Annotated in this window: 58 protein-coding genes and 1 pseudogene (1 of these 59 running past the window's edge); 45 read left to right on the top strand and 14 right to left on the bottom strand. The window is 63.2% G+C overall.

Features of this window, described 5'->3' with window-relative positions:
* On the top strand, nt 1-222 hold the end of the coding sequence (locus GSQ90_RS08505; RefSeq protein ID WP_158814395.1) for a cytochrome c biogenesis CcdA family protein. 507 nt of this gene lie to the left of the window's left edge; 222 of the gene's 729 nt are visible here — the last part of the coding sequence; the start codon falls outside the window, past its left edge; the stop codon is at nt 220-222.
* A gap of 124 nt (nt 223-346) precedes the next feature.
* Nucleotides 347-715, top strand: coding sequence for a DUF4189 domain-containing protein (locus GSQ90_RS08500; protein WP_158814394.1), 369 nt, complete (start codon nt 347-349; stop codon nt 713-715).
* A 107-nt stretch (nt 716-822) separates the two neighbouring features.
* Here GSQ90_RS08500 and GSQ90_RS08495 read toward each other — a convergent pair whose 3' ends face one another.
* The 6 genes from GSQ90_RS08495 to GSQ90_RS08470 all read right to left on the bottom strand — a co-directional run bounded on the left by GSQ90_RS08495 (nt 823) and on the right by GSQ90_RS08470 (nt 6451).
* The gene (locus GSQ90_RS08495; protein WP_158814393.1) at nt 823-1941 is read right to left on the bottom strand and encodes a branched-chain amino acid ABC transporter substrate-binding protein; all 1119 of its coding nucleotides are present in this window, start codon (nt 1939-1941) and stop codon (nt 823-825) included.
* 164 nt (nt 1942-2105) lie between these two features.
* A complete protein-coding gene (locus GSQ90_RS08490; RefSeq protein WP_158814392.1) occupies nt 2106-2450 on the bottom strand; it encodes a DUF6867 family protein in 345 nt (114 codons plus the stop codon).
* Nucleotides 2450-3220, bottom strand: a complete 771-nt coding sequence (locus GSQ90_RS08485; protein ID WP_158814391.1) for an ABC transporter ATP-binding protein — start codon at nt 3218-3220, stop codon at nt 2450-2452. The genes GSQ90_RS08490 and GSQ90_RS08485 overlap by 1 nt, the downstream gene beginning before the upstream one ends.
* Nucleotides 3217-4128 (bottom strand): ABC transporter ATP-binding protein, encoded by a 912-nt coding sequence (locus GSQ90_RS08480; RefSeq protein WP_305848674.1) that lies wholly within the window; start codon nt 4126-4128, stop codon nt 3217-3219. Before GSQ90_RS08480 ends, GSQ90_RS08485 begins: the two co-directional genes overlap by 4 nt.
* Entirely contained in the window at nt 4128-5531 is a 1404-nt protein-coding gene (gene livM, locus GSQ90_RS08475; protein WP_246731483.1) for a high-affinity branched-chain amino acid ABC transporter permease LivM, read from the bottom strand. Before livM ends, GSQ90_RS08480 begins: the two co-directional genes overlap by 1 nt.
* 2 nt (nt 5532-5533) lie before the next feature.
* Nucleotides 5534-6451, bottom strand: a complete 918-nt coding sequence (locus GSQ90_RS08470; RefSeq protein WP_158814389.1) for a branched-chain amino acid ABC transporter permease — start codon at nt 6449-6451, stop codon at nt 5534-5536.
* A gap of 478 nt (nt 6452-6929) precedes the next feature.
* Here GSQ90_RS08470 and GSQ90_RS08465 point away from each other — a divergent pair, with 478 nt between their 5' ends.
* The 5 genes from GSQ90_RS08465 (at nt 6930) to GSQ90_RS08445 (ending at nt 12510) form a co-directional block, all read left to right on the top strand.
* On the top strand, nt 6930-7409 hold the full coding sequence (locus tag GSQ90_RS08465) for a CoxG family protein (protein WP_158814388.1): 480 nt from the start codon (nt 6930-6932) through the stop codon (nt 7407-7409).
* 166 nt (nt 7410-7575) lie between these two features.
* Nucleotides 7576-8070, top strand: a complete 495-nt coding sequence (locus tag GSQ90_RS08460) for a (2Fe-2S)-binding protein (protein WP_158814387.1) — start codon at nt 7576-7578, stop codon at nt 8068-8070.
* Between the two features lie 118 nt (nt 8071-8188).
* The gene (locus GSQ90_RS08455) at nt 8189-10555 is read left to right on the top strand and encodes a xanthine dehydrogenase family protein molybdopterin-binding subunit (protein ID WP_158814386.1); all 2367 of its coding nucleotides are present in this window, start codon (nt 8189-8191) and stop codon (nt 10553-10555) included.
* Between the two features lie 28 nt (nt 10556-10583).
* Nucleotides 10584-11375, top strand: a complete 792-nt coding sequence (locus tag GSQ90_RS08450; protein WP_158814385.1) for a xanthine dehydrogenase family protein subunit M — start codon at nt 10584-10586, stop codon at nt 11373-11375.
* A 190-nt stretch (nt 11376-11565) separates the two neighbouring features.
* Complete coding sequence (locus GSQ90_RS08445) at nt 11566-12510, top strand: MoxR family ATPase (protein ID WP_158814503.1); 945 nt, start codon at nt 11566-11568, stop codon at nt 12508-12510.
* Nucleotides 12511-12521: 11 nt separating this feature from the next.
* Here the strand turns inward: GSQ90_RS08445 and GSQ90_RS08440 are convergent, their stop codons facing one another.
* Nucleotides 12522-12935 (bottom strand): VOC family protein, encoded by a 414-nt coding sequence (locus GSQ90_RS08440; RefSeq protein WP_256366589.1) that lies wholly within the window; start codon nt 12933-12935, stop codon nt 12522-12524.
* A gap of 226 nt (nt 12936-13161) precedes the next feature.
* Between GSQ90_RS08440 and GSQ90_RS08435 the strand changes: the two genes are divergently transcribed.
* The 13 genes from GSQ90_RS08435 (at nt 13162) to GSQ90_RS08380 (ending at nt 24881) form a co-directional block, all read left to right on the top strand.
* On the top strand, nt 13162-13497 hold the full coding sequence (locus GSQ90_RS08435) for a YARHG domain-containing protein (RefSeq protein WP_158814383.1): 336 nt from the start codon (nt 13162-13164) through the stop codon (nt 13495-13497).
* Between the two features lie 20 nt (nt 13498-13517).
* Entirely contained in the window at nt 13518-14762 is a 1245-nt protein-coding gene (locus tag GSQ90_RS08430) for a VWA domain-containing protein (RefSeq protein ID WP_371418346.1), read from the top strand.
* Nucleotides 14763-15141: 379 nt separating this feature from the next.
* A complete protein-coding gene (locus GSQ90_RS08425; RefSeq protein WP_158814382.1) occupies nt 15142-15798 on the top strand; it encodes a CDGSH iron-sulfur domain-containing protein in 657 nt (218 codons plus the stop codon).
* A 36-nt stretch (nt 15799-15834) separates the two neighbouring features.
* Entirely contained in the window at nt 15835-16158 is a 324-nt protein-coding gene (locus tag GSQ90_RS08420; RefSeq protein WP_158814381.1) for an XdhC family protein, read from the top strand.
* On the top strand, nt 16158-16862 hold the full coding sequence (locus GSQ90_RS08415) for an XdhC family protein (RefSeq protein ID WP_158814380.1): 705 nt from the start codon (nt 16158-16160) through the stop codon (nt 16860-16862). Before GSQ90_RS08420 ends, GSQ90_RS08415 begins: the two co-directional genes overlap by 1 nt.
* On the top strand, nt 16859-17860 hold the full coding sequence (locus tag GSQ90_RS32330; protein ID WP_246731481.1) for a molybdopterin-binding protein: 1002 nt from the start codon (nt 16859-16861) through the stop codon (nt 17858-17860). Before GSQ90_RS08415 ends, GSQ90_RS32330 begins: the two co-directional genes overlap by 4 nt.
* A complete protein-coding gene (locus GSQ90_RS32325; protein WP_246731480.1) occupies nt 17853-18494 on the top strand; it encodes an NTP transferase domain-containing protein in 642 nt (213 codons plus the stop codon). Before GSQ90_RS32330 ends, GSQ90_RS32325 begins: the two co-directional genes overlap by 8 nt.
* A 279-nt stretch (nt 18495-18773) precedes the next feature.
* The gene (locus tag GSQ90_RS08405) at nt 18774-19475 is read left to right on the top strand and encodes a DUF4129 domain-containing protein (RefSeq protein WP_158814379.1); all 702 of its coding nucleotides are present in this window, start codon (nt 18774-18776) and stop codon (nt 19473-19475) included.
* Nucleotides 19472-20695 (top strand): DUF4350 domain-containing protein, encoded by a 1224-nt coding sequence (locus GSQ90_RS08400; protein ID WP_158814378.1) that lies wholly within the window; start codon nt 19472-19474, stop codon nt 20693-20695. The genes GSQ90_RS08405 and GSQ90_RS08400 overlap by 4 nt, the downstream gene beginning before the upstream one ends.
* Complete coding sequence (locus GSQ90_RS08395) at nt 20685-21641, top strand: AAA family ATPase (RefSeq protein ID WP_371418345.1); 957 nt, start codon at nt 20685-20687, stop codon at nt 21639-21641. The genes GSQ90_RS08400 and GSQ90_RS08395 overlap by 11 nt, the downstream gene beginning before the upstream one ends.
* On the top strand, nt 21641-22951 hold the full coding sequence (locus GSQ90_RS08390) for a DUF58 domain-containing protein (RefSeq protein ID WP_246731479.1): 1311 nt from the start codon (nt 21641-21643) through the stop codon (nt 22949-22951). The genes GSQ90_RS08395 and GSQ90_RS08390 overlap by 1 nt, the downstream gene beginning before the upstream one ends.
* Nucleotides 22948-24003 carry a stage II sporulation protein M gene (locus tag GSQ90_RS08385; protein ID WP_246731478.1) on the top strand — a complete coding sequence of 352 codons (1056 nt, stop codon included), beginning with the start codon at nt 22948-22950 and terminating at the stop codon, nt 24001-24003. The genes GSQ90_RS08390 and GSQ90_RS08385 overlap by 4 nt, the downstream gene beginning before the upstream one ends.
* On the top strand, nt 24000-24881 hold the full coding sequence (locus GSQ90_RS08380) for an RDD family protein (protein WP_158814376.1): 882 nt from the start codon (nt 24000-24002) through the stop codon (nt 24879-24881). The genes GSQ90_RS08385 and GSQ90_RS08380 overlap by 4 nt, the downstream gene beginning before the upstream one ends.
* Here GSQ90_RS08380 and GSQ90_RS08375 read toward each other — a convergent pair.
* The 3 genes from GSQ90_RS08375 to GSQ90_RS08365 form a co-directional block, all read right to left on the bottom strand.
* Nucleotides 24878-25654 carry a hypothetical protein gene (locus GSQ90_RS08375; RefSeq protein WP_158814375.1) on the bottom strand — a complete coding sequence of 259 codons (777 nt, stop codon included), beginning with the start codon at nt 25652-25654 and terminating at the stop codon, nt 24878-24880. The two genes, GSQ90_RS08380 and GSQ90_RS08375, sit on opposite strands and share 4 nt — an antisense overlap.
* Nucleotides 25655-25732: 78 nt before the next feature.
* The gene (locus GSQ90_RS08370) at nt 25733-26524 is read right to left on the bottom strand and encodes a hypothetical protein (RefSeq protein ID WP_158814374.1); all 792 of its coding nucleotides are present in this window, start codon (nt 26522-26524) and stop codon (nt 25733-25735) included.
* A 122-nt stretch (nt 26525-26646) separates the two neighbouring features.
* Nucleotides 26647-27393, bottom strand: coding sequence for a hypothetical protein (locus tag GSQ90_RS08365; protein WP_158814373.1), 747 nt, complete (start codon nt 27391-27393; stop codon nt 26647-26649).
* A 378-nt stretch (nt 27394-27771) separates the two neighbouring features.
* Here GSQ90_RS08365 and GSQ90_RS08360 point away from each other — a divergent pair, with 378 nt between their 5' ends.
* Nucleotides 27772-28146, top strand: a complete 375-nt coding sequence (locus GSQ90_RS08360; protein WP_371418344.1) for a hypothetical protein — start codon at nt 27772-27774, stop codon at nt 28144-28146.
* Between the two features lie 377 nt (nt 28147-28523).
* On the opposite strand, the gene GSQ90_RS08355 is transcribed toward GSQ90_RS08360, so the two are convergent.
* Nucleotides 28524-29003: an NUDIX domain-containing protein gene (locus GSQ90_RS08355; protein ID WP_158814371.1), complete on the bottom strand. Its 480-nt coding sequence runs from the start codon at nt 29001-29003 to the stop codon at nt 28524-28526.
* A 180-nt stretch (nt 29004-29183) separates the two neighbouring features.
* On the opposite strand from GSQ90_RS08355, the gene GSQ90_RS08350 reads away from it, so the two are divergent.
* Both GSQ90_RS08350 and GSQ90_RS08345 read left to right on the top strand, forming a co-directional pair.
* Nucleotides 29184-30095, top strand: a complete 912-nt coding sequence (locus GSQ90_RS08350; RefSeq protein ID WP_158814370.1) for a metallophosphoesterase — start codon at nt 29184-29186, stop codon at nt 30093-30095.
* A gap of 83 nt (nt 30096-30178) precedes the next feature.
* Nucleotides 30179-31027: an oxidoreductase gene (locus GSQ90_RS08345; protein ID WP_158814369.1), complete on the top strand. Its 849-nt coding sequence runs from the start codon at nt 30179-30181 to the stop codon at nt 31025-31027.
* 11 nt (nt 31028-31038) lie between these two features.
* Here the strand turns inward: GSQ90_RS08345 and GSQ90_RS08340 are convergent, their stop codons facing one another.
* Nucleotides 31039-31767, bottom strand: coding sequence for a hypothetical protein (locus GSQ90_RS08340; RefSeq protein ID WP_158814368.1), 729 nt, complete (start codon nt 31765-31767; stop codon nt 31039-31041).
* Nucleotides 31768-31914: 147 nt separating this feature from the next.
* On the opposite strand from GSQ90_RS08340, the gene GSQ90_RS08335 reads away from it, so the two are divergent.
* The 17 genes from GSQ90_RS08335 to GSQ90_RS08255 all read left to right on the top strand — a co-directional run bounded on the left by GSQ90_RS08335 (nt 31915) and on the right by GSQ90_RS08255 (nt 47184).
* Nucleotides 31915-32847 carry a pseudouridine-5'-phosphate glycosidase gene (locus GSQ90_RS08335; RefSeq protein ID WP_305848673.1) on the top strand — a complete coding sequence of 311 codons (933 nt, stop codon included), beginning with the start codon at nt 31915-31917 and terminating at the stop codon, nt 32845-32847.
* A 3-nt stretch (nt 32848-32850) separates the two neighbouring features.
* The gene (locus GSQ90_RS08330; protein WP_158814367.1) at nt 32851-33738 is read left to right on the top strand and encodes a carbohydrate kinase family protein; all 888 of its coding nucleotides are present in this window, start codon (nt 32851-32853) and stop codon (nt 33736-33738) included.
* 101 nt (nt 33739-33839) lie between these two features.
* The gene (locus GSQ90_RS08325) at nt 33840-34748 is read left to right on the top strand and encodes a pirin family protein (protein WP_158814366.1); all 909 of its coding nucleotides are present in this window, start codon (nt 33840-33842) and stop codon (nt 34746-34748) included.
* A gap of 27 nt (nt 34749-34775) precedes the next feature.
* A complete protein-coding gene (locus GSQ90_RS08320) occupies nt 34776-34961 on the top strand; it encodes a hypothetical protein (RefSeq protein WP_158814365.1) in 186 nt (61 codons plus the stop codon).
* Nucleotides 34962-35120: 159 nt separating this feature from the next.
* Nucleotides 35121-36029, top strand: coding sequence for a helix-turn-helix domain-containing protein (locus GSQ90_RS08315; protein ID WP_158814364.1), 909 nt, complete (start codon nt 35121-35123; stop codon nt 36027-36029).
* Nucleotides 36030-36161: 132 nt separating this feature from the next.
* Nucleotides 36162-37253, top strand: a complete 1092-nt coding sequence (locus tag GSQ90_RS08310; RefSeq protein ID WP_246731477.1) for a maleylacetate reductase — start codon at nt 36162-36164, stop codon at nt 37251-37253.
* 62 nt (nt 37254-37315) lie between these two features.
* Nucleotides 37316-38635, top strand: coding sequence for an ABC transporter substrate-binding protein (locus GSQ90_RS08305; protein ID WP_158814363.1), 1320 nt, complete (start codon nt 37316-37318; stop codon nt 38633-38635).
* Nucleotides 38636-38702: 67 nt separating this feature from the next.
* Nucleotides 38703-39419, top strand: a complete 717-nt coding sequence (locus GSQ90_RS08300) for an ABC transporter ATP-binding protein (protein ID WP_158814362.1) — start codon at nt 38703-38705, stop codon at nt 39417-39419.
* Nucleotides 39420-39428: 9 nt separating this feature from the next.
* Complete coding sequence (locus tag GSQ90_RS08295; protein ID WP_158814361.1) at nt 39429-40130, top strand: ABC transporter ATP-binding protein; 702 nt, start codon at nt 39429-39431, stop codon at nt 40128-40130.
* Between the two features lie 10 nt (nt 40131-40140).
* A complete protein-coding gene (locus GSQ90_RS08290) occupies nt 40141-41010 on the top strand; it encodes a branched-chain amino acid ABC transporter permease (protein WP_158814360.1) in 870 nt (289 codons plus the stop codon).
* Nucleotides 41011-41014: 4 nt separating this feature from the next.
* Nucleotides 41015-42130, top strand: a complete 1116-nt coding sequence (locus GSQ90_RS08285) for a branched-chain amino acid ABC transporter permease (protein ID WP_158814359.1) — start codon at nt 41015-41017, stop codon at nt 42128-42130.
* Nucleotides 42123-43904 (top strand): FAD-dependent monooxygenase, encoded by a 1782-nt coding sequence (locus GSQ90_RS08280; RefSeq protein ID WP_158814358.1) that lies wholly within the window; start codon nt 42123-42125, stop codon nt 43902-43904. The genes GSQ90_RS08285 and GSQ90_RS08280 overlap by 8 nt, the downstream gene beginning before the upstream one ends.
* Nucleotides 43901-44845: an intradiol ring-cleavage dioxygenase gene (locus GSQ90_RS08275; RefSeq protein WP_158814357.1), complete on the top strand. Its 945-nt coding sequence runs from the start codon at nt 43901-43903 to the stop codon at nt 44843-44845. The genes GSQ90_RS08280 and GSQ90_RS08275 overlap by 4 nt, the downstream gene beginning before the upstream one ends.
* Nucleotides 44846-44888: 43 nt before the next feature.
* Complete coding sequence (locus tag GSQ90_RS08270) at nt 44889-45227, top strand: type II toxin-antitoxin system RelE/ParE family toxin (RefSeq protein ID WP_158814356.1); 339 nt, start codon at nt 44889-44891, stop codon at nt 45225-45227.
* Nucleotides 45224-45505 (top strand): helix-turn-helix domain-containing protein, encoded by a 282-nt coding sequence (locus tag GSQ90_RS08265; protein WP_158814355.1) that lies wholly within the window; start codon nt 45224-45226, stop codon nt 45503-45505. The genes GSQ90_RS08270 and GSQ90_RS08265 overlap by 4 nt, the downstream gene beginning before the upstream one ends.
* A 9-nt stretch (nt 45506-45514) precedes the next feature.
* Nucleotides 45515-46759, top strand: a complete 1245-nt coding sequence (locus GSQ90_RS08260; protein ID WP_158814354.1) for an aconitase X catalytic domain-containing protein — start codon at nt 45515-45517, stop codon at nt 46757-46759.
* Complete coding sequence (locus GSQ90_RS08255; RefSeq protein ID WP_158814353.1) at nt 46756-47184, top strand: aconitase X swivel domain-containing protein; 429 nt, start codon at nt 46756-46758, stop codon at nt 47182-47184. Before GSQ90_RS08260 ends, GSQ90_RS08255 begins: the two co-directional genes overlap by 4 nt.
* A 164-nt stretch (nt 47185-47348) precedes the next feature.
* Here the strand turns inward: GSQ90_RS08255 and GSQ90_RS08250 are convergent, their stop codons facing one another.
* Both GSQ90_RS08250 and GSQ90_RS08245 read right to left on the bottom strand, forming a co-directional pair.
* Entirely contained in the window at nt 47349-48737 is a 1389-nt protein-coding gene (locus GSQ90_RS08250; RefSeq protein ID WP_246731476.1) for an FAD-binding oxidoreductase, read from the bottom strand.
* Nucleotides 48738-48762: 25 nt separating this feature from the next.
* A complete protein-coding gene (locus GSQ90_RS08245; RefSeq protein ID WP_158814352.1) occupies nt 48763-49500 on the bottom strand; it encodes a FadR/GntR family transcriptional regulator in 738 nt (245 codons plus the stop codon).
* Nucleotides 49501-49615: 115 nt separating this feature from the next.
* Between GSQ90_RS08245 and GSQ90_RS08240 the strand changes: the two genes are divergently transcribed.
* The 5 genes and pseudogenes from GSQ90_RS08240 to GSQ90_RS32320 all read left to right on the top strand — a co-directional run.
* On the top strand, nt 49616-50710 hold the full coding sequence (locus GSQ90_RS08240) for an ABC transporter ATP-binding protein (protein ID WP_158814351.1): 1095 nt from the start codon (nt 49616-49618) through the stop codon (nt 50708-50710).
* Nucleotides 50707-51627, top strand: a complete 921-nt coding sequence (locus tag GSQ90_RS08235; protein ID WP_158814350.1) for a carbohydrate ABC transporter permease — start codon at nt 50707-50709, stop codon at nt 51625-51627. Before GSQ90_RS08240 ends, GSQ90_RS08235 begins: the two co-directional genes overlap by 4 nt.
* 5 nt (nt 51628-51632) lie before the next feature.
* Entirely contained in the window at nt 51633-52478 is an 846-nt protein-coding gene (locus tag GSQ90_RS08230) for a carbohydrate ABC transporter permease (RefSeq protein WP_158814349.1), read from the top strand.
* 69 nt (nt 52479-52547) lie between these two features.
* A complete protein-coding gene (locus GSQ90_RS08225) occupies nt 52548-53870 on the top strand; it encodes an extracellular solute-binding protein (protein ID WP_158814348.1) in 1323 nt (440 codons plus the stop codon).
* A gap of 95 nt (nt 53871-53965) precedes the next feature.
* Nucleotides 53966-54787, top strand: a pseudogene (locus tag GSQ90_RS32320) (alpha-N-arabinofuranosidase); the annotation flags it as partial.

Genomic DNA, 54787 nt, shown 5'->3' with positions numbered 1-54787 from the left:
GGCGCCTATTCGCTCGGCCTTGGCGCCCCCTTCGTGCTCGCCGCATGCGCGATGGGGCCTTTCCTCGCGGCGGCCCGGCGTTTTCGCAGTCAGTTCGGACGCCTCGAGAAAGTGGTCGGGGGCTTGCTCGTGCTGACGGGAATCGCGTTTCTGACCGGCGGCGTCCAGGCCGCTTCCGGCTGGCTGATCAACGCCTTCCCCGCGTTGGGGCAGCTTGGCTGACCCCAATGCGTCCGGGCGCGCGAAGCTTGGGCGGCCAAAATCGCAATAGCGCCCGATTGCGATTCCATGGCCGGTCATGCATTCTGGATGGGGTGCGCAATCATCGTTCTGAGGGGGACACACAATGACATACAGCAAGCACGTTCTGTTGCTCGCCGCCGGCCTGCTCGTCGCTCAGTCGGGCTATGCCTGGGCCACCGGCGCGATAGCGGTGGACGATCAGCCAGGACAGAAGCCGAGCGACGCGGGCTATGGCATCGGTTTTGGGGATAGCAAGGACAGCGCGCAGACAGCCGCTTTGGCGAAATGCAACAGCGCCGGCAACACGTCCTGCAAGGTCGTCGTCTGGTTCGATAAATGCGGCGCCTACGCCAGTTCGAACGAGAAATACGGCATCGGCTGGGGCGGCACCGAAGACGAGGCCAAGAGCAAGGCTCTGGATCAGTGCGGCAATGGTCAATGCCGCCTCGTCGCCTCCGATTGCGGCGACTGAGATCCACCCGCAACATCTGTTCGGCAATCCCGGATTGGACGCCAAATAAAAGAAGCCCGCCGTCGCCGGCGGGCTTCTCCGTTTTAGTCTAAACCAAGCGCTTGCGCTTAGGTCCGCTGCTTGTAGGTGATCTTGCCGTCATCGCCCTTCTGCCAGACGTACCAGACGAAGTCGACGCTCGTGCGGTCGCCCTTCTTGTCATAGGCGATGTCGCCAATGACGGTCTTGAACGTGATGCCGGAATGCATAACTTCGGCGATCTTCTTCGGATCGAGCGAATTGGCCTTTTCAGCCGCCTGCTTGATGATCTGCACGCCCGCATAGGAATAGAGCGTATAGGCCTCCGGCTCGAAACCCTTGGCGCGGAACGCCGCGACAATTTCCTTGGCCGAAGCATTGTTGCGGGGATCGGGACCAAACGACATGAACGTGCCTTCGACGCCGGGGCCGCCGATCGAGGCGAACTCGTTGTCGGTGATGCCGTCGCCGGAGATGACGATCGTCTTCATGCCCTGATCGCGCATCTGGCGGATGATCAGGCCGCCTTCGGTGTGCAGGCCGCCCCACATCAGATATTCAGCGCCCGAAGCCTTGATCTTCGAAACGATCGCCGAATAGTCCTTTTCGCCGGTGTTTACGCCTTCATACAAGACTTCCTTCTTGCCGCCGGCGTTCATGGCGGTCCTGGCCGCGTCGGCAAGGCCCTGACCATAGGTGGTCTTGTCGTGGACGATGGCGATCTTCTTGTCCTTGAGCTCGCCAAGAGCCAGATCAGCCCAAAGCTTGCCCTGCTGGTCGTCGCGGCCGCAGGTGCGGAAGATGTCCCACAGGCCGCGCTCGGTGATCTTCGGATTGGTCGCCGAAGGCGTGATTTCGAGAATGCCGTTGTCGGCATAGACTTCCGACGCCGGAATCGTGACGCCCGAATTGAAGTGGCCGATCACGAATTTGACGCCGTCGCCGACGAATTTATTGGCGACGGAGACGCCTTGCTTGGGATCGGAAACGTCGTCGCCCTGCTCGACTTCAATTTTCTGGCCGAGAATGCCGCCAGCTTTATTGATGTCTTCGGCCGCCTGCGCGACGCCGTTGGTCAATTGCGCGCCGAACGAGGCGTTCGCGCCGGTGATCGGGCCGGCGACGCCGAGCTTGATCTGGGCGCTCGCGGCGCCGGCAAAGGCCAGGCCCGCGGCAAGCACGAGACCGGTTAGCCAAATTTTCTTCATACCCTACTCCCTCTGTGTTTCGGGCGCGCCAAACAAGGGCGCCCACTCGGCAGAAACTCTCATCCCACCTTAGCGCGGGATCAGACCTTGTTTTCGTTGGAAAGTCACCTGAAAAGACAAGTTTTTTAAGGATTCCTTTATTGCTTGATGAACGGCCAGTCGGTCTAACGCGCGCGCCAATTCAGTCCGACTTTTTCATAAGACCACGAATATTGCGTCGCCATTTGCGTTGCGCGCATCGCTCTGTAGCTGACCCACGCGACCGCCAAAAGAATGACGAGCGTGACCAAATAATAATGGAGGGAAGAAAGCTCTTCCTGGAAGAGCGAGAAATGAAGAAAACGCACGGCCGCCGACAGAACCGCCATATAGGGCAGGATGAGCCAGAGCGGGCTCCACGTCTTGGCGAGCGCGCGTCCGCTCGCCATAGCGGCCGCGGCGCCCAGCACCGTCAACAACACGAAAACGAACAGACCATTGTCCGTGTCGGTCCAGAAAATCCCGGACATTAATGTCCCCCTTCGAGATAAGCGGCGCGCACTTCGGGTCGCGCGAGCAATTCCGCCCCCGATCCCTTCATCGTGATCAAGCCATTGACCATCACATAGCCGCGATGGGCGAGTTTGAGCGCGTGGAAAGCATTTTGCTCGACAAGAAAAACCGTGAGGCCTTGCGTCTTGTTGAGATCCGCAATCACGTTGAATATCTGCTTGACGATCAGCGGCGCGAGCCCGAGCGAGGGCTCGTCAAGCAGCAGCAGGCGCGGGCGGCTCATCAGGGCGCGCGCGATCGCCAGCATTTGCTGCTCGCCGCCCGAGAGCGTGCCGCCGCGTTGCGGCGCCCGCTCCTTGAGGCGCGGAAACATCACGAACATCCGCTCGAGGTCGTCGTTGAAATGCGCAAAATTGTCGATGGAAGCGCCCATCTGCAAATTCTCGAAGACGGTCATGCGCGGAAATATGCGCCGGCCCTCGGGCGATTGGGCGATCGACAGGCGGGCGATCTCGTGCATGGAAAGGCGGGTGATGTCGCGCCCGTCGAAGACGATGGAGCCGCGCCGGGCGCGCGGGCTGCCGCAGATGGTCATCATCGTCGTCGATTTTCCCGCGCCATTGGCGCCGATCAACGTGACGATTTCACCCTCGTTGACGTCGATATCGACGCCTTTGAGCGCTTGAATCTTGCCGTAGAATGTTTCGACGCCGCGCACCGTCAGTAAGGCCTTGCCTGAAGCGGAAGCTGGCGTCGGGGCGGCTATGGTCATGCTCGCGACACTCATGCGCCGATCTCCGCTTCCACGACCGCCAATTCTTCCTCGTCCGCGACGCCGAGATAGGCGGCGATCACCTTGGGATCGTTGCGTACGTCAACGGGCGTGCCGTCGGCGATCTTGGTGCCATAATCGAGCACGACGACATGATCGGAAATCTGCATGACGACGGACATGTCATGCTCGATAAGAAGAATGGACACGTGATGCTCGTCGCGGATCGCATTCAGGAGGATATTCAGATCGCCCGACTCCCGCGGGTTAAGGCCGGCGGCCGGCTCGTCCAGGCAGAGCAGGATCGGGTCGGTGCACATGGCGCGGGCGATTTCGAGTCGACGTTGCGCGCCATAGGGCAATTCGCCCGCCGGGTCGTCGGCGCGATCGAGAAGATTGATCTTGTTGAGCCAGTAGGTGGCGCGCTCCACCGCTTCGGCCTCGCTGGCGCGATAGCTGGGCGCGCCGAACATGCCAAGCACCGTGAAGCCGCTGGCCTGCATCAGCTTGTTGTGATGGGCGACCATCAGGTTTTCCAGCACGGTCATGCCCTGGAACAGGCGGATATTCTGGAACGTGCGGGCGACCCTGGCCCGCAAGGCGATCTCATTGCCCGCCATGCGCTCGAGCAAATAGAGCTCGCCCGAATCCGACTTCACATGCCTGGCGGGAGATCGGGTCAGCGCTTCCACATCGGCCGCCGCGGCGACGCCCGCTCTGGCGAGCGCGAGGCGTCCTTCGGTCGGTTTGTAAAAGCCCGTGACGCAGTTGAAGACGGTGGTCTTGCCCGCCCCGTTGGGGCCGATCAGCGCGGTGATGTCGCCGCGGCCAACCTGAAAGGAAAGATCGTTGACGGCGACGAGGCCGCCGAAGCGCATCGTCAAATGTTCGACGACGAGGAGAGGATCGGTCATCCAGCGCATCAGCCGTGCCCCTCTTTGACGAGTGAACCGGATACGGCCTTTTTCTCCTTGAGGAAAATCGAAGGCAATCGCGTCGAGACGAAACCGCGCGGCCTCAAGACCATCATCACCACCATCGCCAGGCCAAATAGCAATCCGCGATATTGCGCGGGATCGAAATCGGGAATTCCAAACACCGACGCCATCAGCGTGCGCATCCATTCGAGTTCACGCAGCAGCTCGAAGCCGCCGATGAGGAACACCGCCGCGAGGGCGACGCCGATCTGCGAACCCATGCCGCCCAGCACGACGATCGCGAGGATGGTCGCCGATTCATTGAAGGTGAAGCTTTCCGGGCTGATGAAGCCTTGGCGCACGGCGAAGAACGAACCGGCGAGGCCGCCGAAAAAAGCGCCAAGCGCAAAGGCGGTGAGCTTGGTGTTCCTCGTGTTGATGCCGAGCGACCGACACGCGATTTCATCCTCGCGGAGCGCCTCCCAGGCGCGCCCGATCGGCAATCGCCGCAGACGCAGGGTCACGAAATTGGTGATCAGCGCGAGGGCCAGGATCACGTAATAGAGAAAGATTTTGCTATGGATCGGCGAATATTCGATGTGAAAGAAATCGGCGAAACCGCCCGGCTGGTCGCGCATCGAGAGGCCGAAAAAGCTCACCTTCGGGATTGAGGCGATGCCGGCGTAGCCGCCCGAAAAGGGAATCCAGTTGATCAGGACGAGGCGGATCATCTCGCCGAAAGCCAGCGTGACGATCGCCAGATAGTCGCCGCGCAGGCGCAGGACCGGAAAGCCCAGGATCATGCCCCAGAAGGCGGCGAGTATGCCCGCCAGCGGCAGGCAGATCCAGAACGACAGGCCGAAGGTCGTCGCGAGCAGCGCATAGGCGTAGGCGCCGACTGCGTAGAAGGCGACATAGCCCAGATCAAGCAGGCCGGCGAGGCCGACCACGATATTCAGCCCCCAGCCCAGCATGACATAAATGAGAATCTGGATGCCGTAGCTGTCGATCCATTTCAGCGAGCCGCTTGACCCGAATGCGGCCAGCATCGCCAAGGGAAACGCGATCAGCACCGCGAGGCCGAAAGCGCCAATGTATCGCGCAATGAATGCGCTGCTTGTCGAGGGTGCCGCGACTGCCGCTGCCGGACGATCGACGACGGGCCGCGCCTGATAAAGCGACAAAGCCCAGCGGCCCCCGAACGCGAGGGCGCAGATGATGAGGACGGCCCAAGGTCGCCAGGTGAGGAAGAGATTGCCGTCATTATCCGATTCCGCATGCAGCATGATGATCGGAAAACAAAGCAGGAAGGCCAGAATGGCGGCGGCGATCGCATCCTTGAGCATGCCGCCGACGTTGCTGCCCTCGGCGGCGTCCGCCGCATCGATTTTCTGTGTGGTGGCCGTCATCTCTACACCTTCTCGATTTCGGGTCGGCCAAGGATGCCCGACGGCATGAAGATGAGCGTGATGGCGAGGATCGCGAAAGCGGCGACATCCTTATAGTCCGTGGAGAAATACGAAGACCAGAAGACCTCGATCAGGCCGATCAGCAGTCCGCCCAGCACCGCGCCCGGCAAAGAGCCGATGCCGCCCAGCACCGCGGCGGTGAAAGCCTTGACGCCCGGCAGGAACCCGTCCGAAAAATTCACGACGCCGTAATACATCATGTAAAGGACGCCGGCGACCGCCGCCAATGCGGCGCCGATCACGAAGGTGATCGAGATCGTCCGGTCGACGTCGATGCCGAGCAGGGCGGCCATCTTGCGATCCTGCTCGCAGGCGCGCTGCGCCCGCCCGAGCGCCGTCTTCTGAACGACCCACCAGAAGGCGAACAGCAAAACGCCGGTGACGATCGCGATGACGATCTGCTTGTATTGCAAGGTCACGTCATAGGAGCCGCCAGGCGAAAAATGGATCACCTCGTTGAACATCGGCGGCACCGGCTTGTTGCGCGGCCCCTGCACGACTTGCACGAAGTTCGACAGAAAGATCGACATGCCGATCGCCGAAATCAGCGGCGCCAGCCGGAACGAACCGCGCAGAGGGCGGTAGGCGAGGCGCTCGATCGTCCAGTTCCAGACGGAGGTCAGGAACATCGCGGCGATCAGGACGATGACGAAGGCGAGCGCCAAAGACATCACGCCCAAAATCTTCGTCAGCACCAGAAAGACCAGCAGCGCGATGAAAGCGGACAGCATGAACAAATCGCCATGCGCGAAGTTCACCATGCCGATAATGCCGAAGACCATCGTATAGCCGATGGCGATGAGACCATAGATCGAACCGAGCGTGAGCCCGTTGATCAGCTGCTGCAGGAAATTACCCATGCGCCGCCGTACTCCCCCATTTGCACCCGAGGCCGCGACGCAAGTCCCGGCTCCGAACGGAACAAAACCTCAAGGCTTCATTTTCTCTCCAAGATCCAGATCGCTCTGGCCCTGGTTTTTTAACTAGCAAGTTCCGGGCCAAACAGCCGGCTCTTAAACGTATGATTTCTTGCAAAAAACAGATGCCGTCGCGACGACCGCGACGCTTCGATCCCGATCAAGCCAATGCTCATAAATTAGTCAACGACCGAAGCAATTGCATGCCGCCGCATGTTTGACAATATCGACTTTGTGTTTGGCGGCGCGGCCTCGCCGCGAACGCCGGCGCGCGGTCACAATTATGTCGCGCCGGCGATTGGGCTTGCGTTGGCGCGGCGGACCGTTAGGCTGGCGGCGCGCCGCGAAGGCGAGAAGCATAAGGCGCCGGGCCGATGGGCCGTTGTGAGACGCCGAGCGAAATGAAACAGGGGAAGCCCCGATGGCGATGACAATGACCGGCGAGGTCACGCTGCCTGCCGACCGGCCCAGGGTTTGGGCGATGCTCAATGATCCCGTCGTTCTCAAAGCCAGCATTCCGGGCTGCCAGTCCCTGGAAAAAACCAGCGACACATCTTTTGCGGCCGTCGTGAAGGTCAAGATCGGACCTGTCGGCGCCAGTTTCAAAGGCAAGGTGCAGCTCTCCGACATCGACCCGCCTAATGGTTATACAATTGGCGGCGAAGGGGAGGGCGGCATTGCCGGCTTCGCCAATGGCGGCGCCAAGGTGCAGCTCGCCGATGCGCCAGGGGGGACCCTTCTAAAGTATGATGTGCAGGCCAATGTCGGCGGCAAGATCGCGCAACTGGGCTCGCGGCTGATCGACGGCGTGGCCAAGAAACTGGCGGATCAGTTCTTTGCTAATTTGGCGAACGCCGCCAACGCGCCGGACGCTTCATCCCTCGAGGCGGGGTCGGCTTGACCTTGGCTGGACGTTTGGACAAGCTGAGTTCATTGTCGCCGATAGGCTGTCGGCGAGCCGATCGTCAGAGAAACAGCGAGGGAGAAGCGAGGAGAGAAGTTGGTTGGGTGAGATTCCGGCGCCCGGTGGGGCTGTCGGGACAAAACAAAATAAGGGAGGCTGATCGATGATCCATGTTTCCATGATTGTGAACGGCAAGGCTGCGTCGGCGGATGTCGATTCGCGCACGCTGCTTGTGCAATTCTTGAGAGAAAACCTTCGGCTGACGGGCACGCATGTCGGCTGCGACACCTCGCAATGCGGCGCCTGTGTGGTTCACGTCGACGGGCGCGCCATCAAATCCTGCACGGCTTTGGCGGTCTCGCTCGAAGGCGCCGAGGTGACGACGATCGAAGGCCTCGCCAAGGGCGGCAAACTGCATCCGATGCAGCAGGCGTTCCAGGACAATCACGGCTTGCAATGCGGTTTCTGCACCCCGGGTATGATCATGTCGGCGATCGACATGGTCAACCGCAAGGGCTCGCATCTCGATGAGCACACGATCCGCGAGGAGCTCGACGGCAACATCTGCCGCTGCACTGGCTATCACAATATCGTCAAGTCCGTCGCCCAGGGCGCGCGGGAAATGGCGACGGCCGGCGCCGCGAAAGCCGCGGAATAGAGAATATCCAAACGATTGGAGTTCGCATGAAATTCAGCCCGCGCAATGGGCTGGACAATCGTTCGATCAGCCGATCGACCCGGTGGGGCGAGATCGGCGGCACCCAGGGAGAAAACTCATGAGCGCGACCGGCATTGGCGCCTCTGTAAAGCGCACCGAGGACATCCGTTTCATCACCGGCAAAGGCCACTATACCGACGACATCAATCGGCACGGCCAGGCTTACGCCTATTTTCTGCGCTCGCCCCATGCGCATGCGACCATCAACAAGATTGACGCTTCGGCGGCGCTGAAAGCGCCGGGCGTCGTCGCAATCTTCACCGGCGACGATATCGCGGCCGACAAGGTCGGCGGCCTGATTTGTGGGTGGATGATCCATTCCAAGGACGGCTCGCCCATGAAGGCCGGCGCCCATCCCGCGCTGGCGCAAGGCAAAGTTCGCTATGTCGGCGATCACGTCGCCGTCGTCATCGCCGATACTTATGCGCAGGCCCGCGAGGCGGGCGAAAAAATCGTCGTCGACTATGGCGTGCTCCCCGCGGCGACCGATACCGCGACGACGGCTAAGCCGGGCGCGCCGCAAGTGCATGACGTGGCGCCAAACAATACGGTCTACAACTGGCACATTGGCGACAAGGCGGCGACCGACGCCGCCTTCGCCGCGGCGGCCCATGTGACCAAGCTCGATCTCATCAACAATCGCTTGATTCCCAACGCTATGGAGCCGCGCGCGGCCGTCGGCGAGTATGATTCAGGCACGGACGCGTTGACGCTTTACACGACGAGTCAAAATCCGCATGTGGCGCGGCTCGTGCTGTCGGCCTTCATTGGCATTGCGCCCGAGCACAAGCTGCGTGTGATCGCCCCCGATGTTGGCGGCGGCTTCGGCTCGAAGATATTCATCTATGCGGAAGAAACGGTCTGCGTCTGGGCCGCCAAGAAGATCGATCGACCAGTGAAATGGACGGCCGATCGCACCGAAGCCTTTCTGTCGGACGCCCATGGCCGCGATCACGTCACTCATGCCGAGCTTGCGCTCGACGTGGGCGGCAAGATCACGGGGCTGCGCGTTCACACGATCGCCAATCTTGGCGCCTATCTGTCGACGTTCTCGTCGTCCGTGCCAACCTACCTCTATGGATTGCTGCTGTCGGGCCAATACAACATCCCGGCGATCTATTGCGAAGTCGACGCGGTCTACACCAATACCGCGCCCGTCGACGCCTATCGCGGCGCGGGGCGGCCAGAGGCGACCTTCGTGGTTGAGCGCATCGTCGAGATCGCCGCGCGACAATTGGGACGCGATCCCGGCGAGTTTCGTCGCGCCAATTTCGTCACCTCGTTTCCGCACCAGACGCCGGTCATCCTGGCCTATGACGCGGGCAATTACGGCGGCGCGCTCGATAAGGCTTTGGCCCTTGCCGACTACAAGGGAATTGGCGCGCGCAAGGCCGCTTCAGCCGCCAAGGGTAAGCTGCGCGGCATCGGTTTTTCCGCCTATATCGAGGCTTGCGGCCTCGCGCCTTCGGCGGCGGTCGGTTCGCTGGGCGCCGGCGTCGGTCTGTGGGAATCGGCCGAAGTGCGGGTTAATCCGATCGGCACCGTCGAGGTTTTGACGGGCTCGCACAGCCACGGTCAGGGTCACGAGACGACCTTTGCGCAGCTCGTATCGCAGCGCCTCGGTATTCCCTTCGAGAACGTCTCGATCGTCCATGGCGACACCGACAAGGTGCAGATGGGCATGGGCACCTATGGTTCGCGTTCCGGCGCCGTCGGCATGTCGGCGGTCTCCAAGGCGCTCGACAAGATCGAGGCCAAGGCGAAAAAAGTCGCAGGCCACGTGTTGGAGGCGTCCGAACAGGACATCGAGTTCAAGGACGGCAAGTTCACGGTGAAGGGAACCGACAAAGCGATCGACTTCGCCTCGGTCGCGCTGCAGGCCTATATCGCGCATAAGTTCAACGGGCAGGAGCTCGAGCCTGGCCTCAAGGAAACGGCGTTCTGGGATCCAACCAACTTCACCTTTCCCGCCGGCGTGCATATTTGCGAGCTTGAGATCGATCCGGAAACCGGCGTCACGACGATCGACCGCTGGACGGCGGTCGACGATTTCGGCGCCCTTATCAATCCCATGATCGTCGAGGGCCAGGTGCATGGCGGCGTCGCCCAGGGGATCGGGCAGGCGATGCTGGAAGGCGCCGTCTATAATGGCGACGGGCAGCTTCTGACCGCGAGCTTCATGGATTATTGCATGCCGCGCGCCGACGATCTCCCTTCGTTCCGCGTCGAGACGATCGAAACGCGCTGCCCGTCCAATCCGCTCGGCATCAAAGGCTGCGGCGAAGCGGGCGCCATCGCCGCGCCGCCCGCCGTGATCAATGCGATCACCGATGCGGTCGGGCACGAAGACGTCGCGATGCCGGCTACCGCGCAGGTGATTTGGCGCGCCGCCCAGAAAGCGATCCTCAAGCGCGCTGCCGAGTGATGGCCTCACCCATTCATAGGAGAATTCCATGTATGCTTTCACCTATCACCAGCCCAACGATGTCGCGGCGGCCGTCGCGCTTTTGGACGAGGACGCCAAATTGCTCGCAGGCGGCCAGACGCTGCTGCCGACCATGAAGCAGAGGCTGGCCTCGCCCGCCTCTATCGTCGATCTCGGCAAGATCGGCGAACTCTCCGGCATCAGCCGCGAAGGCGAGACAATCGTCATCGGCGCGATGACGCGCCACGCCGATGTCGCCGCCAACGCCGCCGTTCATCAGGCGATTCCGGCGCTGGCCGCGCTCGCCGGAGGCATCGGCGATCCGCATGTGCGTAATCGCGGCACGATCGGCGGCTCGCTCGCCAACAACGATCCGGCCGCCGACTATCCCGCCGCCGTGCTGGCTTTGGGCGCGACGATCGTCACCAACAAGCGTGAACTTGCCGCCGAGGCTTTCTTCCACGGGCTGTTCGAAACCGCGCTCGGCGAGGGCGAGATCATCGTCAAGGTTCGTTTTCCGATCCCGCAGAAGGCCGCCTATCAGAAGTTCCGCAATCCCGCCTCGCGCTTTGCTCTGGTCGGCGTCTTCGTCACGCAGACCAAAGGCGGCGCGCGGGTCGCGGTGACGGGGGCGGGCGCCAGCGGCGTGTTTCGGGTCAACGCGCTGGAGGCGGCTCTTGGCGCCAGCTTCGCCGCCGCCGCGCTGAAGGACGCGACGGTTCCGGCCGAGGGGCTCAACACGGACATGCACGCCGACGCCGCCTATCGCGCCCATCTGATCGTGGTTCTCGCTAGGCGGGCTGTCGCGGCGGCCGGGTGAAGGCTATTGCCCCTTCTCCCGCTTTGCGGGAGAAGGTGGTCCGACGCAGTCGGGCCGGATGAGGGCCTCTAAGCTGGGTGCGGCATCACGAGGGCCTCCCACGCCGACAGGCCCTCATCCGGCGCTGCGCGCCACCTTCTCCCGCGCAGCGGGAGAAGGGATGAACCGCCCGCAGTGGAGCAGCCAGCGTATGCCGGATGATCGGCCTAACCAAACGATCCCCAATCCCGCCTCGATCGACGAAACTCTCGCGCTCCTGCGCGGCGCCGCCTATGTCGCGGAGCGCTCGCTCGCCACCGTTCTGTTCCTGAGCCTTCGCCTGGGCCGTCCGCTTTTCCTTGAAGGCGAGGCCGGCGTCGGCAAGACGGAGATCGCCAAAGTTCTCGCCGCAAGCCTCGGGCGGCGTCTCATCCGCCTGCAATGCTATGAAGGCCTCGATGTCGCTGCCGCCGTCTATGAATGGAACTATGCCGCTCAGATGATGGCGATCCGCCTTGCGGAAGCGGCCGGCGAGCACGACAAGGACCGTATCGAGCATGATGTGTTCTCGCAGCGCTATCTCATCAAGCGGCCATTGTTGCAGGCGCTGGAGCCAGCCGCCGGCGGGCCGCCCGTTTTGCTGATCGATGAGATCGACCGCGCCGACGAGGCGTTTGAAGCCTTTCTGCTTGAAATTCTCTCCGACTTTCAGGTGACCATTCCCGAAATCGGCGTCATCAAGGCCGATGAGCCGCCGATCGTGGTGATCACCTCCAATCGGACTCGTGAAATCCACGATGCGCTGAAGCGCCGCTGCCTCTATCATTGGGTCGGCTATCCCGATGCGGAGCGCGAGATCGCGATCGTGCGCGCCAAGGCGCCGCAGGCGCCCGCCCATCTGACCGCCGAACTCGTCGCTTTCGTTCAGGCGATCCGCAAGCAGGATCTGTTCAAGGCGCCCGGCGTCGCCGAAACGCTGGACTGGGCGAGCGCGCTGACCGAACTCGACGCCGTCGCGCTCGACCCGGCCATGGTTTCCGACACGCTTGGCGTGCTGCTGAAATATCAGGACGACATCAGCAAAATCCAGGGCGCCAAGGCGAACGAACTGATCGAGCAGGTGCGCGGCGACATGAAACAGGCGGCGATGAAATAGCGGGCAGCGTCTCAGTCTGTATCGGGATCGAGAACGGAAGGGTCGTCGGCCACGAGCTCGATCACGTTGCCCTCCGGGTCCTGAAGCATCAACGAGCGCCAGCCGACCCAAGGGAAAACGCGCTCGGCGGTCTTGACGCCGGCGGCTTCAAGAGCGGCGGCTGTCTTGCGCAAATCCTCCAGCGCTACTGCAAGCGCAAAGTGGTGCAGCGTGGTCGTCGCAGAATCCAGGCCGGCCCAATTATGAGCCGCCGCGTTGGACGGCCAGCGGTCAACAAACAGGGCTAAAGCTTGCGATCGGCCTCCAACCGTCTCCGGCAGCTTGAAAAACACCATATCTGCGCCGAAGCGACGCCAGAATGTCAGTCCTAACGTCTCGCCATAGAAAGCCTGCATCGCCTCGAAGTCTTTCACCCGAATGACGATCTCGACAAGGCCGCCAATCGTTCCCGGCGGTAGTAAGCTCAGTTCGTTCTCCCGAACTATGACTTTCAGACTGAGACGCTACCAAATAACGCGCGGGGCTGAAATAGCGCGCGGAGCGTGCTAGCCTAGCGAGGCCTGGGAGCAGCCGATGAAAACCTATTTCGCCGACAGAGCTGCGCACTGATGTTCGCCGCGCCCGTCGCGGCAAAAAAAGGGGGGACTTCTCATGAAAACTGGCCGCTTCATCGCGCTGGCGGGCGCGCTTCTGACTTTCTCGAGCGCCGCCTACGCCGATTGCTACGAGGTGTTTGGCTGCACCGAGCGCGACCGGTTCAATTTCGAGCAACTCGCCAATGGGCCGAATTGCGAGTTTCTCTACATGATGCGCAATCGCATTTATCAGCAGCATCAATACTGCTTCAAGACCGCCCGCGCGATCGCGACGCTTGGCAATGACAATTGTCGTTTTAACGATGTGAACCAGGTCCCGCTCAGCGGCGTCGAACGCGCGAATGCGGCGACCATCCTGCAGGTCGAGCACGCCAAGGGCTGCCCGGAATAGAAGGCGCGCAAACTCCGTTGATCGCCAATCCCGCCAGCGATGACAAACCGATCGCGGAGCCGCCGCGCGGCTCCGGCAGGCTCGCCGAGAACATCCTGTATTTCGCACGCGCCCTGCGCGAGGCGGGCCTGCCGGTCGGTCCTGGCAGCGTGCTCGACGCCCTCAAAGCCGTCGAGGCGGCGGGGATCGGCGACCGCGCCGATTTCTATGCGACGCTTCACGCGATCTTCGTCAAGAAGCACGAACATACGCTCCTGTTCGATCAGGCGTTTCGCATTTTCTGGCGGCGCAAGGGTTTTCTGGAAAAGCTCATCGCGATGATGTCGCCGCAGGCTCATCCCACGAACCAAAAGAAACAGAAAGCGGAGGCGGGCGCGAACCGGATCGCCGACGCGCTCTTCAAGAACCCGCAGGACGAACAAAAGGCCGCGCCTTCGCTCGATCTCGACGCGCGGTTCACCATGTCGGCGGCCGAAATCCTGCAGACGAAGGATTTCGCGCAAATGACCGCCGCGGAAATCGCGAGCGCCAGGGCGTTGATCGCGCGGCTGACGCTGCCCGACGATGCCGTGAAGACGCGGCGTCATTTCGCCAGCGCGCATGGGCGCCGGATCGATCCGCGCCGCTCCTTTCGCCGCACATTGAGAGACGGCGGCGCCATCATCGACCTGGCTTTCCGCGCGGCCGCCTTGCGCCATCCCCCGATCGTTGCGCTTTGCGACATATCGGGGTCGATGAGCGATTACACGCGCCTGTTCCTGCACTTCCTGCATGCGCTTGGCGAGAAGCGGCGCGTGACGACCTTTCTGTTCGGCACGCGGCTCACGAATGTCACGCGCGCGCTCAGGGCGCGCGATGTGGACGAAGCGCTCGCGCTTTGTTCGACGCAGGTGCAGGATTGGGCGGGCGGCACGCGCATCGCCTCTTCGTTGCATCGCTTCAACCGGGAATGGTCGCGCCGCGTGCTGGGGCAAGGGGCCATCGTCGTGCTTTTCACCGATGGTCTCGAGCGCGACGGCGCCGAAAACCTGCAGCGCGAGATGGAGCGGCTGCGCAAGTCGTGCCGCCGGCTGATCTGGCTCAATCCGTTGCTGCGCTATAGCGAGTTTCAGGCCAAGGCGCTCGGCATCCGCGCCATGCTGCCCTTCGTCGACGAATTCCGCCCTATCCACAACCTCGCCAGCATGGCGGACCTCTGCCGCGCGCTGGGCGGCGCAGGCGGCGCCGACGCGGACCCAAAGGCATGGCTGAGGCGGTCGGCGTGAGCGGGCGGAACGGCCCTTCTCCCGCTTCGTGCACGGCTGTCCGGGGAAACGAAATGGGTTGTGGCGCCGGGCGGCGTTGCAACCTCCACGCGTCATGCCCGGCCTTGTGCCGGGCATCCACGCCGTGCCGGGGGGCCAACCTTGAGAGTTTCTTGCGACGGCGCCGCGTGGATGGCCGGGACAAGCCCGGCCATGACGACCACAGGTTGTACAATTATAAAATCCTCCCGCTCTCCGTGCAGGCTTGAGTTTCCCCGGACAGCCCTGCGCTTCGCGGGAGAAGGGCGCGATTGCCTGGTTGCCGTCCCGCCTTGCGCGGCGGCCCAGACATCGCCATCTTCCCTGGATTGGTTCTAAACAACGTTTAGGAGGAGCGGCCATGAGCGACAATGCGGTTGAGCAAGTCACGGGCAAATGGGCGACGATCAGCTTCGACGGCAAGCTTTGCATCCATTCGCGCCGCTGCGTCATTTCCCAGCCCGGCGTTTTCAAGGCCAATGTCGAGGGCGCCTGGATCGATCCCGACGCCGCCTCGGCCGAAGATCTTATTTTTGTGGCGTTGAATTGCCCGTCAGGCGCCATTCAGGTCACGCGCCGCGACGGCGGCGAACAGGAGCCGATACCGCCGGTCAATACCGTCAGCATTCGCGAGAACGGCCCGCTCGCGGTCAGCGCCCAGATCGAAATCGGCGGCCAGGCGATCGGCACGCGCGCGACGCTCTGCCGCTGCGGCGCTTCCGCCAACAAGCCTTATTGCGACGGATCGCATGTCGGGGCCGCCTTCATCGCCTCGGGCGAGCCCGCGACCAAGCCCAGCGAACCGCTCGCCATACGCGACGGCGTGCTGGAGATCACGCCCAACGCCAACGGGCCGCTGGCCCTCAGCGGCTGCGTCGAAATCCTGTCCGGGACGGGCCGCACGGTCGACCGGGCGCAGACGGCCTGGCTTTGCCGCTGCGGCGCCTCGAAGAACAAGCCCTATTGCGATGGAACGCATAAGGCGATCGGCTTCGTTGCGCCCGCAACGCTGCCGTGATCAAATTGCGCCAGGGAAGATTGGAAAGACGCCGAAATGTTGAGCACCGAGGATGACATTCTGGCCGCCGCGCAGGACTGGCGCGGCGCCGGGCGCTCCGTGGCGATCGCGACGGTCGTCGACACCTGGGGTTCGGCGCCGCGGCCCGTTGGATCGCATCTGGTGATTGATGGCGACGGGAACTTCCTCGGTTCGGTTTCCGGCGGTTGCGTCGAGGGGGCGGTGGTGACCGAGGCGCTCGACGTCATCGCTGCGGGCGCGCCCAAAATGCTCGAATTCGGCGTCGCCGACGAGACGGCCTGGCGCGCCGGCCTCTCCTGCGGTGGGCGCATCAAGGTCTACGTCGAAAGACTCGACTGATGCGGCTCGATCTTCTCAAAGGCATGAACGAAGAACGCCTGAACCGGCGCGCGGCGATCTTGGTCACTGAGATCGGCGGCGGCGAACAGCGCCTCGTCAAAGCGGCGGCGCTCAGCGAGGATCCTCTCGCCGCAGCGCTGGAGAGCGCGCTGCGCACCGGCAAAAGCGGCATGGTGGAGCATGCCGGCGCCAGCTATTTCCTGACCGTGCAGGTTCCGCCCGTGCGCCTCGTGATAATCGGCGCCGTGCATATCAGCCAGGCGTTGGCGCCGATCGCCAAAATCGCTGGCCTCGATGTGACGATCATTGACCCTCGCACTGCCTTTGCGACGCAGGAGCGGTTTCCCGAGGCGCCCGTCATCGCCGAATGGCCGGATGCGGCGCTGGATCGGGCGCCGCTCGACCGTTATACGGCGATCGCTCTGCTGACCCATGATCCCAAGATCGACGATATCGCGCTTCTCCGCGCGCTGAACGCCGAGTGCTTCTACATCGGCGCGCTGGGATCGCGCAAAACCCATGCGAACAGGCTTGAGCGGATGCGCGCGCAGGGCTTTGGCGAAGCCGCGCTGACACGCATTCACGCGCCGATCGGCCTCGACATCGGCGCCGTCAGCCCGGCGGAAATCGCCGTCTCGATTATCGGCGAGATCGTCGGCGCCTTGCGCAAGAAGCCGTTGCGCGCGGAGGGACAGGCGGCTTGAAGTTCGGTCCGGTTGCCGTCGCCGAGGCGTTCGGCGCCATTGTCGCCCATGCGGTCCGCCGCGACGGGCTGGTTCTGAAAAAAGGCCAGGTCGTCACGTCCGAGCATCAGGCGGCGCTCAAGGCGGCTGGCGTCGCCGAGATTATCGCGGCGCGGCTTGATCCGGGCGATGTCGGCGAAGACGAAGCGGCGCGGCGTCTTTCGGCGCGCCTTGCGGGCCCCAATCTGCGTTGCGAGGGCGCGTTTACCGGCCGCGTCAATCTTTTCGCTGAGAAAGCGGGCCTCGTCATCGTCGACGCTGCGAGAATCGCCGGCGTCAATGGGGTCGATGAGGCGATTACCGCCGCGACGCTGGCGCCGTTTCGCGCCGTCGCGCCCGGCGATATGGTCGCAACCGTCAAGATCATTCCCTTCGCCGTGCCGGGCGTAATGCTTGACGCAGCGCTTGAGGCGGCGGGAAAGGGCGCGGTCCGCATCGCAGCCTTCCGCCCCTTGCGCGTCGGCGTCGTCTCGACCCTGTTGCCCGGACTCAAACCCAGCGTCGTCGCCAAAACGTTGCGCATTCTGGCGGATCGTCTGGAGCCCGCCGGCGCGCGCATCGTTCGCGAAGAGCGCGTCGCGCACGAGCCTGCCGCTCTGGCTCGCGCCCTTATCGCGATCGCGCCGGACTGCGACGTTCTCTTGGTTTTCGGCGCCTCAGCGATCACCGATCGGCGCGACGTCATTCCGGCCGCCGTCGAAGCGATCGGCGGGCGGGTCGATCATTTCGGCATGCCTGTCGATCCCGGCAATCTGCTGCTTCTTGGCGCGCACGGGCGCCTACCGATCATCGGCGCGCCCGGATGCGCGCGCTCGCCCAAGGAGAATGGCTTCGACTGGGTGCTGCAGCGCGTTCTGGCCGATGTTCCCGTCAAAGCTTCCGACATTATGGGCATGGGCGTTGGCGGTTTGCTGATGGAAATCGCCTCGCGTCCGCAACCGCGCCTCGGCGATGGTTGAGATCGCCGCCATCCTTCTGGCCGCCGGCGCCTCGTCGCGATTCAAGGCGGCGGCCGGCGGCGACGCCTCCAAGCTTGTGGCGCCGCTGGCGGGAAAGCCGCTGGTGCGCTATGCCGCCGAGGCGGCGCTCGCCTCGCCCGCCCGCCCGATCCTTGTCATCACCGGCTGCGACAGGGGCGCCGTCGAAGCGGCGCTTGACGGGCTGGACCTCTCATTCGCGCATAATGCCGGTTACGCGCAGGGCCTTGCTTCGTCGCTGCAAACGGGCATTGCGGCTTTGCCTGCCCGCGTCGCCGGCGTGCTCGTCTTGCTTGGCGATATGCCGGCGGTGACGCCGGCGCTGATCGATCGCCTCATCGCGGCTTTTGGCGAACGGCCGGACGCTTTGGCCGCTGCGCCGACGCTCGACGGCCGGCGCGGCAATCCCGTATTGTTGTCGCGCGTCTTGTTTCCGGCCATCGCCGGACTCACCGGCGATGAAGGGGCCCGCAAACTTCTCGACCGCGCCGGGCCCGGACAGATGATAGAGGTGGATGTTTCCGGCGTCGGATCGGTCCTCGACGTCGATACGCCGCAAGCTTTGGCCGAGGTGCGGCAGGCCTTTGAAAAACAAGGCGACAAGCGCTCCCGCTGACGCCGCTTGCATTCGCCACGCCCGGGCCGCCGCGCGAGATCACGTTAATTTCCGATCGCGCAGCGCATAGACCGTAAAGGTCTGTCTGACCCAGCGGCGCCGCGACAATCGGCCAGGTCAAACTCCGGGATCAGAAAGCAACTGGGCGAAAACCGATTGCCTCATTTCTTTTCGCATGCGCAAAATGATTCATCGCTGGGATTGATGCGCCTGGAAATGAAGGCGCCCTCCAAGGCGATGACTGATCTGGTCGACCCTCTGCAATCGAGGCAAGGCACCGTGAACGCGCGCTCAAACAGGATGGCAGAGCGCGCGCGCATCCCGATGGCGTTGCGGCGCCTGCTCGCCGCCGCTTGGGCCCCGGGCTTCGGCTTGCCTGTCGCTCATGCCTTCGCGCAATCCAAGGCCGATTTCAGCGCATCGGCGCAAGGCATCGTCAAAGCCCTGGATCTGCAGACGGCGTTTCCCAATTCCGCCGTCGCTGAGACGAGCGACGTCTGGCTGCCTGGCGGCGACGCCGCGCGGTTGCTGCTCTGGGTCGCTGTCGCCATCGGCGTCGTCGTCATCGCCCTCTATTTGCGCGACATCCTGCCCGGCGGCGGCCTGGCGCGCCGCAAGCGATGGGACGCCAGCGATGCCGAGCTCCAACAAGCGATCGGCGCGGAGGCCGAGGCGCAGACCAACGCGGACGAACTGGCGCGGCTTGGCCGCTTTGTCGACGCCATGCATGTCCTGTTGCTGCAGGCGCTCGCCGACATGCATCGGCGGCTTGACGTCGCGATCGTCGATTCCTTGACGAGCCGCGAAATCCTTCGGCGCGCCAAGGTTTCGCCGCTCGCCAAATCGGCGTTGCAAGAGATTATCGGGGCCGTCGAGCGCGCCTATTTTGGCGACTATCCCGCTGGCGAGAGCGATTATCTTTCCTGCCGGACAAGTTTTGCGACCTTTGTCGGCGCTCTCCGAAGCGGGGGCGGCGCATGAGCGAGACCAGCGTTTTTTCGCCGCGCATCCTGCTGATCTGGGTCTCGGCTTTGGCCGCGATTCTCGCTTTGTCGCTCTACCTCTTCGCCTATGGGATCGGCGCGCCCGAAACGCAAGGCGTTGGTCCCAGCGCCTTTTCGCGCTCGGCCATCGGCTATGCGGGCCTTGCCGAGCTTCTGCGCCGTGCGAATATTCCGGTGGTCAAGAAGCGGATCGGCTCCGTATCCGACGACAGCAAGTCGAATCTTCTCATCATCGCCGAGCCCGATGTCTCCGCCGGCGCCGAGGCGAACGGCTTTGCGCTTGGCCACTCCGCCAATGTGCTCGTGATCTTGCCCAAATGGGTCGGCGAGCGCGACAACAAACATCAAGGCTGGGTCAAGTTCGTCGATGCGGCGCCCGAGAACAGCGCCAATTGGGTGCTCTCGATCCTTGGCGTCAACGGGGGCCTGGCGCGCGGCGGCGCGGACGGCCACGCGCTCAGCAAGACCTTGACCATCAATGATCTGGCGATCGCGCCCGCTCTGCCGGCCGATCTCCAGCTTATCGCCAAGAGTTCGCTCACCCCCATTGTCGCCACGAGCGCTGGGCTGCTGATCGGCGAGAAAATGCAGCGTGGCCGCCGGATATGGATTGTTTCGGATCCCGACATTCTATCCAATCACGGCCTGTTCGAGGGCGCGAACGCGCAATTTGCCGGCGCGTTGATCGAATGGCTGCATGGCGCGGACGGTACAGTGATCTTCGACGAGACGGTCCACGGCTTTAGCGCGCCCGCCGCCAACCCGATGCGCGCCCTGTTCGAATTTCCGTTCGTCGTAGTGAGCGGCTATGCGCTCGCGGCGCTCGCCATCGTTCTATGGTCGGCGATGATCCGCTTCGGCTCTCCCGAGCGATCGCCTGTCGTGTTGAAAGCGGGCAAGCTTGGGCTGATCCACAATGTCGCCAATCTCATCGCCTTTGCCGGCGGCCGCCATGACGTCGCGGTGAACTACCTGCGTTTGGCGGTCGACGATTCCGCGCGGCGGCTGCGCGCGCCCAAGGCGCTGAGCTTGGAGCGGCAGATGGAATGGCTCGATCGCGTCGGTCAGGCGCGCGGCGTCAAGACCAAGGTCGCCGAGATCGCGCAAAAGCTCGTCGGCCAGAATCAGGATGCGGCGCTCTCGCGCGCCGCGCTGGACCTTCATCGCTGGAAGCAGGAGATTTTGCGTGGACCTTGATCAGATTGGCGCCATGACCGAAGGCGTGCGCGGCGAAGTGCGCAAGGTCGTCATCGGCCAGGACACGATTGTCGATTTGCTTTTGACCAGCCTGTTATGCGGCGGGCATCTGCTCATCGAAGGCGCGCCGGGAACCGCCAAGACCTTGCTGACCCAGGCCTTCGCCGCGAGCCTCTCGTTGCGCTTCGGCCGCATCCAGTTCACGCCCGACATGATGCCGGGCGACATATTGGGCACCAATCTGTTCAATTTCCAGACCAACAGTTTTGTGCTGACCAAGGGGCCGATCTTTACCCAGGCGCTGCTCGCCGACGAGATCAACCGCACGCCGCCCAAGACGCAGGCGGCGCTGCTGCAGGCGATGAACGAGCGCATCGTCACCATCGACGGCAAGGATTATCCGCTCGGCGATGAATTCATGGTCGCGGCGACGCAAAATCCGATCGAGCAACAGGGCACCTATCCCTTACCCGAGGCCCAGCTCGACCGCTTCATGTTCAAGGCGGTGATCGATTATCCCTCGCGCGATGAAGAGCGCGCGATCGTCGAGCGCCATGGCCATCGCTCGGCCATGCCGCGCCTCGCCGATTTCGGCGTCAACGCGATCGTGACGCCCGAAATGCTCGCCGGCATTCGTCTGGCGGTCGAGCAGATCCGGCTGTCGGACGTGCTGATCGACTATATCGTCGATGTCGTGCGCGCGACGCGCCAGCATCGCTCGATCGAAACCGGCGCCTCGCCGCGCGCCGCCAACATGCTGGCGGCTTCGACCAGGGCCTATGCCGCGATCCACGGGCGCGATTTCGTGATTCCCGACGATATCAAGACGCTCGCCGTTCCGCTGTTGCGTCATCGTCTCTTTCTGTCGCCCGGCGCCGAGATCGAAGGCGTCAGCGCCGACCGGGTCATCCGCGATATTCTCGACCAGACGGCGGCGCCGCGCTGATGAACCCGACCCCGCGCGCGGTCCTGATCTTCGCCGCCGGCGCGCCTTTGGCGCTGATGCTGGCGGTGGCGCAGCCGGGCCTGTGGGCGCTCGCGATCGCTTATGGTCTGGTCGTGCTGACCGCTGTTGCGATCGACGCTTTGCTTGGTGCGCCGTTGCGCGGGATCGCCATAGCGGCGCAGATTCCAGCCAGCGCGGCGATCGGCGAAAGCGTGCCGCTCGCTTTCGACTTCGCCGCTCGCCAGGCGGCGCGCCGCGTCGATCTCGACCTGCTGCTTGAGCGCCGCGGCGCGCTGGAGCCCGGCAAGGGCGAGACGGTGACGCTGCCGCCCGGCGCCGCGGCGCGCGCAACGATCGCGCTGCGCCCGCTGCGCCGCGGCCAGATTGAGGTCGACGCGCTTTGGGTGAGCTGGCGCGGACCGTTGGGTCTGGCGCGCTTCGTGCGTCGTCTCGCCTTGGGGAAGGTGATCGACATCCTGCCCAATGTCCGCGGCGTGCAGAGCGCGGCGCTGCAATTCTTCGCCCATGACGCGATCTATGGCGTGAAGGCGCAGAGGCAGAGGGGCGAGGGAACGCAATTCGAGGCCTTGCGCGAATATACGCCCGGCGCCGATCCGCGCCATATCGACTGGAAGCGCTCGGCGCGCCATCGGAAGCTCTTGGTCAAGGAATTCGACACGGAGCGCAATCATCCGGTCGTCATCGCCTTCGACACCGGCCATCTCATGCTTGAACCGATCGACGGCCTGCCGCGCCTCGACCATGCGGTCAACGCCGGGCTGCTATTGAGCTGGATCGGCTTGCGCGCCGGCGATCTCATGGGAATCTTCAGCTTCGATGCGCGCGTGCGGCTTTATCATCCGCCGATCCGCGGCCTGTCCGGCTTCGCGCAGATCCAGCGGTCGGCCGCGACGATCGCCTATCACACCGAGGAGACCAATTTCACGCTGGCGCTCGCCGATCTCGAGCGGCGGCTGAAACGGCGAAGCCTGGTGATCCTGTTCACCGAATTTGTCGACACGATCGCCGCCGAGCTTTTGCTCGAGGCGCTGGGGCGCCTGGCCAACAAACATGTCGTCGTGCTCGTCACCCTGCGCGATCCCGCCTTGCGCGCTCTGGTCGACCGTCGCCCCGATGATTTTTCCGCGGTCGCCGAGGCGGTCATTTCAGGCAATTTTCAGCGCGAGCGCCAGACGGTGCTGGAGCGGATGGAGCGCATGGGGCTGCATTGCCTCGATGTGGCGGCGGGCGAATTGTCGATCGCACTGATCAATCGCTATCTCCTGATCAAACAAAGGGGGCTGATATGAGCCTCGCCGGGACGAACGAGGGGCGTTCCCACGATCTTGGCGAACCGCTTCCCGCGATCGTGCTGCGCTCCAGCGAATTCCGGCGCGGGCGCGAGCAGGGCTGGCGCGATCTGGAGGCGCTGGTCGCCAAAGCCGAAAAACGCGGCATTGGCGCGCTCGATGTCAGTGAGCTGCAGCGCCTGCCGCAGCTCTATCGCGCCGCGCTTTCCTCCCTGTCCGTCGCGCGCAGCATCGCGCTCGATCGCAATCTGCTGCAATATCTCGACAATCTGTCGCTGCGCGCGTTCCTGATGGTCTATGGGCCGCGCCAGAGTCTGCTCGAAGGGGCGCGCGATTTTCTCACCCGCGGCTTTCCCGCCGCGGTCCGCGCCGCGAAAGTCGAAATCCTGCTCGCCTTTCTCGCCATTCTGGCGGGCACTTTGGCGGGGTTCTTTCTGACCATTGGCGACGAAGCGTGGCTCGCGGCGCTGATCCCCGACAGTCTGGGCGGCGGGCGCGGCGCGCATTCGACGCGCCAGGAGCTGCTCGACGACGAAATATTCGCGCCCTGGCCCGGCTTCGCCCGCTCCTTCGTCGTCTTCGCCAATTTCCTGTTTCAGCATAATACGATCATCGGCATCATGACCTTTGGGCTCGGCATCGCGGCGGGCGCGCCGACCGTGCTGCTGCTCGCCTATCAGGGCCTTGTCTTCGGCGCCTTCATCGGCCTCCATTACGACAGGGGCCTCACTCTGGATTTTCTTGGCTGGGTCTCGATCCATGGCGTCACGGAATTTGGCGCGATCATCCTGTGCGGCGCAGGCGGGCTCGTCGTCGCCAAAAGCATCCTGTTTCCCGGCCGTTTTTCGCGCGTCGAGAATCTGGCGATCAATGGCCAGACGGCGGCGCGCCTTGCGGTCGGCGCGGTTGCGATGTTCTTTGTCGCGGGCCTTCTCGAAGGCGGCCTGCGCCAGCTTGTCGCCAATACCGAGGGGCGGCTGGCGATTTCGGCGCTGACGATGATCGCCTGGGGGTGCTATTTCAGCTTCGCCGGCCGCGGAGCGCGGGCATGAGCGCGGCGCAGGATCGGGTCGACCAATTGCTCGGCGGCGCCAGGCGCAGCCTGCGTGAAATCGTGACGCCCGAAGGGGTGGCGCTGCATGTCGAGCTCGCTGAACATGGCGAGCGCGCGGCGGCCTTCCTGATCGATCTGACGATCTGGCTGGGCGTCGCGTTCTTTTCCTATCTCGTCGTCTTCGCCGTCCTCGTCGAGACGCGGGCGTTCGGCGTCGTCGTGACATTGGTGCTGTTCATCGGCTTTTTCGTCCGCAATCTCTATTTCATCTATTTCGAACTGGCTTGGCAAGGCTCGACGCCCGGCAAGCGCATCAATCGGCTGCGCGTGATCGATCGGGCCGGCGGCCCGTTGACGGCCGGCGCGGTGATCGCGCGCAATCTCACGCGCGAGGTCGAAGTGTTCCTGCCGCTTGGCGTGATCTTGGCCGCCGGCGCGGGCGGCGTCGCCAATTTCGTGCTGGGCGTCTGGCTGCTGCTGCTGACCGCCATGCCTTTGTTCAACCGCGACCGGATGCGCGGCGGCGATTTTATCGCCGGCACCATCGTCATCGCTTTGCCCAAACGCCTGCTGCTCGCCGATCTTGCCGAGCAGAACGCGCGTTACGTCTTCACCAACACGCAGCTCGCCGCCTATGGCGCTTTTGAATTGCAGGTGCTGGAGGAATTGCTGCGCAAGCCGAGGACGTTCGAGACCGCGCAGGCGCTGGACGGCGTTTGCGACCGCATCTGCCGCAAGATCGGCTGGACCGGCTCCGTGCCCAAGGCGCGGGTGGTGGAATTCCTCACCGAATTCTACACCGCCGAGCGCGCCTATCTCGAACGCGAACAGCTCTACGGTCGCGCGCGCGCCGACAAGAACGCCAAGCCGGGCTAATCGAACACTTTGGCGATAGGTTCGATGTCGACGCCCTCGCGGGCGACGCGGAGTTGGGCATAGAGAACACCGATCGTCACCGCGCTAAAGCTGCCGACAAATCCCTGGATCGGCAGCGACACCAGTGCGGAAAATATCGCGCCCCCCGCAAGCTTCGCCAGAAAGATGATCAATTGACTGGCCAGCGCCGTGCCGAGGTAGAGCACGATCAGAAGGCCGAATATGCGCCAGCGATTGCCCTTGGTCAGAAAAGCGCTGCGCGACAGGCTTTGGATCGGACCGAGTCTTTCAACGATGCAGGCGGGAAACGCGACGACGTACACGCAGAGTACGATCAGCGCTGGAATGACAAGCAGCAGCACCGCAAGCGCCGCATAAAGCCAAAGAAGCAGAATGAGCGCCAAGAAAGCCGGCGACCGGCGCAGCGCAGCGCTTATGGATTGACCGAATGCAAAGGGTCGGCCGCTGATTTCTTGCGACACGCCGGCATAGATGGCGGCGTGGGCAAGCATCAGACACGCAAGCGCAAATAGGCCTCCAACAATTGCCGCGCCGATGGCGGAGGGCGTCGCCTGTCGGCCGATGGTCGCGAGGTAGCCGCCTATCGCGCCTATCGCAAGGAAGGGAGCATTGGCGATCGTTACAATGCCGGTATAGGCTGCCCAATGCGCCGCGTACATTTTTCGCGACCGGCTAAAGACGTCGCCGATACGCAAGACGGATGGAGCGCGATCACGCGCCGGAGCGAAGGTCGCCACCGACATGTCCGTCATCTCTATCCTCCTCTGCCGGTCGTCGGCGGAATGGCTTGCGCCAAGCGGCGCTGGTTTCCAAACATTTGAGCGCGCAGCCTAATCGAACACTTTGGCGATATGCTCGACGTCGGCGCCCTCCCGGGCGACGCGCAATTGCGTGTAAAGCACGCCGAGCGCAACGGCGCTGAACGCGCCGACGAAGATATCAAAGGGCAGAGAGAGAATGTGGAAGATCGTGACGCCGTCGACGCGTAGCGGGACAAGGCTGACCAATTTTTCGAGCATGGCGCTGCCGATGTAGAGCACGCACAAGATTCCAAACACGCGCCACCGATTGCCTTTGGTCAAAAAGGCGCTGCGCGACATGCTCTTGATCGGCCCGAGCCCTTCGATGATGCAGGCGGGGATGGCGACCGAATAGACGCAAAAGATGATCAGTCCGGGAATGATCAAAAGGATCAGGCCGAACATTCCATAAAGCACGATCAGGATCGTGAGGCCGAGGATCGCGGGCGATCGCCTCAGCGCCATGCGCAGGGACGGACTCATGGAAAAGCCCCGGCCGCTCATATCTTGCGCGGCGCCGAAGGAGATAGCGGCGGGCGCCAGCAGCAGGCTGGCTAAAAGTCCGATCATGACGATCAGCGCCAGGGCGATGATCGCGACGTTGTGGCCTTGCATGCCGTGCATGGATCCTGTCGCCACGGCCGCCGTTGCAGCCGCCATCACCGCGGCGATGGGCGCGTAGCCGACCGCCATCATCCCGCAATAGGCGATCCAATGGGCCGCGAATATTTTCAGCGATCGGCTGAAAACATCGCCGACGCGCAACGCCGTCGGCGCGCGATCCCGCGGCAGCGCGAGGGCGGGCATGGATAGATCGGTCATGTCTCCCTTCTCCTTCCCGTTGCCGGTCGACTGATTTGAGCGAAGACGCCGAGTTCATATTTCCTCCCCCGCGAGGGGGAGGGAATCATGCGTCTCTCATGAACTTCTTACGGATGCGCGCCTTAGTCGAACACGGACGCGATGTTCTCGATGTCGACGCCTTCCCTGGCGACGCGCAATTGGTAATAGAGGACGCCGATCGCCACCGCGTTGAATGCGCCGACGATGGCTTCGATCAGGTAGGAGGCGACCAGAACAAGATACATTCCGCCCGTATGTCCCGCGACATAGCCGATGATGGCGCCGATCACGACGCTCGCCACAAAAATCAGGGCGAATATGCCGAATATCCGCCAGCGGTTGCCCCGCGTCAGGAACGAAGAACGCGTCATGCTCGCGCGCGCGCCGCGTTGTTCGACGACGCATACGGGGACTGCGACGGCGTACATGCACCAGACGATGATTCCTGGAACCACCAGCGCAATCGACGCCAGCACCACGAGCAGGCCGACCAGCAGGGAAAGACCGAGGACCGCGCCCATTCGGCCAAATCCCGAGCGCAGCGAATCGGAGAATGTGAAGCCGCGGCCGCGCAACTCCTGCACCACGCCATAGATGACGGCGGCGTTGGCGAGCGCGCCGCAGACCAGCCGGATGACGATGAAGGCAAATTGCACGCCTGAGCCGCTTGACGACCCCGGCGTCACGGGGACGAACGAAAAGGCGAAGGTCGGCGCGAAGGCGACGAGGGCGAGCCCGACGAAGGGCGCCCAGCGGGCGCTGAACAGGTCGAACGATTTGCCCAAAACGTCGCCGACGCGGATCGCCGGCGCGGCGCTCGTTTGGTTCACGACAAATGAATTAACCATGACATCCCCCCATATTTCGATCAAAACTCAAATGCTGTGCGCGACGAGATTGTCGCGTCGCGGGCGCGTTGTCGACGGGTTGCGCCGATCTCCGACGTAAAATTCTTCCAATCTGGCTCATGATCGCTGACCCCGCCATATCCTTGAGACGGCGCGGCGACGCCGCCGCGCCCAAGGGCGATTACGTGGCTGGGATTACGGGATGATCGCGAGGGGGGCGCGCCTTGACGGCGCCGCGGGCGTGTCGGCGTTGGCGGCTGGCGTGAGTGACAAGTTTTGCGAAGCAGCGGATACTGCAGCGATGATCGAGGCGGCAATGCGGGGCCTGCAAGAAGCGCTTTCGGTGAAAACCCTGCGCTCAATCCACGGGGAGTCGGCATGAAGCCAGGTCTGTTAGCCTCGATCGCGGTTTGCGCGACGCTCTTGCCCGCCTCTTGTTTCGCGGGCGATTTGCTCAGCCTCAAAATCACGAGCGCGGAGCGGGGCCGCGATTTGCAGGCCGGCGATGCGACGCTGCTCGATGTGCGGCTTGACGATCAAAGCAGCCGGCAGTTTGCCCAGTGGACCACGCGTCACCTCGGCGAAAAGGTCGATATCCTGATTGATGGAAAGGTGGTCATGCAGCCGCGCCTCCTCAGCCCGATAAAAGGCGGCAGCCTGCGGATAAGCAGCCCATCGGCGGCCGAGATCGACGCCTTGATCGCGAAACTACTCGATGGACGATCGGTGTTATCGGTCGAAGGAACGGATTAGGGGCGCCGCTGCCGCGTCCGCCAAGCTGGGCGGTGCAATAATGTTGTTTCTGAAAATAGGAACCTATGATAGTCTTCTCATCTTGTTTTCCAAAAAGAACGCCCCCTGGGAAATTCACCTTGAACGCTTCGGTCCTCTCCGCCTGGACGCCCAATCGCCTGAATCAAGGCGCACAGCCCCGATTCTGCGCCGCGAAATTTCGATGTGGAAGGTCAAAGGGGGTTAAGCCCTTGATATCGCCCATTTCGCGGATAGAAAGGCGCTTCCGGGCGGGCGAGAATCAAGGACTTAGCAGGGATTTTGACGGACCATTTCGGGTCCTTCGGGGGCTCCGGCTATTCCGGCGCTCTTCCATCGGCACCCCTGGTCGCCCCCATTCACCAGATTTGCGCGGTCGCCGCGCCGTCCAAAATTTCCGCAAGCCGGGTCCGCGTTGCGCGGCTGACGCCTTCGGGCAAGGCGTCGCGCGGGAAAAACCGCGCTTCGGCAATTTCTCGGTCGGGCAGCCGCGGTCCGGTCTGGCGGAAGCGGCGCAGGACATAGACGGCGACATGGTCGCGCGGCGAGACGGCTTTGTTGAAGAATATGCCGTGCAGGCGCGGCTCTTCCTCCATGACGATATGGCCTTCTTCCTCGAGCTCGCGCGCCAGCGAAGCCTGCAAAGTCTCGCCGCGCTCGACGCCGCCGCCCGGGAAATGCCAGCCGGGAACATAGGTGTGACGGACCAGCAGAACGCGATCCTCGGCGTCGATCACAATCGCGCGCACGCCCAAAGTCATCGGCCGTGTGACAAGAAACCAGAGATGGAACAGGCGCCAAACGATGCGCTGCCGGAAGGTTTTTGGACTATCGGCCATCCCGCTTGCTCCATCGGATCGACAGCGGCTGTGCTAGCATGCGTAGGGCGCCGCCGGAATGGCGCCTCCGTTACGGGAATGGGTCGGGGTTGAATCTGGCGCCCGCTGCCCTTATTGCGCTCCGATGGATTGACGGCGCATTTCATGCTCGGGGTTGCGCGAGCGTTTCAAGCGGGGCTCATGAGTTTTACGATCGCGCATCTCTCCGACCCGCATTTGGGGCCCCTGCCAGCTTTTCGTCTGCGTGACTTCACCGCCAAGCGCGCGATGGGCTACGTCAACTGGAAGCGCGGGCGCGAGCGTCTCAACGATATGGGGATGCTGAAGCGTCTGGTCGCCGATATGGCCGGCCAGAAGCCCGATCACGTCGCGATGACCGGCGATGTCGTGAACATCGGCCTGCCGGCCGAATTCGCCGCCGCCGCGGCGTGGATGCATACGCTGGGAAACTCCCGGGACGTCAGCTTCACGCCCGGCAATCACGACGCTTATGCGCATCGCTCGATGCCCTATCTGACGGCGGCGCTGGCGCCGTGGACGACCAGCGACGACGGGGAAGGGCGGCCGCCCGGCGCCTTCCCGTTCTTGCGCGTGCGCGGCCATGTCGCGCTGATCGGCCTTTCCTCAGGCGTGCCGACGGGCCCTTTGATGGCGACCGGGCGAATGGGCAAGAGCCAGATGGCCCGATTCGCCAGATTGCTCGACGAGACGCGCGCGCGCGGACTGGCGCGCGTCGTGCTGATCCACCATCCCCCGCTTCTGGCGGGCGCGACGACGATGCGCAATTTGACGGATGCGCGCGACTTCGAGGCGGTCATCGCCGAGCACGGCGCCGAGGTGATCCTGCATGGCCATAATCACAAGAGGTCGGTGGCGCATCTCAAATCCGACGCCGCCGCGACGCTCAGCGGTCGTATCCCCGTGATCGGCGTGCCCTCGGCTTCCTCGACCTCAAAAGCGGCGCGCCAGCGCGCGGCCTATCATTTGATCCGGCTGGAGCCCGAGGGAGGCGCGTGGCGAATTTCGGTGCGCGCCCGCGGCCTGATGCCTAATGGCGGCGAGATCGGCGAGCGGGACGAAATCGCAGTCTAGCAGAGCATTTTTTCACCGACGCTTGCAATGAGAGCGCGGCGTCGCCAGCTTGAGACTTTCCTTTCGACGACAGGAGCGCGGCAATGGCTGAGAACGACAAACCGGTTTGGTTCATCACAGGCTGCTCGACCGGTTTCGGGCGCGAACTCGCCCGCGCCGCGCTCGCCGGCGGCTATCGCGTCGTCGTCACTGCGCGTAAACCCGCCGACATCGAAGATCTCGCCGCCGGCCATCAAGCGAACGCGCTCGTCCTGCCGCTCGACGTCACCAAGGCCGATCAGATCGCCGCCAGCGTCGCGGCGGCCGAAGCGCGGTTCGGCCGGATCGACGTGCTCGTGAACAATGCGGGCGTCGGCTATTTCGCCGCGATCGAGGAAAGCGACGACAGCGAGGTGCGGCGCATGTTCGAAATCAATTTCTGGGGACTCGCCAATATGACCCGTGCGGCGCTGCCCGGCATGCGCTCCAGGCGGTCGGGCCATATCGTCAACATCTCCTCGATGGGCGGCGTTCGCGGCGCCCCGGCGGTTGGTTATTACAACGCCACCAAATTCGCGCTCGAAGGGTTTTCGGAAGCGCTGGCGCAGGAGACGGCGCCTCTTGGGATCAAGGTTCTCATCGTCGAGCCGAGCGGCTTTCGCACGGATTGGGCGGGCCGATCGGCCAATCAAACGCAACATCCGATCGCCGATTACGATTCCACCGCCGGCGCGCGCCAGCGCATGATCCGCGGCTATAGCGGCAAGCAGCCCGGCGACCCGGCGCGCGCCGCCGCCGCCATTATCCAGGCGGTCGAAGCGCCCGACACGCCGCTGCGCCTGATGCTTGGAAAGGCGGCTCTCGCCGCTGGCCGGGGCAAGGTCGAAGCTTTGAGCCGGGATTTCGAATCCTGGGCCGCCGTCACCGAAGGGGCCGATTTTCCGACGGCATAACAGGGCAGGCGCTAAAACGGCGCCGGTCCGATCCAGGCGGTCCACAGGGCGCGTCCCCACGTATCCCAGACCGCATAGGCGGCGACGCCGATCAGCAGACAAAACGTCATGGAGCCGAGCACCAGCAGCACAAAGCTGAAGAGATCGCTGGCGCGGGTGAGCCAGGAACGCGGCGCTTCGGGCGCGTGGACGACGGCGGCGCTTGCTTTGGCTTCCGCGATCGTCGCATCCGCCGACGGCCTGCCTTGCTCGGCGGCCTTCGCGAGCCCGGCCGCGCGCGCGCGGCTCTGGCTCGGCGAGGGCTCCCCCTCCTTGCTCCGCCAATCGGAGGCCAGGGCTCTTTCGCGCTCGACCAGCCGGCGCCCGATGTAATTGGTGATCGCCGCGACCACCCGATCGATGCGCTCGGTTTCGGCGATCAGCACGCGCCCGTGCCGCGTATCCTGCAAAAAGCGGTAGGTGCGCCGGTCGTGGCCCATTTCGACGAAGCCGATCATGTCGATGAACAGGCGCGGCCTCTCTCCGTAAGCGATGCCCGCGTCGAACAAATCGATCCCGCTCGGCGTCTGCTCAAGCACCGGACGCACCGCTTCCTCCAGCAGTTCCAGGCGGGCGATTTCCGTCTCGCGCAGGTCGGCGACCGCCTGATTTTGTTCGGCGCCCTCGATTCGGGCGCGCCGGATCGCCGCCGTCAGGCTCGGCGGGACGCTCTTGAGATGGTCGGTTTTCTTTTCGTCCATGATCGCGTCCGGGAACTCACGAGGTAACGATTTGTTTACCAGATTGGCGGGCGCGTAAAGCCCTTGCTTGGCGCGGCCCGCGCCGGATTGATGGCGCAAGCGATAAGCTGATATGAATTGAGGGTAAATTCCGGGCGCCTAGCGCCAATGAGGTTTTTTGAAATGACGATCGCGCGATTGCTGGATGTGGGCGCCGAAGCGGCGGCGGCGCTGGCCGACAAGCGGTCGGTGGTGGCGCTGGAATCGACGATCATCACCCATGGCATGCCGTTTCCCCAAAATCTCGAAACCGCTCTCATGCTGGAGGAGACGGTGCGCGCCAATGGCGCGATTCCGGCGACCGTGGCGGTTGTCGAAGGGCGCCTTAAGGCCGGGCTCGACCGCGAGACCCTCGAGCGCCTCGCACGTCTGTCGGGCGGCGTCGTCAAGGCGTCGCGGCGCGACCTTTCCGCCGTCGCCGCGCGCAACGGCACGGCCGGGACGACGGTGGCGGCGACGATGTTTGTCGCGGCGCTCGCCGGCATTGAGATTTTCGCGACGGGGGGCATTGGCGGCGTGCATCGGGGCGCTGCGGAGACTTTCGACATTTCGGCCGATCTCATCGAGCTGTCCCGCACCAAGGTCGCCGTCGTTTGCGCGGGCGCCAAATCGATCCTCGACATCGCCAAGACGCTTGAGTTTCTCGAATCGCAGGGCGTGCCGGTGATCGGCTATCGCTGCGACGAGTTTCCGGCGTTTTTCGCGCGCTCCAGCGGCGTGAAGCTCGACCATCGCTGCGACGGCGCGCATGATCTGGCGCGGATGATTCGGTTGCAGCAGGACATCGGGCCGGGGGGACTTCTCATCGCCAATCCGATCCCCGAATCCCACGCGCTCGATGCCGCCTCGATCGAGGCGCGCATCAATGAAGCGGTGGTCGAGGCCAAGGCGCAGGGCGTCGGTCAGAAGGAAGTGACGCCCTTCCTGCTGCGACGCATCGTCGAACTGACCGACGGGCGCAGCCTTGAAGCCAATATGGCGCTGGTCAAGAACAATGCCGTCGTCGCCGCGCAAGTGGCCATCGAACTGTCGCGCCTGTAGCCGGTGGCTCAGGCTTCAGGAATTCTCGTCATCGGCGACGTGATGATCGATCTACTGGTGCGCCCCGAAGGGCCGCTGGCGATTGGCTCGGACCGCCGCGCGACGATTGTTGCGCGGCCCGGCGGTTCGGCGGCCAATCAGGCGGCGTGGCTCGCGCATTTTGGCGTCGCCGCCCGCTTCATAGGCCGCGTTGGGGCGAGCGATCATGCCGGGCAGATGGCGATGTTGCGGGAATGTGGCGTGGAGCCCTGCCTCGCCGCCGACAAGGAGCGCGACACCGGCCGGCTTATTGCGCTCATCGATCCCTCGGGCGAGCGCAGTTTCCTGACCGACCGGGGCGCCAATGACGGGCTCTGTGAAGAGGATATTCCGGACGCCCTGATCGCTGAGGCCGAGCACATCCATCTTTCCGGCTATTCCTTTGTGGCCGCGCGGCCGCGCAACGCCGTGGGCCGCGTGATGGAGCGGGCGGGCGACATTCCCGTCAGCGTCGATCCGGCTTCGGCCGAATTCCTGCGCGAAATCGGCTCCGAGAATTTTCTCGCCTGGACGCGCGGCGCGCAGATATGTTTTCCCAATAGCGATGAAGCGGCGGTCTTGAGCGGCTCTCCCGATCGCGAGGCGCAGATCGCCGCGCTCGCGCGACACTATCCGCTCGTCGTCGTGAAGCGCGGCGCGGAAGGATGCGAGGCGGCGGCGGGGACCCAACGTTGGCGCGTTCCGGCGCCGGCGGCCAAAGCGATCGATACGACCGGCGCGGGCGACGCCTTCGTCGCGGGATTCCTGGCGGCCAAGCTCGGCGGCGCGGGAATCGAGGAATGCCTCGCGCGCGCCGCGGCGGCGGGGGCGGGGGCGACGGAATTCATCGGCGGCCGTCCGCCCGCGAAATAATCCTTGTGCAAATGCAAGCTCGCATCCGCCTGGAGATATGGACCTTTCGGGGCGTCGGGGCCAAGTAGCAGAGCGAACAAGCCCTCACGGAGCCCACCGCCATGTCTATTCGCCCCGTCAAAAGAATATCCCAGTCGACGCCGACGATCGAAGGCGCCGGCGTCAAGCTGCGCCGCGTCTTCGGCTTCGGCGACCCCAAGGAATTTGATCCGTTCCTGATGATGGACGATTTTCGCGGCGACCGGCCGAGCGATTACATGGCCGGTTTTCCCTGGCATCCCCATCGCGGCATCGAGACGATCACCTATGTCCTGGCGGGCTCGGTCGATCACGGCGACAGCCTCGGCAATCGCGGCGCGCTCGGCGCGGGCGATGTGCAATGGATGACGGCTGGCAGCGGCATTCTCCATCAGGAAATGCCCAAGGGCGACGCCCAGGGGCGGATGCACGGCTTCCAGCTTTGGGCGAACCTGCCTTCGTCCCTCAAAATGACCCATCCGCGCTATCAGGACATTCCCGGCCTCGCCATTCCCGAGGTGGTCGATGACGACGGGACGAGCGTCAAGGTGATCTGCGGCGACTTCTGGGGCAAGAGCGGGCCGGTTGACGGCATCGCCGCTGAACCGCGCTATCTCGACGTCTGGGTGCCGCCGAACAAGCGCAAGACGCTGCCGGTCGAGACCTACCGGCAGGCTTTCGCCTATGTCTTCGAAGGCTCCGGTTCGTTCGCCGGCGCTTCCGAACCGTTCGGCGTGCTGCACGAGAAAGAGGTCGACGGCGAGGAATTGCTGATCCGCAGCCAGGTCTCGAACCGGCATCTCGTCGTCTTCGACAGCGGGGATGAAGTGACCGTTCAGGCGGGCGAACAGGGCATCCGCTTCCTGCTCGTTTCGGGCCGGCCGATCAAAGAGCCGGTCGCCTGGCATGGCCCGATCGTGATGAATACGCAGGCCGAGATCCGGCAGGCGATGAGCGATTTGAACAACGGGACGTTCATCAAGCACGCCTGATTTCAACGCGGCGCAAAGGGATCAGCGATGAGAACGGGTCTGAACATCATCGGCGTCATTCTCGTGTTGATCGGCGCCGTGTGGGCGCTGCAGGGCCTCAATCTCATCGGCGGAAGCTTCATGACCGGCCAAAGCCAATGGCTGGTCATTGGCGCGGCCTGCGTGATTGTCGGCGCGGCTTTGCTCGGCTGGATGAACCTCCGAGGCCGGTGATCCGCCCCGCCTTGCAGGCGGTCGCGGCGGGGCGGATGCAAATCCTCGCCGCCGGCCCAAATTTCGGTTAGCTTCCTCGCCAAGCGTTTCGCGCGGCGGCTTTTTTTGCAGGCGGCGTCGGCGGCGAGCAATCCCGAGAGATCAATCGGGGAGGGCGATATGGGAGCGGCGGGCGCGTTTGGCGTCAATGAGACGCATGGCATCCTTTGGCAGGAGACCAATCGGCTTCGCGCTTCCAGCGATGGCTCCGGCTGGACCTCGCTTTATGCGTCGGCGCAGCGCGAGGCCCCGTACCAAGCCTCGTATGGCGCCGTTCCTGACCATCTGGTCGTTTTGCATCTCGATGGGCCGGTCAGCGTCAGCCGATACCTCGACAATGGACAGGCGAGGCGCGCCATTCCGCCTGGCGGGCTGTTCATCCTGCCAGGAGGCGTCGATTTTGGCGTGCGGCTGGAAGGCAAGCTCGAAAGCCTTCACGTCTATGTCCGCGATCAGGTTCTGCGCGAAGTCGCCAGCGAGTTGTTCGGCGCCGAGGTGGACGCGATGAAGCTGGTGCCGCGCCTCGGCGATCAGGACCCGTTGATCGAACGCCTTGCCCTTAATATTCGCGGCGCTTTGGGCGATGCGGACCCGAGCGCTTCGGTTTATGTCGATTATCTCGCGCGCGCCTTGAGCGCGCATCTGCTTCGCGCCCATTCGAGTTATGACGGACGATCGACCGAACCGCGCGCGCCCGGAGAACTGACGCGCGCCCAACTCGATCGGGTCGTCGATTGCATGGAAGCCCATTTGACGCGCACGCTGACTCTCGCCGATCTCGCCGGCGCCGCAAACCTGAGCCCGACCCATTTCGCCCGGCGCTTCAAGGCGACCACCGGGGCGGCGCCGCATCAGCACATCATGCGCCTCCGGCTGCAACGCGCCCAGCGGCTCCTCCGCGAAACCCCGCGCTCGATCGCACAAGTGGCCTTCGAATGCGGTTTCTCGCATCAGGGGCATCTGACGCGGGTTTTCACCCGGCTTGCCGGAATTACGCCCGCCGCCTTCCGACGCGCGTCGCATTCCTGAGCGGCGCCGCGCGTTTCGTGCAACAGGACGATTGGAACGTGCATGACGCGCCCTGCGCGGCGACGCATGATCCCAGCGATGTAAAGAGCGATCCCCGGGTCGTCGGGGCGGAGACCGGTTGGGCAGGGACCTTTGAAGCAAGCTTTCGACGACAGTGCGACGCCGGGCTTTATCTATAACGGCCATCCCGCGCGCGTTATCTTCGGTTTTGGGACGCTGGCCCAGGTCCATGACGAAGTGCATCGGCTTGGCCGCCGCGCGATCGTGCTTTCGACGCCGCAACAGGTCGATCAGGCGCGCCATCTCTCAGCGAGGCTTGGCGATCTCAGCGTCGGTGTGTTTGCCGAGGCGACGATGCATACGCCGGTCGATGTGACGGAACGCGCGCTTAAGGCGGTGCGGGAACTGGGCGCTGATTGCACGGTCGCGCTGGGCGGCGGCTCAACTACGGGCCTTGGCAAGGCGATCGCCTTGCGGACCGATTTACCGCAGATCGTGATTCCGACGACCTATGCGGGCTCGGAGATGACGCCGATCCTCGGCGAAACCGAGCATGGCGCGAAAAAGACGATCCGCGATGCGAAAGTGCTGCCCGAAACCGTCATCTACGATGTCGATCTGACGATGTCGCTGCCAGCCTCTCTCTCGGCGAGCAGCGGTATGAACGCGATCGCCCATTCCGTCGAGGCGCTGTATGCGCAGGACGCCAATCCAATCGTCAGCCTGATGGCCTGCGAGGGCATAGAGGCGCTGGCCAAAGCGTTGCCCGGAATTGTCGAAAATCCAGACGATCGCGCCGCGCGCTGGCAGGCGCTTTACGGCGCCTGGCTGAGCGGAACCTGCCTTGGCGCGGTCGGCATGGGCCTTCATCACAAGCTCTGCCACACGCTGGGCGGCGCGTTCGACCTGCCGCACGCCGAGACGCATACGATCGTGCTGCCCCACGGGGTCGCCTATAATGCGCGCGCGACGCAGCCGGCGATGGCGCGAATCGCCGGGGCATTGGGGGCGCCCGAGGCGGCGATGGGCCTTTATGATCTTGCTGGTCGGATCGGGGCCAAGCGCGCGCTGCGCGATATCGGCATGCCGGAGGCGGGCATCGCGCGCGCCGCCGAAATGGCGCTCGCCAATCCCTATTGGAATCCGCGGCCGCTCGACCTTGGTTCCATCAAGCAATTGATTGCGCGCGCCTGGTCCGGCGCGCCGCCGGACCTCGCGATCTGAAACTAAACCGCGATCTAAAATCAAACAAAGCGACGAAGAAACGCAAAACGGGAGGAAACAAAATGGTCAGCAGAACTTTCACTTTCACACGCCGCAAGTTCTTGGCGACCAGCGCCGCAACGAGCGCGGCTCTCGCGTCATCGGCCGTATTCGCGCCGGCGGTGCGGGCGGCGGCCAAGCTGCTGAAACTCGGCTTCGTCAGCCCGCAGACCGGGCCTCTAGCGGCGTTCGCGGAAGCGGACAATTACAATCTTGGCCTTGTGCGCGACACCCTGAAGGGCGGCCTCAAGATTGGCTCGACAACTTACAACGTCGAGATCGTGGTCAAGGACAGCCAGTCCAACCCCAATCGAGCGGCCGAAGTCGCCAAGGATCTGATCGTCAAGGACGAAGTCAATTTGATGCTGGTCGCATCGACGCCCGAGACCACCAATCCGGTCTCGACGCAATGCGAAATCGAGGGCGTTCCCTGCGTCTCCACTGCGGCGCCGTGGCAGCCCTATTTCATCGGCCGCCAGGCCAATCCCGGCGACGCCAAGACATGGAAGCCGTTCGAAAACACCTTCCATTTCTTCTGGGGTCTTGAGGACGTCATCGCCGCCTACACCAATATGTGGGGACAGGTCTCCACCAACAAATCGGTCGGCGGCCTGTTCCCCAATGACGGCGACGGCAACGCCTGGGGCGACAAGATGGTGGGCTTCCCGCCGGTCCTCGACAAGCTCGGCTACAAGCTCGCCGATCCCGGCCGCTATCAGGATCTGACCGACGATTTCAGCGCGCAAATCGCCGCGTTCAAACAGGCGCAGGCCGAGATCATCACCGGCGTGGTGATTCCGCCCGACTTTACGACATTCTGGAATCAGGCCAACCAGAAGGGTTTTCGGCCGAAGGTGGCGTCGATCGGCAAGGCGATCCTGTTCCCGGTCGCGCTCGACGCCTTGGGCAAGGCCGGCAACAATCTTTCCTGCGAAGTCTGGTGGAGCCCGGCCTTTCCCTTCAAGTCTTCGCTGAGCGGCGTCTCTTCCGCCGATCTCGCCAAGGGCTATACGACGGCGACAGGCAAGCCATGGACGCAGCCGATCGGTTTCGCGCATGCCCTGTTCGAAGTCGCCGCGGACGTGCTCAAGCGCAGCGCCGATCCTACCGATCCCAAAGCCAATGTCGCCTCGATCGCCGCCACCAATCTTGAAACCATCGTCGGCCCGGTGAAGTTTGGCAGCGACGCCTTGCCGCCCTTCGCGCGCAAGAACATCTCGAAGACCCCGATCGTCGGCGGTCAATGGCGGCTTGGCGCGGACGGCAAATATCAGATCGTCATTGTCGACAACCAGACGGCGCCGAACATTCCGACGGGCGGCAAGATGGAAGTGATCACCTGAGGCCCCTGCATCGCTCCTCCCCGCAAACGCGGGGAGGAGCGATGCGCTGGCTGCGATGCGAAAACCCATGATCCTGGAATTGCGCGATCTCTCGAAATCCTTCGGCGCGCTGAAAGCGGCCGATGCGATTTCGTTCGATGTGCCGGAGGGCGAGGCTTTGGGCATTATCGGGCCCAATGGCGCGGGCAAGTCGACGCTGTTCAGCCTTGTCTCCGGCGCGCTCGCGCCAAGCGCTGGCCGCGTGTTGCTCGACGGGCGCGATGTCACGCGGGCGAGCGCGCAGCAGCGATGCGTCGCGGGCATCGGCCGCTCCCATCAGATTCCGGCGCCGTTCGAAAAGCTCACGGTGTTCGAAAACCTTCTGGTGGCCGCCTGTTTCGGGCGCGGCAAGCGAGAGGCGGAAGTGGTGGAATCCTGCGGCGAGGTTCTCGAGGCGACGGGCCTCCTGTCCAAAGCCAACCGCCTCGCCGGTTCACTGTCGCTGCTCGATCGCAAGCGCCTCGAAATGGCGCGCGCGCTGGCCACCCAACCGCGCCTGCTGCTGCTCGATGAAATCGCGGGCGGGCTGACCGAAGGCGAATGCCAGGAGTTGGTGGCGGCGATCCGCAAGATCCACGCCTCGGGAACGACGATCATCTGGATCGAACATATCGTGCATGCGCTGCTGGCGGTCGTCTCCAGGCTCGTCGTTCTAAACTTCGGGCGCCTGATCGCGCAGGGCGATCCGCGCGAAGTGATGGACAGCGCGCAGGTGCGCGAAATCTATCTCGGCTCGCCGATCTGAGGGACAGGAATGGCGCTGCTTGAAACCCGTGGCCTGACCGCCCGCTACGGCGACTTCAAGGCGCTGTTCGGTGTGGATTTCACCATCGAGGCGGGAGAGACGGTGGCGATCATCGGCGCGAACGGGGCCGGCAAATCGACGTTTCTGCGCGCCATATGCGGCCTGCTCGCCTCCGCTCCTGAATCCATCCGCTTCGACGGCGAGGCGATCGGCGGCGTATCGCCCGCGCGGATTGTGCGTCGCGGCATCGCCATGGCGCCTGAGGGGCGCAAGCTTTTTCCCTCGCTGAGCGTTGAAGAAAATCTGAGCGTCGGCGCCTGGTCGCAAAAGACGCCGGGATATTGGACCTTGCGGTCCGTCTATGAGCTTTTCCCGATGCTGTGGGAGCGGCGTTTGAGCCCCGCCACGGCGCTGTCGGGCGGCCAGCAGCAGATGGTGACGATCGGCCGCGCGTTGATGTCGAACCCGCGCCTGCTGCTTTGCGACGAGATTTCGCTCGGCCTCGCGCCGATCGTCATTCGCGACATCTATGCGGCCTTGCCGCGCATCAAGCAGGGCGGCGTCAGCCTCGTCATCGTCGAGCAGGACATCGCCCAGGCGATGGCGGTGGCCGACCGGGTCTATTGTTTTCAGGAGGGCCGCGTGACGCTATCGGGCGCGCCGGCCGCGCTGTCGCGCGATGCGATCCACGAAGCCTATTTCGGCCATTGAAGGGGGAGCGATGACCGCGATTTTCGACACTATCCTCCAGGGCGTTTTACTGGGCGGTCTTTACGCTCTATTCGCCGCCGGCCTCGCGCTGATCTTCGGCGTCATGCGGCTTGTCAATCTCGCTCATGGCGACCTGATCGTTCTGGCCGCTTATCTCATTCTGCTGATCGCCAACGCTCTACATCTGGGGATCATCCTCAGCTTCCTCATCGCGCTTCCGCTGATGTTCGCGGCCGGCTACGTCTTGCAGGCGGGGCTGCTCAATCGGGTGATCGGCAACGACATATTGGTTCCGCTGCTGACGACCTTCGGCCTGTCGATCATTTTGCAAAATGCGATGCTGACGGGATTTTCGGCCGACAGCCGGCGCTTGACGACGGACGGAATCGAGACGGCCTCCCTGCCGCTCTTCAACGGTATGGCGATCGGAATCATGCCGCTGCTGACCTTTGCGGCCGCCGTCGGCGTCATTGTCGCGCTCAACCAGCTTTTCTACCGCACGGCGCTTGGCCGCGCCTTTCGCGCGGTGTCCGACGATCCCGTCACGGCGCGCCTGATGGGGATCGACGATAAGCAATTGTTTGCGATCGCGATGGGCGTCGCGCTGACCGTTTGTACGATCGCGGCCTTGTTTCTGGGGCTGCGCGCCAATTTCGATCCGACGATTGGGCCCGGGCGGCTGATCTTCGCTTTTGAAGCGGTGATCATCGGCGGCTTGGGCAGCCTATGGGGCACGTTGGCGGGCGGCGTGATCTTGGGCGTCGCACAAACGATCGGCGCTTCGATCAATCCCGAATGGCAATTGCTGGCGGGCCATCTCGCCTTTCTCGTCGTCCTCGCCGTCGCGCCGCGCGGCCTGTTTCCTCGCGCCGTGGATTGACGCCATGGCGATGACGAATGCCGCCGCCCCTCGCTTCGCCATCCGGACGCGAACGCCGGTTTCGACGATCGCCGCGGTTTGTTGCGTGGTTCTCGTCGTTGTTCTGGCGGCGCTGCCGTTCTTTGCGGGGCGGAGCGTCATGCAGAACATGTTCTTCATCCTGACGATGCTGTCGTTGGCGCAGTTCTGGAATCTTCTCGCCGGCTATTCCGGCCTGATTTCGGTCGGGCAGCAGGCGTTCGTCGGGCTCGGCGCCTATCTCCTGTTCGCCTGGACGATCCTCGGCGGCGTCGACCCTGTATTGGCGATCGTGCTGTCAGGGGCTATCGCGGCGCTGGTCGCGCTGCCCACTTCGTTTCTGGTGTTTCGACTGAAGGGCGCCTATTTCGCCGTGGGCACCTGGGTTGTCGCCGAGGTTTTTCGCCTCATCCTTGCGCAGGTCAAGATTCTGGGCGGCGGTACGGGAACGGCCTTACCCAAAGAAGCGACCAACGACGCCGCTTTTGTCCAGTGGATCGTGCAAATGACCGGCGAGCGGGCGGCGGTTGCGCGCGACAAGGCGGACTATTGGCTCGCGCTGATCCTGGCGATCGGCGCGATCGGGCTGGTCTATGGGCTGCTGCGGTCAAGGCGCGGCCTGGCGCTCGCGGCGATCCGCGACAATGAAGCGGCCTCGGGGTCGGTGGGCGTCGACGCCACCCGCATGAAACGCCTCGTTTATGTCGTCAGCGCGTTCGGCGCGGGCATGACGGGCGCTTTGATCTATCTGGCCAAGGCGAGAATCTCGCCCGACGCCGCCTTCTCGCTGATCGACTGGACGGCGTTCGTCTTTTTCATCGTCATCATTGGCGGCATTGCGACGATCGAAGGGCCGATCGTCGGCGTCCTCATATTCTGGCTGATCCAGAACGAATTATCCTCGTTCGGCAGCGTCTATCTGATGCTGCTGGGCGCATTGGCGATCATCGTCATGCTGTTCTTTCCCAAAGGCGTTTGGGGAACGCTGGCCGAACGCTTCGACCTTCATCTGTTTCCGATCCGCCGCAGTCTGGAATTCGCAAGCGCTGCTGGCGATCCGAAGTCGTCTCCCGCAGTAGAAGAGGAAATTTCCCATGATTGAAACAGATGTTCTCATCATCGGCAGCGGGCCGGCCGGGTCGGCGGCCGCTTTGCTGCTCGCCACTTACGGCGTCAAGACGCTGGTGGCGACCAAGTTCAACTGGACCTGCCGAACGCCGCGCGCGCACATCACCAACCAGCGCACGATGGAAGTGCTGCGCGACGCGGGGATCGAGGAAGAAGTCAACGCCAAGCGCGCGGCGCAAAACCTGATGGGCAACAACGTATTCTGCACGTCGCTGGCGGGCGAGGAGCTTGGTCGCCTTTATTCCTGGGGCATGCATCCCAATCGCTTCGCCGATTATACTTTGGCGAGCCCGACCACGATCTGCGATGTTCCCCAGGACCTGATGGAGCCCATCTTGATCGGCAATGCGGCGCGGCGCGGCGCGACCGTCTGCTTCAACTGGGAATATTTGTCGCTGCAGCAGGATACGGACGGCGTGACGGCAGAGATTGTCGACCGCGTGTCGGGCGTTACGCATCAGGTGCGCGCCAAATATATGATCGGCGCGGATGGCGGGCGCTCGAAGGTCGCCGAAGACGTCGCACTGCCGATGGAAGGCAAGATGGGCGTCGCGGGCTCGATGAACATCGTCTTCGAGGCCGATCTGACGCGCTTTGTCGCGCACCGGCCAAGCGTGCTCTACTGGATCATGCAACCGGGTTCCGATGTCGGCGGCATCGGCATGGGCGTTGTGCGCATGGTGCGGCCGTGGAACAAATGGCTGATCATCTGGGGCTATGACATCAACGAGCCGCCCCCGGTCGTCGACGACAAACTTGCGACAGAGATCGCGCATAAGCTCATCGGCGACGACAGCGTGCCGATCAGGATAGAAAGCGCTTCGGTCTGGACGGTGAACGATATGTATGCGACCGCCAATACAAGAGGCCGGGTGTTCTGCATGGGCGATGCGGTGCATCGCCATCCCCCGTCGAATGGGCTGGGATCGAACACCTCGATCCAGGACGCGTTCAATCTCGCCTGGAAACTGGCGCTTGTCCTCAAGGGCAAAGCCGCGCCTGCGTTGTTGGCGAGCTACGAGGCGGAGCGGATTCCGATCGCCAAGCAGATCGTGACGCGGGCCAATCAGTCAATCGGCGAGTTCGGACCCATTTTCGAGGCGCTCGGCCTGCTCTCGACCAAGGACCCCGACCAGATGAAGGCGAATATGGAATCGCGGAAAGAAAGCAATCCGCGCGCCGCCGAGCAGCGCGAAAAGTTGCGCAAGGCTATCGCGTTCAAGTCTTATGAGTTCAATTGTCACGGCGTCGAGATGAACCAGCGCTATGCGTCAGGGGCCATCGTGCCGGATGGAACGCCTGAACCGGAATGGAAGCGGGACAAGGAGCTTTACTATCAGGCGACGACGCGGCCCGGCGCGCGGCTGCCGCACGTCTGGTTCGACCGTCATGGCGAGAAAGTTTCCTCGCTCGATGTCGTCGGCAAGGGCAGATTCACCGTGCTCACCGGCATTGGCGGCGAGGCCTGGGTCGAGGCGACGAAAGCTGTTTCCGCGCAGACCGGCGTCGAGATCGCCGCCTTCACGATTGGACCAGGACGCGACCTCACCGATATCTATGGCGCCTGGCCTGACGTCAACGAAATCGAGGAGGCGGGCTGCCTACTGGTGCGGCCTGATCAGCATATCGCTTTCCGCCATGCGAAGTCAGCGCCAGACGCCACGGCGCTTCTGTCGGATGCGATGGCGCAGATATTGGGATTCAAAGCGGCTGGCCCTGGCGCCGCCGCGCATGGAGGAAAATCATGACCGATCAAGCCACGCATCGCAAGGCGACCAAATATCCTTACTTTGAAGAGGCGACGTCCGCCGAAGTCGTCAACGCCCGCATGGCGCCAGACGCCGATCCGCGCCTGCGCCAGGTGATGGCGACGATCGTCAAGCACTTGCATGCCGCGGTCAAAGAGATCGAACCGACGCATGACGAATGGCTGGCGGCGATCAAATTCCTCACCGACACCGGCCATATGTGTACGGATTGGCGGCAGGAATTCATCCTGCTCTCCGACACGCTCGGCGTATCCATGCTTGTCGACGCCATCAACAATCGCAAGCCGACCGGCGCCACGGAAAATACGATCCTCGGGCCCTTCTATGTGCCCGATGCGCCGCATTACCCGAATGGCGGCAATATCTCGCTGGATGGGAAGGGCGAGCCGCTTGTCGTGCGGGGAACGATCAGGGATGCGCAGGGCAAGCCGATCGCCGGCGCGAAGATCGACGTGTGGCAGGCCAATGACGACGGCTTCTATGACGTGCAGCAGAAAGGCGTTCAGCCCGACATGAATCTGCGCGGTCTGTTCACGTCGGACGGCGAGGGCCAATATTGGTTCCGATCGGCCAAGCCGCGCTATTATCCGATCCCTGACGACGGACCGGTGGGGAAGTTGCTCGCCAAGCTCGGCCGTCATCCCAACCGCGCCGCTCACCTCCATATGATCGTAACGGCGCCAGGCTTCGAACCGGTCGTCACCCATATCTTCACGCCGGATTGCCCCTATCTCGAAGAAGACGCCGTATTCGGCGTCAAGGAAAGCCTGATCGCCGATTTCCAGCATATCGACGATCCTGTGCGCGCCAAGGAACTCGGCTTCGCCAATCCCTTCTCGTCGGTGAATTGGGATTTTGTGCTGGCGCCGGCGACAGAAGGGGCCGCGGAGCGGACCATGTTTCATGTTTCGGCGTCGTAGATAGCATTTGCCTATCTATACAATATTTTGTATAGATAGGCAAATGGCCGATCACAAGCCTGTCGAGTTCCGGGGCAGCGCCCTCGAGGACCTGCGCGCCTTTCCAACGACGGCCCGACGCCGGGCTGGGCATCAGCTCGACCTTGTGCAGCGTGGTCGCGTTCCCGACGATTGGAAACCCATGAGCGCGATCGGGAAAGGCGTGCAGGAAATTCGGATTGGGGACGACGCGGGCGCGTTTCGGATTCTCTACGCGGCTAAATTCGTTGATGCCGTCTACGTGCTGCACTGCTTTCAGAAAAAGACACAAAAGACTAACAAGACGGACTTGGATTTGGCCGTAAGACGCTACCGGGACTTGGTGAAGGAGTTAAGCAAATGAGCAACGAGCGCTTCGCCAGCGTGTGGGATGCGATTGAAGACACGTCCGCCCAAGCTGAAAACATGAAATTGCGGTCGGCGCTGATGATGGCTCTCAGGGAGCGTATCGTCCACGAGGGCTTGAGCCAGTCGCAAGCTGCAAAGCTATTCGGCGTGACACAACCGCGTATCTCCGACCTGATACGTGGCAAGATCGATCTGTTCGGCCTGGATACGTTGGTCAACATGGCGGTAGCAGCGGGACTGCGCATCGAGATGCATGTTACGGAAGCGGCATAGTTCAAAACCATGCTTCTGACCGCATTCGAGAAGGACATGGCGGTCGGCGGGCAGGGGGAGGCCGCCGCCTTTGCGATGGATATCCTGCTGCGATTTGGCGAAGCGATCGGTGCGCCGTCCTTTCTGGGAATCTCGCAGGCCCATGTCGACGGATGCCTCTATCATGGCGAGGTCAGTCTCGATTTTGTCGAGCGACTGGTTGCGGAGGATGGTCGCGTTCGCGCGCCCACGACCCTCAATGTCGGATCGATGGATCTGCTCCATCCCGAATTGATCGGCGGCGCGGCCGCGCTGCGTTCCGCCGGCCGCCGGCTGATGGAGGCCCATCTCGCGCTGGGCTGCGAGCCGAGCTTTACCTGCGCGCCCTATCAGACGCGGTTCCGGCCGCGTTTCGGCGACCAGATCGCCTGGGGTGAATCGAACGCCATCGTTTTCGCCAATTCGGTCATCGGCGCGCGCACCAATCGCTATGGTGATTTCATCGATTTGTGCTGCGCGATGACCGGCCGCGCGCCGGCCTATGGCTTGCATCTCGATGAGAACCGGAAGGGCGAAATCCTTTTTCGCGTGCGCGATGTGGCGGATGCGGCGGACGCACTCTATGTCGCGACAGGCTACATCATTGGAGAGCGCTCGGAGGGCCGCGTACCGGTCATTGAAGGACTGCCGCCGCCGCAATCGGAAGATCAGCTCAAGGCGCTTGGCGCGGTCGCCGCCTCGACAGGTTCGGTAGCGCTTTTTCACGCCATTGGCATCACCCCGGAGGCGCCGACGCGCCGCGACGCTTTCGGCGGCGCCGACGCGCGCGGTCCGATCATCGACCTAAACTCCGCGGACCTCCGGCAGGCTCTTGCCAAACTATCGACCGCTCCTGACGGCGTGCCCATCGTCGCTGTAAGTCTGGGGACGCCGCATTTCTCGCTCAGGGAGTTTCAAACGCTCGCGCCCTTGCTAGCCGGGTTCCGCGCCGCGCCGGGCGTCGATATCTATGTCAACACCAGCCGGGAAACCTACGCGGCGATCGCCGATACCAGTCTTCTCGCCATCCTTGAAGCGGCTGGGCTGATCATCGTCACCGACACCTGCACCTATGTGACGTCGGTCCTGCGCCGGCTCGACGGGATCGTCATGACCAATTCAGGGAAATGGGCGCATTATGCGCCTGGCAATATCGGCGTTGAAGTCGCGTTCGGATCGTTGAGAGATTGCATCGCCTCGGCGGCGGAAGGGCGCGTCGTGCGCACAGCCTTATGAGAACGATAGCCGCGCGGGCTCTCGTCGAAGGCGAAGCCGAGGGATTGATCGCGGCATGGGCCACGCCCCTGAGCTTTTGGGGCGGCTTCGATGTATCGAGCGGGTGCGTCATCGATCGATCGCATCCAGCCTTTGGCGCTGATATCAGCGGCCGCATCCTCGCGATGCCTTCGGGGCGCGGCTCCAGCTCGGCGAGTTCGGTGCTTGCCGAGGCGATACGGCGCGGCACGGCGCCGGCCGCGATCATCCTGACGATCCCGGACCCGATTATCACGGTGGGCGCGATCGTCGCGCGCAAGCTCTATGGCAAGGCGTGTCCGATTGTGGTGTGCGATCCCGTGGATTTCGCTCGGCTTGCCGAAGGCCAGCGTGTTCGGGTCATCGCGCGGGAAGCCGGGTCGGCGATAGAGGCGATAAGCCGTTAATGCGCGCCGTCGTCATTGCGAGCGGAGCGAAGCAATCCAGAGGTCGTACCCTTTGCGGGATGAGGAGCGCTTGAAGATTGCGACAGTTCGGCGGGCGGCACGATCTCTGGATTGCTTCGCTCCGCTCGCAATGACAACGCAGAGATCGTCTCCGGCGCGGAGCGTTACGGCGCCGGCTCCCATTTCGCCGGAACGAAACTGCGCATCTTGCCGGGGTTGAGCAATCCGTATGGGTCGACTTCCGCTTTGAAGCCGAGCTGGTCGGCATCGGCGCGCCGGTAGCGGCTGCCGTCCTCCAAAGTATAGACATGCGGGTTGGCGATCATGACGCCCGCCGCTTCATAGGCGGCGATGATTTCATAGAGCCGTTCGGGGCTTTTGTAACGCACGATCGGCAGCGCGCTCGCGGTGACATGGCCGGCGTAGCGCGAAAATTCGAGGTGATGCAGAACCTCGTCGCCGAAGGTCGCGACCATCTGCTTGACTAGGGGCAGCAGGCGGTCGTGAGGGAAGAGGCATTGCAGATAGGTGACGCCGCGGTCGCGTTTCAGCATGTGCAGCGTCGTATGGTTCCAGCAATATTCGTAGAGCGGCGTCTCGCCTGGGCCTTCGCGGCTCGGCGCCTCATAAGTAGTCGCGCCGCGTCCAGCCAGCGCGACGCGGAAAGCCTCCAGCGACGGCTCCGCGATCATGGCGATGAGCAGGCTTTTGCCTTCCGGGCAGGCGGCGCCAAGCTCGCGAAAGTCCGTGGGAATGGGCCATGTGATCGGCGTCAGCAGTTTTTTCACAATGCCGTCAGAGAGCGCAATCTGGCAACCGACCTCGACGGCCTCGATGAAGTCGTCGAATGCGACGATAACGTCGACCCAATCCCAGGCCGGCGCCAATGGCATTTCCAGCTCGGTGATGAGGCCGGTCGAACCATAGGCGCGGTTGATTTTCTGGGCGGCGTCGCCGCGCAATTCGACGACGCGCGGCTCGCGCTCCAGCGTGACAATGCGCGCCGCTAGGATGTTGCCGGGCTCGCGCAGGCCGCCGTAAGTGATTGAGCCGACGCCGCCCGAGCCGCCCGCGACGAAGCCGCCAATCGTCGCGCTGCGCTTGGTCGAGGGATGCATCCGCAATTCCCAGCCTGAGGGGCGCAAAGCGGCATCGATGTCGTGCATTTTGGCGCCGGATTCGACGCGCAACACACCCGGCTTGCTCCAAAGGATTTTGGTCATCGCCGAAAAGTCGATGAGCACGCCGCCATGCAGCGGCACGGCCTGGCCATAATTGCCGGTGCCCCCGCCGCGCGGCGTCAGCGGCACGTTGTGACGCGCGCAGGCGCGGGCGATGCGAATGACATCCTCTTCGTTGCGCGGCGTGACGACGAGATCAGCCGACTTGCCGGTGAGCTGTTCGTTGAGGATAGGGCTATACCAGAAGAAATCGCGCGAGCGGCGGCGCACCGTCGTGCGATCGGTGATGAAAGGCACGTCGCCAATGTCCGCAATAAGCGCGGCGACAGGCGCGGCCAATGCGCCCCGTTCCGTTTCTTCTGGGGCGCTCACTTCGTCTCCTGTGCCGCGATCCGCTTCAGCCCGCGATCTTAGCGGCGAGAGGCTGCGTGTCGAGGGCGGTCAGCACGCGCAGGCGCGACAGCTCCAGCAGCCGGCGCATGGCGTCCGACGCCGCTTCGCCGCGTCTAGCAAGAATGGCGCCCAGCACCGCCTCATAGGGCTCCATTTCCATCGCGGGTCGGCCGGGGCCTTTCTGGGTCAGCGCAAACGAAACGCGCAAAGCCGTCTTGACGGCGCCGCCGATTGTGACGAACAGGCCATTATGGGTGGCGGCGATAATGGCGAGATGAAATTCGGTTTCGGCGCTCGCGGCCAAGGCCGGCGTCTGCAGCGTCGACAGCATGTCGGCGAAGCAGCGACGGATTCGTTCGAGATCCTCGCTCGTGCCGTCGCGCGCGGCGAGATAGCAGGCGCGCGGCTCGAAACATTGCCGCATCTCATAGAGGTCCTCGATGATTCGATTGTCGAACTGGGCGTTGAGGCGCCATGACAGGACGTCGGGATCGAGCAGGTTCCAACTGGCGAAGGGCAGCACCCGCGTGCCGACTTTTGGCGCCACTTCGAGCAGCCGCTTGGCCGAGAGGTTTTTTATAGCTTCGCGAATGGTGGAGCGGCTCACGCCATAGGCCTGGCATAATTCGCTCTCGATCGGCAGGGAATCGCCGGGTCCGAATTCGCCCGAAACAATACGCGTGCCGATAATGCGCGCGACCTGGGCGCTCATCGTGCTGACGGAATTGTTTCGCTCGAACATCCCCATTTCCCCCGGAACGAACTCCTATGCGACTCTTGACACCGCCGCTATCGGTTTGTAACGTCCTTTCATCTTATCATAGACAATCAAAAAATACGAACAGGGCGGAGCGACATTGAGTTCAATCGAGATTGACAGGGTCTCGAAGCGATTCGGCCCCGTTGAAGTCATTTCGGAACTCTCGCTCCGCATTGAATCGGGGGAATTCATCGCTTTTCTCGGCGCGTCGGGCTGCGGAAAGACGACTCTGCTGCGCATGATCGCCGGCCTTGAGACGATCAATTCGGGCGAGATCCGCATCGGCGGCGAGCGCGTCGACCATCTGCCGCCCGGCGCGCGCGGCGTGGCGATGGTGTTCCAGCACTATGCGCTTTATCCGCATATGACGATCTACGACAATATGGCGTTCGGGCTCAGGAATATCGGCGCCGCGCGGCCATTGATCGACCAGCGGGTCCAGCAGGCCGCTAAAATCCTTGAGATCGAGCCCTTATTGGCGCGCAAGCCGGGTCAGCTCTCAGGGGGGCAGCGCCAGCGCGTGGCGATCGGGCGCGCTCTGGTCAAGGATCCCAAGGCCTTTCTGTTCGACGAACCTTTGTCCAATCTCGACGCCGCCTTGCGCGTTCGCACCCGCGTCGAACTGGCGCGTCTGCATCAGCAGACCCGCGCGACGACGATTTTCGTCACCCATGATCAGGTCGAGGCGATGACGCTGGCGGGGCGCATCGTCGTCATGAACAATCGCAAGATCGAGCAGATCGGCACGCCGATGGAAATCTATGGACGCCCGGCGAGCGAATTCGTCGCGCGCTTCGTCGGATCGCCGGCGATGAATTTTCTGCCGGTGAGCGTCGCAGGGCAGGGCGGCCGCGCGCTTCTCGCGCTGGCGAGCGGCGCGCAGCTCCAGACAAATATCGCTCTTGAGGACCTGCCTTCGGGCGAGCCTATGCGGCTTGGGATACGCGCGGAGGCCATTCGCCTCGATAGCGAAGGCTCGCTGCCGGGCAAGGTTGAGGTGGTCGAGCGGCTCGGCGACAGGACGCATCTGCATGTCCGGCTCGCAGACGATTCTACCTTGATCGCCGAGGATGTCGGCCACAGCCGCGCGGCGCCCGGCGATTCCGTCAATCTGCGCATCGATCCGGATCAGGCGCATCTCTTCGATGCGCAGGGCCGCGGCTATCGCGCCGCCGCGGAGGCGCGCTCATGACGGCGACCGCCGCGCCCGCGACAGTTTCGCGACCGGCGAGGACCCCCGGCGCGCATATCGGCCCCGACTGGCGCAACGGCTTGTTCATCGTTCCGTTTCTGATCGTCTATCTTGGATTGCTGATCTACCCGCTGTTTTGGGGCATGTGGATCAGCCTGCAGCAATACGACATGTTCGATCAGTCCGCGATCTTCGCGGGCTTCGCCAATTTCAAACGTCTGATGGGCGACGGGATATTCCTCGGCACGGTCCGCAACACGTTCCTGTTCGTGCTGATGACGGTTCCCGCCTTCGTCATCATTGGTCTGGCGCTGGCGCTGGCGCTCAATCGCGAAGGGCGGACAGGCGCGACGCTTCGCGCGGTGTTTTTCGGCGCTTCGGTTCTGTCCGTCACCATCGTCACCATCATCTGGAAGATGATGTACCTGCCCGGAATCGGCCTGATCTCCCGCGCCCTCGGTGTGGTCGGCATTGCTCCGATCCCTTTCCTGACAAGCCAGAACATGGCGCTTCCGGCGATCGCGGCGACGACAGTCTGGTGGATCATTGGCCTGCCGATGATGCTGTTTCTCGCCGCGCTGCAGCAGATTCCCGGCGAGCTCTATGAGGCCGCGGCGCTCGACAGCGCCGGTCGCTGGCGCACTTTGTGGTCGATCACGCTGCCTTCGATCACGCGCACGCTCGTGGTCGTCGTCATTTACGAAATCGTCGCGCAATTCCAGCTTTTCGGCCAGACGTTGCTGCTGACGCAAGGCGGTCCGAACAACAGCTCGCGTTCGATCGTGCTGTTCATCTATGAAACGGGTTTTCGCGACTGGAACCTCGGCTATGCCGCCGCCGCCTCCGAGATTCTGTTCCTACTGATGGCGGTCGCCGCGATGGTTCAATATATCGCCTCGCGCCGCAGGGAGGCCTGAGCGGCATGGCGCATGCGCAAAAAATTGTCGGGCGCCGCGCCGGAGATCGGGTGATTCTCGGCGCGGTCATTTTTCTGGCGTTCCTGTGGGTCGTCCCGGTGCTGTGGGTCCTGATTCTCTCGTTCAAGGCCAATAGCGAACTGATGCTGTCGACCGGAAGCGCCTTTCGATTGCCCTATACGCTCAAGAACTATGCCGACATCCTCGCCTCTTCCGGGGTCTTCCGCTGGTTCTTCAACAGCGTCGTCGTCGCGAGCTTGAACACTCTGGCGACTCTCATTCTCGCATCGTTGGCCGGCTATGGATTCGCACGCACCGAGTTTCCCTTCAAGAACGTCATCTTTGTGTTGGTGCTGTTGGGTCTGGCGATTCCCGAGCAGGCGGTGATCATCGCGCGCCATCAGATGTTCACCGATTGGAAGATGCATAACACCTATCTAGCGCTGATCCTGCCCGGGCTTTCCAATGCGTTCGGCGTCTTCCTGATGACGCAATATTTCCGGTCGATTCCGATGGACATTGACGAGGCGGCGATGCTCGACAATGCGTCGCGGTTCAAGATTTTCTGGCGCGTGCTGTTGCCTCTCACCATTCCTGCCCAGGCGACGCTCGGCATTTTCACCTTCCTCGCTTGCTGGAACGACTACCTCTGGCCGCTGATCTCAGCGACCAAGCCGGAAATGTTCACGCTGACCGTCGGCATCGCTTCAACCCAGACCAATTTTGCGCAATCGGAGGGGCTTGGATTTCTGATGGCCCAGGCTGTCTTCGCCGGGCTGCCGGTGTTCATCGTCTACCTGTTTTTCCAACGCTACATCATCCAGGCGGTCGCCGGCGCGGCGATCCGATAGAGCGCGAACGAACAAACCAGCGTTTTGGCCAAGCGCCGGGGTGAAGCAAAGGCCGCAACGGAGGAAGGCATGAAAATCCTATCGACTATCTTGCTCGCGGGAGCCGCTCTTGCCGGCGGCGTCGCGGCGGCGACGGCGGCGGACAAAACAGAGATTTCCGTCTCGCGGTTCTTTGGCGCCTGCGAAGCCGATTATGGCAACGTCACCGACGTCGCCAAAGCCAATGGCGAATGCGGAATCATCACCGCGCTGATCAACAAATTCAACGCCGACAGTCCCACCACGCATGTCAAGGTGGATATCGTCGAATGGCCTGGCTACGACCAGCTCACCGCGCGCATTCGCTCCGGCGAGCCGCCGACGATTTCCGTCATGCATGAAGCGGTCATTTCCGATTATTCATCGCGCGGCCTGCTGGAGCCGCTCGACAAGGGATTCAAAGCGGTCGGCGTCGACACCGCCGATTTCACGGGCGCGGCGAAAGCCGGCGTCACGAAAGACGGCCAGATCTACGCCTTGCCGTTCGACACCCATACCTGGCTCTGGCACGTCAATCTCAATCTGTTCAAGCAGGCGGGATTGGTCGACGCTTCCGGCAATGCGATATTGCCCAAATCGGCCGATGAGCTTCTCGCGCAAGCAAAGCAGTTCAAAGAGAAAACTGGCAAACCCTATTTCGTCTCGACGCTGGCCAATGAAAAAGCTTTCTACTACCGCACTTTCGAAACGCTGCTCTATCAACAGAATTCGAATTTCTTCGCCGATCCGACCAAGATATCGCTGGTGACGCCGGAGGCCAAGACGGCGCTGACCTTGCTCAAGACGATTTTCGATAAGGATTATACGACCAAGAACGAAGACTATGCGGCCTCGGTCGCCGGATTCTCCAACGGCGAGGGCGGCGTTTTTATCTGCGGCACGTGGCTGGTCAACAGCTATGACGAAGAGGCCAAGAAGCCCGGCGTGGCTCTCTCCAACGGTTACGCCGTCGCGCCTTTCCCGCAACTCTATCCCGGCAGCCCGAAGGTTTGGGCTGACGGTCATAGCTGGGTGATCCTGAAGGCCAATCTGACCGATGCGCAACGCAAGTCGGCTTATGAGTTCCTCAAATTCCTGTGGGACAATGACTTCCAATGGTCGCGCACCGGCCATCTGCCGACCAGTCAGAAGATCCTTACCAGCGCGGAATTCATGGCGCTGCCGTTCCGCAAGGTTCTGTCGCCGCTCGCGCAGAACGGCACCGCGCTTCCCGCCGGCGTCAAGCGCCAGTTCGGCGCCCAGGACATGGAGGGCGAAGAGATCGCCGCTGCGATGCGCGGCGACAAGAGCATCGACGATGCGCTTGCCTCGGCGCAGGATCGCATCAACACGCTGCTCGCCAACGCGAAATAACCGAACCCGGGGCCGGCCGCATAGGGCCGTCCCCGCCTCATTTTCTCGCCCGGCGCCTCGTGCGCAAATCCCCTGCCTTCTTCTTGGAAATTCTCATGCCCTCAGCCCGCTTGATTGTTGATCGCGACTTTGCCATTTCGGACATCGACCGCCGCATCTTTGGATCGTTCGTCGAACATATGGGCCGGTGCGTCTACACCGGCATATTCGAGCCCGGCCATCCCACCGCCGACGCGCAAGGGTTTCGCCAGGACGTCGCCGATCTGACGAAGGAGCTTGGCGTCACGATCGTGCGCTATCCCGGCGGCAATTTTCTCTCGGGCTACAATTGGGAGGACGGCGTTGGTCCGCTCGCCGAACGCCCGCGCCGCCTCGATCTGGCGTGGTTCTCGACCGAGACCAACGCCTTTGGAACAAATGAATTCATCGATTGGACGCGCAAGGTCGGCGTTGAGCCGATGTTCGGCGTCAATCTGGGCACACGCGGGCTCGATGAGGCGCGCCGGTTCATCGAATATTGCAATCATCCTGGCGGCACCGAGCTCTCCGATCTCCGCCGCGCGCATGGCTATGAAAAGCCGCATGACATCAAATTCTGGTGCCTTGGCAATGAAATGGACGGCCCCTGGCAGATCGGCGCCAAGACCGCGCAGGAATATGGCCGCGCCGCGCATGAAACGGCGAAGGCGATGCGGTGGGTCGATCCTTCGATCGAACTGGCGGCCTGCGGTTCATCCAATCGCGAAATGGCGACCTATGCGCGCTGGGAATATGAGGTGCTCGATCATTGCTTCGATCACGTCGACTTCATTTCGCTGCACACCTATTTCATGAATCCGCACGACGCCACCGAGGAGTTTCTTGGCAATATCGAGCTGCTCGATTTCTTCATCAAGGAAGTGATCGCCATCGCCGAC

The organism is Methylocapsa sp. S129 (assembly GCF_009765995.1).
Classification (GTDB): Bacteria; Pseudomonadota; Alphaproteobacteria; order Rhizobiales; family Beijerinckiaceae; genus Roseiarcus.
Note: the sequence above shows the minus strand (reverse complement) of the source record. Positions and strands in the feature narration are given on the sequence as shown.

Excerpts from the sequence above, each read along its gene's own strand:
- GSQ90_RS08500 (WP_158814394.1), top strand. The coding sequence starts at position 347 with ATGACATACAGCAAGCACGTTCTGTTGCTCGCCGCCGGCCTGCTCGTC.
- GSQ90_RS08495 (WP_158814393.1), bottom strand. The coding sequence starts at position 1,941 with ATGAAGAAAATTTGGCTAACCGGTCTCGTGCTTGCCGCGGGCCTGGCC.
- GSQ90_RS08490 (WP_158814392.1), bottom strand. The coding sequence starts at position 2,450 with ATGTCCGGGATTTTCTGGACCGACACGGACAATGGTCTGTTCGTTTTC.
- GSQ90_RS08485 (WP_158814391.1), bottom strand. The coding sequence starts at position 3,220 with ATGAGTGTCGCGAGCATGACCATAGCCGCCCCGACGCCAGCTTCCGCT.
- GSQ90_RS08480 (WP_305848674.1), bottom strand. The coding sequence starts at position 4,128 with ATGCGCTGGATGACCGATCCTCTCCTCGTCGTCGAACATTTGACGATG.
- livM (WP_246731483.1), bottom strand. The coding sequence starts at position 5,531 with ATGACGGCCACCACACAGAAAATCGATGCGGCGGACGCCGCCGAGGGC.
- GSQ90_RS08470 (WP_158814389.1), bottom strand. The coding sequence starts at position 6,451 with ATGGGTAATTTCCTGCAGCAGCTGATCAACGGGCTCACGCTCGGTTCG.
- GSQ90_RS08465 (WP_158814388.1), top strand. The coding sequence starts at position 6,930 with ATGGCGATGACAATGACCGGCGAGGTCACGCTGCCTGCCGACCGGCCC.
- GSQ90_RS08460 (WP_158814387.1), top strand. The coding sequence starts at position 7,576 with ATGATCCATGTTTCCATGATTGTGAACGGCAAGGCTGCGTCGGCGGAT.
- GSQ90_RS08455 (WP_158814386.1), top strand. The coding sequence starts at position 8,189 with ATGAGCGCGACCGGCATTGGCGCCTCTGTAAAGCGCACCGAGGACATC.
- GSQ90_RS08450 (WP_158814385.1), top strand. The coding sequence starts at position 10,584 with ATGTATGCTTTCACCTATCACCAGCCCAACGATGTCGCGGCGGCCGTC.
- GSQ90_RS08445 (WP_158814503.1), top strand. The coding sequence starts at position 11,566 with ATGCCGGATGATCGGCCTAACCAAACGATCCCCAATCCCGCCTCGATC.
- GSQ90_RS08435 (WP_158814383.1), top strand. The coding sequence starts at position 13,162 with ATGAAAACTGGCCGCTTCATCGCGCTGGCGGGCGCGCTTCTGACTTTC.
- GSQ90_RS08425 (WP_158814382.1), top strand. The coding sequence starts at position 15,142 with ATGAGCGACAATGCGGTTGAGCAAGTCACGGGCAAATGGGCGACGATC.
- GSQ90_RS08420 (WP_158814381.1), top strand. The coding sequence starts at position 15,835 with ATGTTGAGCACCGAGGATGACATTCTGGCCGCCGCGCAGGACTGGCGC.
- GSQ90_RS08415 (WP_158814380.1), top strand. The coding sequence starts at position 16,158 with ATGCGGCTCGATCTTCTCAAAGGCATGAACGAAGAACGCCTGAACCGG.
- GSQ90_RS32325 (WP_246731480.1), top strand. The coding sequence starts at position 17,853 with ATGGTTGAGATCGCCGCCATCCTTCTGGCCGCCGGCGCCTCGTCGCGA.
- GSQ90_RS08400 (WP_158814378.1), top strand. The coding sequence starts at position 19,472 with ATGAGCGAGACCAGCGTTTTTTCGCCGCGCATCCTGCTGATCTGGGTC.
- GSQ90_RS08390 (WP_246731479.1), top strand. The coding sequence starts at position 21,641 with ATGAACCCGACCCCGCGCGCGGTCCTGATCTTCGCCGCCGGCGCGCCT.
- GSQ90_RS08385 (WP_246731478.1), top strand. The coding sequence starts at position 22,948 with ATGAGCCTCGCCGGGACGAACGAGGGGCGTTCCCACGATCTTGGCGAA.
- GSQ90_RS08380 (WP_158814376.1), top strand. The coding sequence starts at position 24,000 with ATGAGCGCGGCGCAGGATCGGGTCGACCAATTGCTCGGCGGCGCCAGG.
- GSQ90_RS08375 (WP_158814375.1), bottom strand. The coding sequence starts at position 25,654 with ATGACGGACATGTCGGTGGCGACCTTCGCTCCGGCGCGTGATCGCGCT.
- GSQ90_RS08370 (WP_158814374.1), bottom strand. The coding sequence starts at position 26,524 with ATGACCGATCTATCCATGCCCGCCCTCGCGCTGCCGCGGGATCGCGCG.
- GSQ90_RS08365 (WP_158814373.1), bottom strand. The coding sequence starts at position 27,393 with ATGGTTAATTCATTTGTCGTGAACCAAACGAGCGCCGCGCCGGCGATC.
- GSQ90_RS08360 (WP_371418344.1), top strand. The coding sequence starts at position 27,772 with ATGAAGCCAGGTCTGTTAGCCTCGATCGCGGTTTGCGCGACGCTCTTG.
- GSQ90_RS08355 (WP_158814371.1), bottom strand. The coding sequence starts at position 29,003 with ATGGCCGATAGTCCAAAAACCTTCCGGCAGCGCATCGTTTGGCGCCTG.
- GSQ90_RS08350 (WP_158814370.1), top strand. The coding sequence starts at position 29,184 with ATGAGTTTTACGATCGCGCATCTCTCCGACCCGCATTTGGGGCCCCTG.
- GSQ90_RS08345 (WP_158814369.1), top strand. The coding sequence starts at position 30,179 with ATGGCTGAGAACGACAAACCGGTTTGGTTCATCACAGGCTGCTCGACC.
- GSQ90_RS08340 (WP_158814368.1), bottom strand. The coding sequence starts at position 31,767 with ATGGACGAAAAGAAAACCGACCATCTCAAGAGCGTCCCGCCGAGCCTG.
- GSQ90_RS08335 (WP_305848673.1), top strand. The coding sequence starts at position 31,915 with ATGAGGTTTTTTGAAATGACGATCGCGCGATTGCTGGATGTGGGCGCC.
- GSQ90_RS08325 (WP_158814366.1), top strand. The coding sequence starts at position 33,840 with ATGTCTATTCGCCCCGTCAAAAGAATATCCCAGTCGACGCCGACGATC.
- GSQ90_RS08320 (WP_158814365.1), top strand. The coding sequence starts at position 34,776 with ATGAGAACGGGTCTGAACATCATCGGCGTCATTCTCGTGTTGATCGGC.
- GSQ90_RS08315 (WP_158814364.1), top strand. The coding sequence starts at position 35,121 with ATGGGAGCGGCGGGCGCGTTTGGCGTCAATGAGACGCATGGCATCCTT.
- GSQ90_RS08305 (WP_158814363.1), top strand. The coding sequence starts at position 37,316 with ATGGTCAGCAGAACTTTCACTTTCACACGCCGCAAGTTCTTGGCGACC.
- GSQ90_RS08300 (WP_158814362.1), top strand. The coding sequence starts at position 38,703 with ATGATCCTGGAATTGCGCGATCTCTCGAAATCCTTCGGCGCGCTGAAA.
- GSQ90_RS08295 (WP_158814361.1), top strand. The coding sequence starts at position 39,429 with ATGGCGCTGCTTGAAACCCGTGGCCTGACCGCCCGCTACGGCGACTTC.
- GSQ90_RS08290 (WP_158814360.1), top strand. The coding sequence starts at position 40,141 with ATGACCGCGATTTTCGACACTATCCTCCAGGGCGTTTTACTGGGCGGT.
- GSQ90_RS08285 (WP_158814359.1), top strand. The coding sequence starts at position 41,015 with ATGGCGATGACGAATGCCGCCGCCCCTCGCTTCGCCATCCGGACGCGA.
- GSQ90_RS08280 (WP_158814358.1), top strand. The coding sequence starts at position 42,123 with ATGATTGAAACAGATGTTCTCATCATCGGCAGCGGGCCGGCCGGGTCG.
- GSQ90_RS08275 (WP_158814357.1), top strand. The coding sequence starts at position 43,901 with ATGACCGATCAAGCCACGCATCGCAAGGCGACCAAATATCCTTACTTT.
- GSQ90_RS08270 (WP_158814356.1), top strand. The coding sequence starts at position 44,889 with ATGGCCGATCACAAGCCTGTCGAGTTCCGGGGCAGCGCCCTCGAGGAC.
- GSQ90_RS08265 (WP_158814355.1), top strand. The coding sequence starts at position 45,224 with ATGAGCAACGAGCGCTTCGCCAGCGTGTGGGATGCGATTGAAGACACG.
- GSQ90_RS08260 (WP_158814354.1), top strand. The coding sequence starts at position 45,515 with ATGCTTCTGACCGCATTCGAGAAGGACATGGCGGTCGGCGGGCAGGGG.
- GSQ90_RS08255 (WP_158814353.1), top strand. The coding sequence starts at position 46,756 with ATGAGAACGATAGCCGCGCGGGCTCTCGTCGAAGGCGAAGCCGAGGGA.
- GSQ90_RS08245 (WP_158814352.1), bottom strand. The coding sequence starts at position 49,500 with ATGTTCGAGCGAAACAATTCCGTCAGCACGATGAGCGCCCAGGTCGCG.
- GSQ90_RS08235 (WP_158814350.1), top strand. The coding sequence starts at position 50,707 with ATGACGGCGACCGCCGCGCCCGCGACAGTTTCGCGACCGGCGAGGACC.
- GSQ90_RS08230 (WP_158814349.1), top strand. The coding sequence starts at position 51,633 with ATGGCGCATGCGCAAAAAATTGTCGGGCGCCGCGCCGGAGATCGGGTG.
- GSQ90_RS08225 (WP_158814348.1), top strand. The coding sequence starts at position 52,548 with ATGAAAATCCTATCGACTATCTTGCTCGCGGGAGCCGCTCTTGCCGGC.